The organism is Stenotrophomonas sp. Steno-C17 (genome assembly GCF_056393165.1).
On the sequence record NZ_JBWJPD010000028.1, the window covers coordinates 1 to 49,848 of the forward strand.

Sequence of the window (49,848 nt, forward strand, 5' to 3'; positions counted from 1 at the left end):
CCCCGCAATCCGACACCGCCCCGCCTTCGACAGGTTCACGCGGCTGTGGGTAGGTGTCGACCTTGGTCGACACATCTGTCAGATATCGACAAACGAAAATGGGGTCAGATCCGTTTTCCTGCGGAAAACGGATCTGACCCCAAGCTTTGCCGGCAGATGGCGGAGGTCTGTCGAAGGCGGGGTGGGTCCGGTTGAGGGGGTATCCGCGCCATGGATGGCGCGGCTAAGCCCCCATAAATGGGTTTACGGCGTCCCCCTCAACCGGACCCATCCCGCCAACCCTCAGCAAACCCGCTTTTGACGTTGCTTCAGTCGAGCATGGCTCGACTCTACAGAAACCCCAAAACCCTTACTGGAGCAGGGAGCGCAGCATCCAGGCGTACTTCTCGTGGGTCTGCAGGCGCTGGGTCATCAGATCCTCGGTCGGGGCGTCGTCGGCATCGTCGGCCACGTCCAGCACTTCACGTGCCGTACGGCACACCGCTTCGTTGGCGACCACCAACTGGCGTACCATTTCCCGCCAGTCCGCACTGTCGGTCAGCCCCGGCTCCTCGGCAATCGAGGTCAGCGCAGCGAATTCCCGGTAGGAGCCCGGGGCATTGAACCCCAGCGCGCGGATGCGCTCGGCCACATCGTCCAGAGCCGCCCACTGCTCGGTGTACTGGGTCTCGAACATGGTGTGCAGGGAATTGAACATCGACCCGGTCACGTTCCAGTGGAAGTTGTGGGTCTTCAGGTAGAGCGTGAACGCATCGGCCTGGAACCGCGACAGACCATCGGCGATCTTCTTGCGGTTGCCCTGGGTGATCCCGATATCGATGTTGGGGGCCGACGGCGCCGCAGCCTCAAGCTTCTGCTTGCCGGTCTTGGCCTTGGTCGGGCTCTTGGTCTTCGCCATGGGGTTCCTCCTTGTGGAATCGTTGGCCTTCACAGTAAATCAGTCGTGATGACTGGTCGCTTTCAAAGTTTTGAACGAATCGATTGATGAACGCTATCAATAAAAATCAGCCGCCCCGCCTGCGCCAACAGCGTGCCGCCATCGACGGCGCCATGAGCCGCGACCGGGGCCGTCTGCTGGGCATGCTGTCGCGTTGCCAGGCCAAGCCTGAGGATGCGGCGCTGGCCGCCACCTTCGAGCAGGCCCTGCAGGCATCGGTGCAGCGCCGTCAGCAACGGGCGCAGCAGCTGCCATCCATTACTCTGGACCCCCAGCTGCCGATTGCGCGTGAAGCCGAGGCGATCATCGGGCTGATCCGCGACCATCAAGTGGTGGTGATTGCCGGCGAAACCGGCTCGGGCAAGACCACCCAGCTGCCAAAGCTGTGTCTGGCGGCGGGCCGTGGCCAAGCCGGCATGATCGGCTGCACCCAGCCGCGACGGATTGCCGCACGCGCGGTGGCCAGCCGCGTGGCGCAGGAACTGCAGAGTGAACTGGGCCAGCTGGTGGGCTACCAGGTGCGCTTCAACGACAAGGTGAGCGACGACAGCCGCATCAAGTTCATGACCGACGGCATCCTGCTGGCGGAGATCGCCAGCGACCGCTGGCTGTCGAACTACGACACGATCATCGTCGACGAAGCGCACGAACGCAGCCTCAACATCGACTTCCTGCTGGGCTACCTGAAGCAGCTGCTGCGCAAACGCCCGGACCTGAAGCTGATCGTCACCTCGGCCACCATCGACACCGGCCGGTTTGCCGAGCATTTCGACAGCGCGCCGGTGATCAGCGTGGAAGGACGCACTTTCCCGGTGGAAGTGCGCTACCGCGCGCTGGAAGGCGAGGGCGAGCAGGAAGGCGAGCGCACGGTGAACGACGCCATCGTGTCGGCCATCGACGAGATCACCCGACTGGATGCGCGCGGCGATGTCCTGATCTTCCTGCCCGGCGAGCGCGAGATCCGCGATGCGCACCAGGCGCTGGAAAGGCGCAAGTACCGGCAGACCGATGTGCTGCCGTTGTACGCGCGCCTGTCCAACCAGGACCAGGACAAGGTCTTCAACCCCGGACCGAACCGGCGCATCGTGCTGGCCACCAACGTGGCGGAAACCTCGCTGACGGTGCCGCGCATCCGCTACGTGGTCGATCCCGGGTTTGCCCGCGTCAAGCGCTACAGCCCGCGCAACAAACTGGACCGGCTGCACATCGAGCCGATCTCGCAGGCCAGCGCCAACCAGCGCAAGGGCCGCTGCGGCCGTATCGCCGAGGGCATCTGCTACCGCCTGTACGCCGAGGCTGATTTCCAGGCGCGGCCGGAGTTCACCGATCCGGAAATCCGCCGCTCCAGCCTGGCCGGGGTGATCCTGCGCATGCTGCAGCTGGGCCTGGGCCGCATCGAGGATTTCCCGTTCCTGGAGGCTCCTGACGAACGCGCGGTGGCCGATGGTTGGCAGCAGTTGACCGAACTGGGCGCGATCGATGCCGAGCGCCGCCTGACCGCGATCGGCAAGCAGATGGCGCGCCTGCCGGTGGACGTGAAGCTGGCCCGCATGCTGGTGGCCGCACAGGCCGCTGGCTGCCTGCGGCCGATGCTGGTGATCGCCGCGTTCCTGGGCATCCAGGACCCGCGCGAGCGCCCGGCCGAAGCACGCGGCGCGGCTGACAGCGCACACGCGCAGTTCGCCGACGGTCGCTCTGAATTCGTCGGCGTGCTGCGCCTGTGGGATGCCTACCGCACCGCGCACGAAGACCTGACCCAGTCCAAGCTGCGCGACTGGTGCGGGCGGCATTTCCTGGGCTTCCTGCGCATGCGCGAGTGGCGCGAGCTGCACCGCCAGTTGCGCTTGCAGTGTGAGGAGCTGGGCTGGAAGGAAGAAGGTACCGACGCATCGATGGCGCCGCTGTTGGCCGGCAGCAGCGCGCCGGCCCCGGCCCGCGACGATGCCGCGGCAGTGAAGGCGACCCGCGGCCAACTGCATCGCGCCGCGCGCCTGGCCCGCGAAGGCAAGGCCGAGACCGCACCGGCGCCGGTGGCCGTGCGCGCACAGAAGGAACAGGCGCCGACCGGTGGCGGTTTCAGCGAGCGCGTGCGTGCCGCCGCCTACCAGACCCTGCACCGGGCGCTGGTCGCCGGCCTGCCCACGCAGATCGGCCACCGCACCGAGAAAGGTGATTTCCAGGCACCCCGCCAACGCCGCTTCCTGCCGTTCCCGGGTTCGGCGCTGTCTAAGCGGCCGCCGCCATGGCTGCTGGTGGCCAACCTGCTGGACACGCAGAAAGTCTGGGGCATGACCCTGGCGGCGATCGAGCCGGACTGGGTGATTGCCGAACTGCCGCACCTGCTGCTGCGCAAGCACTTCGACCCGCATTGGTCGCGTGCGCAGGGGCAGGTGCTGGCCTCTGAACAGATCAGTCTGTTCGGCCTGGTGCTGGCACCGAAGAAGCCGGTGCACTACGGCCGCATCGCGCCGGGCGAAGCGCACGACATCTTCGTACGCCAGGCGCTGGTGACGGGCGAGATCAACACCCGCGCCAGCTTCGTGGCCGACAACCAGAAGGTGCTGGAACAGGCGCGCGAGGAAGAAGCCAAGCTGCGCCGTGCCGGTATCGTGGCCGACGAGGACTGGCAGGCCCGCTGGTACCTGGACCGCGTGCCGCCGCAGATCCATTCGGCCGCCGGCCTGGAGACCTGGTGGAAGGCGTTGCCGCCGGAGCAGCGCAAGGGCCTGCACTGGTCGCTGGCCGACCTGCTGCCTGGCGAGGGCAGCGAGCAGGAGCGCTACCCGAAGTACCTGGCCCTGGGCCAGGCACGGCTGCCGCTGCATTACCGGTTCGAACCGGGCAGCGAAGACGACGGGGTGACCCTGGAGGTGCCGCTGCACCTGCTGAACGCGCTGGACCCGGTGCAGCTGGGCTGGCTGGCGCCAGGCTTCGTGGCCGACAAGGCGTCGGCCCTGATCCGCAGCCTGCCCAAGGCGATGCGCCGCAACTATGTGCCGGCACCGGACTTCGGCCGCGCCTTCTTCGAGGCGTTCCCGCAGCCCAGCGCCGATGCCATCACCGGCGAGCTCGCGCGCTTCCTGTCACGCGCCACCGGCGCCACGGTCAGCGCGCTCGATTTCGAGCCGGGCACGATCGAGCCGCACCTGCACATGAACCTGCGCCTGCGCGACGAACAGGGCAAGGTGCTGGCCACCTCGCGTGACCTGGACACACTGCGCGCGAAGTTCGGTGCACGCGCCGGCGACGCCTTCGCGGCGCGTGCCGGCCGCGAGATGGCCGCCGATGGCCTGCGCACGTTCCCGTCCACGCCGATTCCGCTGCAGGTGCCCGGCGAAGCCGGCGTGCCGGCCTATCCGGCGCTGCTGGACGAAGGTGACAGCGTGGCGCTGCGGATCTTTGCCGACCGTCAGCAGGCGCAGGAGGCCCACCCGCTGGGCGTGCGTCGCCTGCTGGAGATCGCGCTGGCGGAAAAGGTCAAGCAGGCACGCAAGCAGCTGCCCGTCGCGCCCAAGACAGGCCTGCTCTATGCGGCCATCGAATCGCAGGAACGCCTGCGCGGCGACCTGGTGGATGCAGCGATGAACGCGGTGCTGGCCGAGGGACTGGAAGACATCCGCGATGCGGCCGCCTTCGAGCAGCGCCGCGACCACGCCGCCAAGGCGCTGTTCGGCGAGGCGATGTCACGGCTGAAGCTGGCCGAGACCATCCTGGCGCTGGTGGCCGAGCTGAAACCCCTGCTGGAAGCGCCGCTGATGGGCTGGGCACGCGGCAACCTGGACGACATGGAGGCGCAGCTGGTCGGGTTGATCCACCCCGGCTTCCTGCGCGATACGCCGGCCGATGCCTTGGCCCAGTACCCGCGCTACCTGAAGGCGATGATCCTGCGTACCGAGCGCGCCAAGCGTGATCCGCCGCGTGACCAGGCCCGCATGCTGGAGCTGCACCCGTTCCTGGACGCACTGCGCGACGGTGATGAGCAGGGGCTGCGCGAGCGGCCGCAATGGCAGGCGCTGCGCTGGGACCTGGAAGAACTGCGCGTTTCGCTGTTCGCACAGGAACTGGGCGCGCGCACTGGCGTGTCGGCCAAGAAACTGGCGCAGCGGGTGACCGCGCTGCGCCAGCTGTAATCCGGTAGCGCCGGGCCCGGCCCGGCGCCGCCGTTACTTGGTACGGCGCACCTTGGGCTGGGTGTTGCTGCCTTCGACCTTCATGTACCACACGCCCATCACGCCCGGGCGGATGCTGACCTTCGGCGACTGCTTGCGCACGCCGGAAACGCGGGTGGCGTCGGTCTGTTCCCACACCTGACCGTTGTCCAGCGTGTAGGTGCGGCCCTGGCTGAAACCACTGAACTCACCCTGCAGGGTGGCGGTGATCGGGTCGCTGCTGCCGAAGTCGGCGAACCCGCGGTTCTTCACGATCACTTCCTGGCGGCCTTCTTCGCGGGCTTCTTCGCGCACGGCGGCGACGGCCTGGGTTGTGGCCGCTTCCACCTTGCCCTGCAGCCAGCGGTTCAGCGAGGCCAGCTCGGCGGCCGAAAGCTTGTCCAGCCCGGCGGCCTGGAACTCGGCGGGGCTCATCTGCTGCTGCAGGTCGCCTTCCACCACGCGCTGCGCCAGCGCAGGCGAGGCAACGGTGCACAGGGCAAGGGAAATACACAGCGGGCGCAACAGGCGCAGGGACATGGCGTTCCTCCAGGATGTCGCCCGAGTGTAGAGCAGCGCACGCGGCCCGGCACCTGCCTCACCGCCTGCGTTGCGTCCGCCAGGCGCTTACCGGTCGGGCCTGTTCGTCCATGCGCACGGTCACCACCCGGTGCCGGCGCAGGGCGTGCACGACCTGTTCCGGCGCCTGCAGGCGCACCCGCACGGCCGCGTCGGCCACATCGGAGCGGCGCAGGCGCCGGTCGGCATCGGCGAAGCGGGCGCGGTTGTACTCGGCCCAGCCGATGAGCAGCAGTCCACACAGCAGGGCGATGATCGGCAGCGCGGCCAGGATGAAGGGATCGAAGGCATTGCGCTGCAGGTACAGGCGCTCCCAGCCGGCCTGCAGGCCCAGTATCCAGGCAACCAGGGTCACCAGCGGCACCCACAGCCAGGCATAGGCTGACCATGCCAGCAGTGTGGCGGCACGCTGCAGCACGCGCTGCGGCCGTGCCAGCCGATCGGGGCGGACGATGACCGGCGGCGGCGTCATGACAGCCCCCGGTCCGGACTGATCCAGCGCGCCCGGCGTTGTTGCCGCCAGGACAGCAGGGTACGCGGCAGGGCCACCACCGCAGCGGCCATGCCGATGGTCCAGAAGGCGAGCGGGTACCAGATGACCCAGTAGAACTGGCGTGCCAGACCGCGCTCGTAGCGGCGCTCGATCAGCAGGCTGGTGGCGAACTGCAGCAGGCATACCAGGGCAAGGACCACCCCATGCCAGCGTGGCAGCAGGGTATCCACGGACAGGGCGCGTGGCAGCGGCATCATCTTGCCCAGCAGCCACAGCACCACGATCACCAGCATCGCGTAGGCCCAGGCCAGGCTCAGCGCGTACTCCACCACCACGCCCCACATCCGCCGTCGCCGCCACGACACCACTCTGCGGCCATGCTGCAGCAGCACCTCCACGCCGCCGCGGGCCCAGCGCAGGCGCTGCCGCCACAACCCGCGCAGGGTTTCGGGCATCAGCACCCAGCACAGCGCGTTGGGTTCGTAGCGGATATCCCAGCCATCCAGCTGCAGGCGCCAGGAGATGTCGATGTCTTCGGTCACCATGCGATCGTTCCAGAAGCCGGCCCGATGCAGGGCGGTGCGGCGGAACGCGCAGACCGCCCCGGACAGGGTGAACAGCCGGCCGTACACGCGCTGGGCGCGCTTGATCAGACCGATGATGGCCGAGAATTCGCCCACCTGCATGCGTGCCAGCAGGGTGGTGCGGTTGCGGACGCGGGGGTTGCCGGTGACCGCGCCGACCCGCGGACCGTCGATCAGGTGGCCGACCATCCAGCGGGTGGCGTAGGGGTCCAGCAGCACGTCGGCATCCACGCACACCAGATACTCCGAGCGAGCGGCCAGGGCACCGATGCGCAGTGCATTGGCCTTGCCCTGGTTTTCTTCCAGGTGCACCACGCGCAGGTTCCGGTATTGCCCAAGCAGGCCCTCGAGAACCGTGCCGCTGCCGTCGCTGCTGCCGTCGTTGATGGCGATGATCTCCAGGCGCGGATACACCTGGGCGGCAATGGCATGGATGGTGTCGGCGATGTGGGTGGCTTCGTTGAAGCACGGTGCCAGCACGCTGACGGACGGGTGGCTGCGCAGGGGCGGTGGTGCGTCAGGCAGCGGACCGCCACGTTCGCGGCGCAGGTAGTAGTAGATGCCGCCGACCATCCAGAAAAAGGCCATGACGACCGGATAGAAGAAGGCGAAATTGAACAGCAGCGTGACCGGTGAAACGCTTTCCATCCACGACATCGATACTCCCTGCAGGCATGCTGCGGACCATCGCCGCAGCCGCTTCGACCATGCAGGCCGTTCTGTAAAACCGGCGTGGTTGTCTGAACCGTCCAGTCAGGAAAGACGACGAGCGGCAGTGAGTGGTGCCTACTCGTCGTCCGTCGCTGACCGGATGAACTCAAGAAGCTTGTAGGCCACGATGTAACTGTTCAATGCGGCCACTGCACAGGCCGCAGCGGTGAACCATGCCGGAAGCCGTGCAGCGGTTGCCGGCGGAAGCAGCATGGGCAGGCAGCCGATGGCCGACATGAACATCGTGGCCGACAGCACGGCAGCAGACAGGTGGGCCAGGATTCGTACGCTCACGCCATGTGATCCAGAGTGAATCGCATATGATTAATTCACCGCTGCTTATCCACTCAAGAGTCAATTGCGCCAGCGGGCCCAGCGTGCATGCCGTATCCACGGGCCCGCACCCCTGGGGAATCCGCCATGGATTCGCCTCACGGGCGGCGCTGGCGATTGTTCCTGAACGGGCGGAGCGGTACCGTAGAGCCTTCTGTCTTTGATGTCCGATGCTGTGAACCGCGCTTCTGTCCCCGGCCTGGATGCCTTGTTGAACCGCCCCTCGGCGGCGGTGCTGCCCGCGCCGCTGCGCCAGGCCCTGCGCGAGCACTGGCCGCAACACGATGGCGAGGCCACGATGCGGGCCAGCTGGTCGGTGCTGGGCGACACGCTGGACGCACTGGCGCTGCTGACCTCTGACGAAAGCGTGGTGCTGGCGGCGCTGTTGTTCGATCTGCCCGCACTGCGCGCGCATCTGGACGCTCTGCCACTGGGCACCCACGGCAGTGCCGTGGCGGGCCTGCTCGATGGCCAGGATGCAGCCGACCCGGTCTGGGCCCTGCATGCCGGCCGGGAAGCGGGGCGCAACAGCGAAGGCCTGCGCCGCCTGCTGCTGGCCATCATCCGCGACCTGCGCGTGGTGCCGATCCTGCTGGCCCGGCAGTTGGCGCGCATGCGCGCGGCCGACAAGCTGGACGATGAGCAGCGCCGTGCACTGGCCCAGCTGACACGCGACATCCATGCGCCGCTGGCCAACCGGCTGGGTATCTGGCAGTTGAAGTGGGAGCTGGAAGACCTTGCGTTCCGCCACCTGGAGCCGGACACCTACCGTCGTATCGCGCGCGAGGTGGACGAGACCCGCGTGGCCCGCGAACGCTACGTGGAAAACGTGAAGAAGGTGCTGTCACGCGAGTTGCTGGCGCAGGGGCTGCACGCCGAAGTCAGTGGCCGCCCCAAGCACATCTACAGCATCTGGCGGAAGATGCAGAAGAAGCGGCTGGCCTTCGACCAGCTGTACGACATCCGCGCGGTGCGGGTGATGGTGGACGACGTGGCGGCCTGCTACGCCGCGCTGGGCGTGGTGCATGCGCTGTGGGCGCCGGTGCCCAGCGAGTTCGACGATTACATCGCCCGGCCCAAGGCCAACGACTACCGTTCGCTGCATACCGCGGTGGTAGGCCCGGAGGGGCGCACGATCGAAGTGCAGATCCGTACCCACGACATGCACGCGCAGGCTGAGCTGGGCGTGGCCGCGCACTGGAAGTACAAGGAAGGCGGCAAGGGCGCGGAAAAGGCCTTCGACCGCAAGATCACCTGGATGCGCCAGCTGCTGGAACAGGCGCAGGACGGGCAGGGCAATGAACTGGCCGGCGCGCTGGATGCCGAGCTGACCGAAGACCGTGTCTACGCACTCAGCCCCAAGGATGAAGTGCTGGACCTGCCGCAGGGGGCCACCCCGCTGGATTTCGCCTACCAGGTGCACACCATGGTCGGGCACCGCTGCCGGGGCGCCAAGGTCAATGGCCGCATCGTGCCGCTGACCTACCGGCTGCGCAGTGGCGATCGTGTCGAGATCCTGACCGGCAAGGAGGCCGACCCGCGCCGCGACTGGCTGATGCCGGCGCTGGGCTTCCTGGCCAGCAACCGTTCGCGCGAGAAGGTGCGCAGCTGGTTCCACAAGCTCGATCGCGCACGCAACGTGCACGCCGGGCGCGAGCTGCTGGAACGCGAACTGAAGCGGCTGGGCCTGCAGCATGCCGATCTGGCAGGCGCGGCGAAGAAGTTCCATGCCGACAGCGTGGATGATCTGTACATCCAGGTCGCGCTGGGCGATACCGGGCCGAACCAGGTCAGTCGCGCGCTGCTGGAAGCCGAGCGCGCGGCCAGCCAGCCGGCACCGGCGCCGGCATTGCCGCGCCCGACCGCACGCCGGGAAAACCTGGGCAAGTCCAAGTTCACCGTGCAGGGCGTGGGCAACCTGCTGGTACAGCTGGCGCGTTGCTGCCAGCCCGTGGCCGGCGAGCCGATCGTGGGTTACCTGACCCGCAGCCGCGGCGTGACCGTGCACCGTGCCGACTGCGCCGCCCTGGCGCGCTTGGCCGCGACCAGCCCGCAGCGCATCCTGCCGGTGGAGTGGGGCCAGGCTGGCGGCGGCTACGAGGTGGACGTGGTGGTCAACGCCGTGGACCGTCGCTGGCTGCTGAAGGACATCACCAACCTGATCGCGCAGGAAGACGCCTACGTGCTGGACATCCACAGCGACAACGTGCGCAACAGCGGCCGAGCGCATCTGCGCCTGCGCCTGAAGGTAACCGACTACGACCAGCTGTCCACGCTGCTGGGCAAGCTGGATGCGCTGCCCGGCGTGAGCGAGGCGCGCCGTCTGGGCTGAGCTTCACGCAGCCACGGCTACCCTGCACGCATGGAACGCGAGCCCCTGCACCCCACACACGGCACGCCGCACCCGGCGCTCGACCGCGTGCGCCGCGAAGGCCGCTGGTGGTGGCTGCAGGCCCGGCACACGCGCCGGGTGTGGCGCTGGGCGGTGCTGGCGGCAGTGGCGGTGTTCCTGCTGCTGGTGCTGGTACGGCGGCCGCTTGCCGAATGGTTCTGGGACGATTCGCAGATCGAACAGTTGCTGGCCGAAGGTGATCGTGCGCTGGCAGACGGGCGCCTGACGGCCGCCGACGGCAGCGGCGCGCGCGAGCGCTACCAGGCGGTGCTGGCGCTGGACGGCGATCGTCCACTGGCGCGGCAGGGACTGGCGCGCACCGGCGCGGCGGCCTTGCAGCAGGCACGCGACCATCTGCAGGCCGGCGATCTGGAGGGCGGCGCGCGGCTGCTGGCGCTGGCCCGCGAACTGCAGGTGCCACAGGCGCAGACCGACGCCGTGGCGCAGCAGTTGCTGGCGCGGCGGCGTGCCGGGGCCGGCGTGGGCGCACTGCTGGCGCAGGCCCGCAATGCGTTCGCCGCCGGGCGCCTGGACGACGGCGAAAGCAGTGCCTTGCCGTTGTTCCAGCGCGTCCTGGCGCTGCAGCCTGACAACCTTTCTGCGCTGGAAGGACGCGAAGATGCGTTGAGCGACCTGTTGCAGCACGCGCGTACGCAGGCGGCGCAGGGCGCGTTGGCCGACGCGTCCGCGACGGTGCAGCGGGCGCGCCAGTTCGATCCGGGCCACCCCGACCTGCCCGCGACCCAGGAAGCCCTTGCGCAGGCCACCGACCGGCGCCTGCGGCAGGCGCAACGTGCGTTGCAAAGACGGCAGCTGGATGCGGCCGCCGATGGCTTCCTGGCCGTGCTGGCGGTGGCCGCCGACGATCCGGCCGCGCAGCGGGGGCGCGAACAGACGTTGCAGGCACTGCTGCAGCGTAGCCAGCGCCATGCCGAGGATTTCCAGTTCCCGGCGGCCGAACAGGATCGTGACCGGGCCATCGCCCTGGGTGCGTCGCCGCTGGCCCTGCAGCAGGACGCCCAGCGCGTGCAGCGCGCACGCCTGGCCCAACAGGCGCTGCAGCGGCCGGGGCAGGGCAGTGCGCAGCGTGAGCGCTTGTTGCGCGGGCATCTGGCGCAGATGGAACGTGCCGAACGTGCGGGGCAATGGATCAGCCCGCCCGGCCACAGTGCGTTCGACGCGCTGCGCGAAGCGCAGTCGGTGGCCCCTCGCGACCCGCGGGTAAGAGCTGCGGCGGCACGCCTGTTGCCGGCCAGCCAGCGCTGCTTCGATGACAATCTGCGGCAGAACCGCGTGCAGGCCGCGGGTGCCTGCCTGCAGGCCTGGCAGACCCTGGCGCCGACCGCCGCCGCGCTGCCCGCCGCGCGCACGCGCCTGGCCCAGCGCTGGCTGGCGATCGGCAGCGAGCGCCTGGGCCGCGGCGACGTGCGTTTTGCGGCCGCAGCGGTGGACCAGGTGCGCCAGCTGCAACCGGACCTGGCCGAACTGGCCGCGTTCGAACAGCGGCTGCGCCAGGCAGGTGGGCAGGGCGAGTAGACCGCGGATCTGCGCGGTGCAGGGCACTCCGGTATAGTCCTGCAGTTCTCCCTGCGCATCCTGCAACACGTCCGATCATGTCTTCCATAGCCCCTTTGGCCGGCGGTTTCGACGCCCATCGCGTCTGCGCCGTGATCGTGACGTACGGCCCCGACACGGACCTGCTGGCCCGGGTGGTGGACAGCGTGCTGCAGCAGGTCGGGCACCTGGTGGTGTTCGACAATGGCAGTGCGCCGTTTGATGTGGTCGCGCAGCTGGGTCACCGGCCCGGCGTGACGGCGATCGCCTCGCCGCACAACGTCGGTCTGGGGGCCGCGCTGAACCGCGCCTGCGAGCAGGCACAGGCGCTGGGCTTTGAGTACGTGCTGTTGATGGATCAGGACAGCGTCCTTGCCGATGGCATGGTGCAGGTGCTCGGCACCGCTCTGGTCGAGCTGGCACAGCATGAGCCGGTGGCGGCGGTTGGCCCGCAGTTCCGCGATGCCCGCAGCGGTGCCCTGGCGCCGTTCGTGCACTTCGGCTTTCCGCTCAACCACAAGCTGCGCGGTGGGCCGGGGCAGCGCATTTCCTGCGACTTCCTCATCACCTCGGGATCGCTGGTGCCGGTGCAGGCGCTGCGCCAGGTCGGGGCGATGGATGAAAGCCTGTTCATCGACAACCTGGACATGGACTGGTGCTTCCGCGCCAAGCGCAACGGCCTGGCGCTGTATGGCATCTGCGATGCGCAGATGAGCCACAGCATCGGTGAAGCGCTGCTGGCCTCGCGGGCCAAGGCCGACGGCGTGATCGTGCACAAGCCGTTCCGCCTGTACTTCATCATGCGCAACCGCGTGCTGCTGTACCGTCGGGCGTACACCCCGCGGGTGTGGATCGCCCAGGATGTGCCGCGGTTGCTGCTGAAGTTCATCGGCAACGGCCTGTTCCTGCCCGAACGTGCGGCCCGCCTGAAGTTCATGCTGAAGGGGCTGTGGGACGGGGTGCGCGGAAAATCGGGTCCGCTGTCACCGGGCAGACGCTGAACAGGGCGCCGGGCAGGCCTGCCTTGGGCGGGGCGCTGGGGTAGACTCGCCAGACCCTACATTGTCGCATTCCCGTGCCCCGACGCTACGATTCCGACGACATCGACGATCTCGACGACGACAACCCGACCGGTGACGGTCCGTCCTGGCGCAGCCGCCTGATCACCTGGAGCATGGCCGCCTTCGCGCTGGGCCTGGGCTTCCTGATTCCGTACACGCTGTACCTGAACCAACAGGTGACCCAGCGCTTCGGTGAGCTGCGCTGGCAGATCCCGACGCGGGTGTACGCACGCCCGCTGGTGGTGGTGCCCGGCAAGGCGATGGATGCGGCCACCCTGAAGACCGAACTGGCAGCCTCGGCTTACCGGGATGACGGCCAGGGCAAGGAACCGGCCACCTACACGGTGCAGGGCGGTCGCTTCACCATTTCCAGCCGCGGCTACAACGACGTGGATGGCCGCGTGGCCCCGCGCCGGGTTGAACTGACCCTGTCCGGCGGCAACATTGCCTCGCTGCGCGATGCCGACAGCCGCAAGGCGCTGAAGGCGGCGCGCCTGGACCCGGCGCGTATTGCCACGCTGTACGGACAGAAGCAGGAAGAACGGCGCCTGGTGCGCATGGATGAAGCGCCCGACCTGCTGGTGACCGGTCTGCAGGCGGTGGAGGACAAGGACTTCAACCGCCACCACGGCATCGATCTGTCCGGCATCGCCCGTGCGGTATGGGTGACCATCCGCTCCGGTGGGCAGAGCCGGCAGGGTGCGTCCACGCTCACCCAGCAGCTGGCGCGCAGCGGCCTGCTGGGCATCGGCAAGGAACAGACCGTCACCCGCAAGTTCAATGAAGTGCTGTACGCGCTCATCATGGAAGCGCGCTACGACAAGCGCACCATCTTCGAGGCCTATCTGAACCAGGTGTACCTGGGGCAGCGCGGCAGCCAGGCGATCCACGGCATGTCCTCGGGTGCTGAATTCTGGTTCGGCCGCGACCTGTCGTCGCTGGAAACCGAGCAGGTCGCGCTGCTGATCGGTCTGGTCAAGGGACCGTCGTACTACGACCCGCGTCGCAACCCGGAACGCGCGCTGGACCGCCGCAACTTCGTGCTGGGCAAGCTGCATGAGTCCGCCTTGATCGACGATGCCGAGTACCAGCGTGCGCTGAAGGCGCCGCTGGGCGTGCCGAAGACCCCTGGCCTGGTCGCCGCCAATCGCTTCCCGGCCTATGTGGATCTGGTGCGCCGTCAGCTCGGCCACGATTACCCGGAAGCGGCGCTGCAGGGCGCCGGCCTGAGCGTGATGACCGGCATGTCGCCGTCGGCCCAGGCGTATGCCGAGGGCGCAGTGACGCGCACCATCAAGTCGCTGGAAAGCAAGCGCCGCCCCGAGCTGCAGGCCGGCATGGTGCTGACCGACGTGCACAACGGCGATGTGCTGGCCGTGATCGGCAGCCGCGAGGTGTCCGAAGTCGGCTTCAACCGCGCCATCGAGGCACAGCGGCCGGTGGGCTCGTTGCTGAAGCCGTTCGTGTACCTGCTGGCGCTGGCCCAGCCTGACCGTTACTCGCTGGCCACCTGGGTGGACGATTCACCGGTGACCGTGCAGCTGGGTCGGGGCCGCAACTGGAGCCCCGGCAATGCTGACAACCGCAGCCACGGCACCGTGCGCCTGATCGATGCGCTGGCCCATTCCTACAACCAGGCCACGGTGCGCGTGGGCATGCAGGTGGGGCCGGAGCGCATCACCCAGCTGATCCACGTGTTGGCCGGGCTGAAGGCCGAGGCCAACCCGGCGGTGATCCTGGGCTCGACCGACCAGAGCCCGTATGCCATGGCCCAGCTGTACCAGTTCCTGGCTTCGGGCGGCGAAATCCAGCCCCTGCATGCAGTGCGTGGCGTGCTGGACCCGCAGGGCAAACTGCTCAAGCGCTACGACAAGACCCCGGCACCGGCGCAGGAAGGCGATTCGATTGCCGCCAACCTGATCAGCATTGGCCTGCAGCAGGTCGTGGCCAGTGGTACGGCGCAGCGTCTGAATGCTGACGGCCTGGGCCGGCTGCAGCCGGCGGGCAAGACCGGCACCACCAACGATGGCCGTGACAGCTGGTATGCCGGTTACACCGGTGACCACCTGGCGGTGATCTGGATGGGCAACGACCAGAACGAGCAGGCCGGGCTGTATGGCGCCACCGGTGCCATGCGGGTCTGGTCGGGCATCTTCCAGCGCCTGCCCAGCGCACCGCTGAAGGTCAGCAACAAGGGCCTGGATTGGCAACCGGTGGCGGCCACGGGCACCAACAGCACCGACGAAGGGTGCCCGGGCGCGCGCCGGTTCCCGTTCGTGGTGGGCTATGCCCCGGCCTATGCGCCGTGCGCGCCGGCCAGCGTGCCCGAAGAACAGGGCGGTGAAAGCGAAGGTGGCGGCTGGCGCAGCTGGTTCGGCCTGGACCGCAAGCCCGAACCGCCTGCCGAACCGGCCGCTGTCCCGGCCACGACGACTCCTTCCCCCAGCCGGTAATGCCCATGAATCTCCGATCCCTGTATGCGCCGGTGGCCGCTGCCACCCTCAGCCTTGCCCTGGCGGCCTGCATGAGCAGTGCGCCGCAGGTGGTCAAGCCGATGGACACCACGACGGCGGCGCAACGGCTGGCGGCCGTGGATGCCGCGGCCGGTCCGGACGACAAGGAACTGTCGGTGCAGCCGCTGCGTGATTCGCAGGTGGAAGACCTGCGCCAGGCGGCGCTGGCGCAGCGCCAGGGCAATGATCTTGCAGCGGCCGCAGGCAGCCTGGACCAGGCGCTGCAGATCGTGGCCGGCGATCCGTCGGTGTTGCAAGAACGGGCGGAGATCGCCCTGCTGCAGGGCCAGTGGGCCGAGGCCGAGACCTTTGCGCGCAAGGCGGTGGAGCTGGGCTCGAAGACCGGGCCGCTGTGTCGCCGGCACTGGGCGACCATCGAACAGGCACGGCTGGCGCGTGGTGAGAAGGAAAACGCGGTGTCGGCGCATGCGCAGCTGGAAGGCTGCACGGTGCCGGGGATAAAGCGGTACTGAGTTTCCAGCCAACGGCAGAGCCCCTCGTGGCTGGCCGCGGGCTCCGGATCATGTGGTTGGGCCGGGCGGGTGGGTTGCGCAGGGGACGCTGCAAGTACGTCCCTGTAAGCTCGTAGGCGCCATCCATGGCGCCTGCGCCCCTGCGCAACCCACCCGCCCGGCCTCTGACAGTTTCCGTGTGCGTCCAGCCACGGAAAAGAAAAAGAAAATCCAAAGCGGGTCGTGCGCTGCGCGCACTCGCCAGGGGGTCGGATCCGTTTTCCGCAGGAAAACGGATCCGACCCCTTCTTCTTCCGTTACTCACACCGCTTCTGGATCCAGTCGAGCAAGCTCGACGCTACGAAGCATGTCCGTCCGTCACCAGGAACCTGTCGAGGGCGGGGGGCTGAGGGTTTGCGGGGTGTGAGCCGCATGGATGCGGCGACCAAGTCCCCATGGACGGGTTTACGGCGTCCCCGCAAATCCACAGCCCCCCGCCATCCCTCGGTGAAACCCTGAGCAATGAACGCACGCCGTTGCTGTTGCCGTTGCCCTGGCTTGAAACGGGTGCCGGGCAACGCCCGGCCCGGTATCCTTTGCTTCTGATGTCCGATCTTGTCCATGCCAGCCGCGAAGCCCTCAGCGAAGGCGGCGCGCTCGCCTCGCACCTGGATGCGTTTGTGCCGCGTCCTGCGCAGCTGCGCCTGACCGAGGCCATTGCCGATGCGCTGCAGCAGCGCGATCTGCTGCTGGCCGAGGCCGGCACCGGCACCGGCAAGACCTTTGCCTATCTGGTGCCGGTGCTGCTGTCCGGACTGCGCACCATCATCTCCACCGGCACCCGCGCGCTGCAGGACCAGCTCTACCACCGCGATCTTCCGCGCGTGCGCCAGGCGCTGGGTGTCGGCCTGCGCAGCGCACTGCTGAAAGGGCGTGCCAACTATCTGTGCCGCTACCGCCTGCAGCAGGCGCGCGGTGAGCCGCGCTTTTCCAGCCCGGAACAGGCCGCGCAGTTCCAGCGCATCCTGGCCTGGTCGGGGCGCTCGGAATTCGGCGATATCGCCGAACTGGACGGTCTGTCCGATGATTCGCCGCTGTTGCCGATGGTGACCTCCACCGTCGACAACTGCCTGGGCACCGACTGCCCGTTCTGGGATGACTGCTTCGTGGTGCGCGCGCGGCAACGCGCGCAGGCGGCCGATGTGGTGGTGGTCAACCATCATCTGCTGCTGGCCGATCTGGCGCTGAAGCAGGACGGGTTCGGTGAACTGCTGCCGGGGGCGCAGGCCTTCGTCATCGACGAGGCGCACCAGTTGCCCGAGCTGGCCGCGCAGTTCTTCGGCGAAGGCTTCGGCATGCGGCCCTGGCAGGAGCTGGGGCGCGACTGCCTGGCCGAAGCGCGTGGCGTGGGCGGGGCGCAGTCGGCGCTGCAGGCACCGGTCGATCAACTGCAGCAGGCCCTGTTGGCGCTGCGCCTGGCCATGGAAGGGCTGCCGCAACGGGGCACGCAGTGGCGCGCGCTGGCGATGCCGCAGGTGCGTGAGGGTTTCGACACGGCCATGGCGGCGCTGGTCGCGCTGGAGCAGGCGTTGCAGCCATTGCGTGAGGCCGCCGCTGGCCTGGATGCCTGCCATGCCCGCGCCCGTGAAGCGGTTTCGCGTCTTGCGCGCTGGCTGGGCGAGGACGAGCCGGTACTCGATTTCGACGCCGACCCGGGCGCGGCCAGCGCAGCAGCCGATGTGCTCTGGTACGAGCTGACGCCACGCGGTTTCCGCTGCCAGCGCACGCCGATGGATGTGTCCGGCCCGCTGCGCGAGCATCGCGAGCACAGCCGTGCGGCCTGGATCTTCACCTCGGCCACGCTGACGGTGGGCGGGGGCTTCGACCACATTGCCACGCGGCTGGGGCTGGATGATCCGCACACTCTGGTCCAGCCCAGTCCCTTCAACTGGCCCGAGCAGGCGCTGTGCTACCTGCCCGAAGGCCTGCCCGATCCGGCCGCGCGCGGCTTTGGCACGGCGCTGATCCAGACCCTGCAGCCGGTCCTGCGTGCCTCGCAGGGCCGGGCCTTCCTGTTGTTCGCCTCGCATCGGGCCCTGCGCGAAGCGGCCGAGGCGCTGCGCGACGGGCCGTGGCCGTTGTTCGTGCAGGGCGAGGCGCCGCGCGCAACCCTGCTGCAGCGCTTCCGCGAATCGGGCAACGGCGTCCTGCTGGGTTCGGCCAGCTTCCGCGAGGGCGTGGACGTGGTAGGTGAGGCGCTGAGCGTGGTGGTGATCGACAAACTGCCCTTTGCCGCCCCCGATGACCCGGTGTACGAGGCCCGCCTGGAGGCGATCCGCAGCCAGGGCGGCAATCCCTTCCGCGACGAACAGTTGCCACAGGCGGTCATTGCGCTGAAGCAGGGCGTGGGCCGGTTGATCCGCAGCGAAACCGATCGCGGCGTGCTGGTGCTGTGCGACTCCCGTCTGCTGAACCGGGGCTACGGCCGGGTGTTCCTGTCGTCGCTGCCGCCGTTCCGGCAGACTCGCGCCCTGGCCGATGTGCAGGCCTTCTTTGCGCCGCAATGGTCCCCCGTGGCCGACGCTGCCGCCCCGCCGGCGCCGGCGCCAGCCCCTGCGGCGCCCGAGCCCCCGGCGGGTCCACTGCCGGCCCCCGGCGCCACGTTCCCCTTGTTCTGACCTGATCCGATGAAATTGCTCGCCTTTGAAACCGCCACCGAAGCCTGTTCCGTTGCCCTGCACGTGGACGGTCAGGTCCTGGAACGCTTCGAGATCGCCCCGCGCCGGCACGCCGAACTGAGCCTGCCCTGGGCCGAGGCCCTGCTGGCCGAGGCCGGCATCAGCCGCCGCCAGCTGGATGGCATCGCGCTCAGCCGTGGTCCCGGCGCCTTCACCGGGGTGCGCTTGGCGATCGCGATCGCACAGGGCATTGCCCTGGCGCTGGACCGCCCGCTGCTGCCGGTGTCGACGCTGCAGGTGCTGGCGTTGCGCGCACCGGCCGAGGAAACGCAGATCCTGTCGGTAATCGATGCGCGGATGGGCGAGCTGTACGCCGCGCGCTTTGAGCGCGTGGATGGGCTGCCGGTGGCCTGCGACGCCGAGCGCGTGTGCGCGCCGGCTGCCGTGGTGCTGCCGGACGGGCTGCAGACCTACGGTGTCGGCAGTGGTTTCGCTGCCGCCGACGGTGTACTGGTGGCGCAGCTGGGTACGGGGCTGCAAGGATTCGATGCGACGGCATTGCCGCGTGCGTCCGATGTGCTGGCGCTGGCGCTACCGGCGTTCGCACGCGGCGAAGGCATCGCCGCCGAGCGGGTCGAACCGGCATACCTGCGCGACAACGTCGCGCTGACCCTGGTCGAGCAGCAGGCCGCCCGCGAGGCGAAAGCGAAAGCCAACGGCTGAGCCCCTCGTGGCTGCGACTGCGTAGAGTCGAGCTTGCTCGACTGAAGGGCTGCGCGCTTGGCCGGGCGGGGTGGGTTCGCGGGGGACGCCGTGAATCCGTCCTTGGAGGCTTGGCCGCGGCATCCATGCCGCGGACACCCCCGCGAACCCACCCCGCCCGACCTCTGACAGTTTCCGTGCGCGGCCGCCACGGAAAATCAAAAAAGAAAAATCAAAGTCAAAGTCAAATGCCGATCGCTTCGCTCGCATCCACGCATGGCGTGGATGTGTCGACCAAGGTCGACACCTACCCATAGCAATGAGGCGCCGCGATCTGTCGGAGGTGGGGCGGTGTCGGGTGGCGGGGTATCCGCGGCATGGATGCCGCGGCTAAGCCTACAGGGATGTACTTGCGGCGTCCCCGCCACCCGACACCGCCCCGCCAAGCCCAGAATTCCCACCGCCGCTGTGGCTGTTGCCGTTGCCGTTGCCCTGGCTCTGCAGCGGGTCCCGGGCCGCAGGCCCGGGCAACAAACCCCTACCGGTCGTCGCGCAGTTCACCGCCGGGCAGGAACACCCACGTGCGGGTCACCTGCAGGATATCCACGCCATCATCGGTCTTCGGCAACGCCGGGAACGGCTGCGCCAGCGACACCACGCGCAACGCCGCCTGGTCCAGCAACGGCGTGCCGCTGGATTTGAGGATGCGGCTGCTTTCCACGCTGCCATCGCGGCGTACGCCCACGCTGATCACCACCTGGCCACCCAGCCTGCGCTGCCGCGCCTCGTCCGGATAATTCAGGTTGCCCACCTGCTCGGCACGGTCCACCCAGGCGCGCAGGTAATTGGCGTAGGCGTACTCGCGGGTGCTGGCCGACACGAACTTGCGGTTCGGTCGCTTCGCATACTGCGCCGAGCGCAGGTGAACCTCGGCCGCCAGCCGCGCCATCTCCGCATCGCGCTGCTCGCGCGCGGTCATCGGGGCGTCCGGGGCCGGTTCCAGCGGGGTGGGGCGCGGCTGCGCCTGGGCCACTAGGTCTTCGCCATTGCGGCTGCTGACCACCCGCGCTTCGGGGGGCGGCACCGGCGCGGCCGATTGCTGCTGCTGCGGTACCGGGCTCAACCCGGTCTGTGCCTGCGGCACCACGCCGGTCTGGTTGTCGCGCGGGCGCTGGGCGCGGTCATGCTCGCCGCCGCCCTCCTGGTTGGCGGCAGCCAGGAAATCGGCCTGCTTCGGCGTCAGCGGCGTGCGGGTCTGGCTGAAGATCACTTCCAGCGTGGGCACCAGCGGTGCGTCGCCTTTCACGGCGAAGCCCACCCCCAGCACCAGCAGCACGTGCAGCAGGACCGAAAAGGTCAGGGTAGCGGCCAGCCGCTGTGCTTCGCGCGGTGGCGGGGGCAGCACGGCAGGAACAGCATCCATCAGCGCAGGCCGGCCTCGATCGCGTCGAACAGGGTGCCGGCGATGTTCAGCCCGTACTGCGCATCCAGCTCGCGCACGCAGGTCGGACTGGTCACGTTCACTTCGGTCAGGTAGTCGCCAATCACGTCCAGGCCGACGAAGCGCATGCCGCGCCGCTTCATCTCCGGACCGACCTGGGCGGCAATCCAGCGGTCGCGCTCGCTCAGCGGGCGACCCTCGCCACGACCGCCGGCGGCCAGGTTGCCGCGGAACTCATCGCCCTGGGGAATGCGCGCCAGGCAGTAATCCACCGGCTCGCCATCCACCAGCAGGATGCGCTTGTCACCGGCGCTGATATCCGGAATGAACTTCTGCGCCAGTGCCAGCTTGCGGCCCCCGTCGGTCAGCGTTTCCAGGATCACGTTCAGGTTGGGGTCGCCTTGGCCGCTGCGGAAGATCGAGCGGCCGCCCATGCCGTCCAGCGGCTTCAGCACCGCCTGGCCGTGTTCCAGCGCGAACGCCTTCAGCGCCTTGGCATCGCGGCTGACCAGGGTGGGCGGGCAGCACTGCGGGAACAGCAGGGCGGCCAGTTTTTCGTTGTAGTCGCGCAGGCCCTGCGGGTTGTTCACCACGCAGGCGCCGGCGGCGGCGGCCAGGTCCAGGACCTGGGTGTCGTAGATGAATTCGGCATCGACCGGCGGGTCCTTGCGCATCAGCACCACCTGGCCGGGGCCGAACACGGTGCGGCTGAATGCGCCCAACTCGTACCAGCCGGCGGGATCATCGCGCACCTGCAGCGGGGCAGTCCGGGCCACGGCCACGCCGCCTTCCAGGGCCAGGCCGCCCGGCTGCACGTAGTGCAGGGCGTGGCCACGGCGCTGGGCTTCCAGCAGCATGGCAAACGTCGTGTCCTTGGCGATCTTGATGTGGGCGATGGGATCCATCACCACGATGACATTCAACGGCATGGGCGCACCTTCAAGGCAAGGCGCTGATGGTAGCGGCAACGCCCGCCCCGTGCCTGCCCCGTGGCCTGCAACGCTGCGTCTCCGAACCGGCGGCCGGGCCCGGTTCTGCGCAGTGTCTGCCAAACCGGTCACGTTCAGCCGGGCGCCACGCCCCGCCCCGTGGAGCGGCCTTGAAGCGGGCGCGGAAAGTGCGATATAGATACGCTTTCGCAGCGGCACCCAACCTAGAAGGGCCGCGCGCTTGGGGAATGGCAATGACTGAAAACATGACTGCGGGCGGGGAACTCGCAGGACTCCGGGTGATGGTCATCGATGACTCGAAGACCATCCGCCGGACCGCGGAAACACTGCTCAAGCGCGAAGGCTGCGAGGTGGTGACGGCGACCGATGGCTTCGAAGCACTGGCCAAGATCGCTGACCAGCAGCCGCAGATCATCTTCGTCGACATCATGATGCCGCGCCTGGACGGTTACCAGACCTGTGCCCTGATCAAGGGCAACCAGCTGTTCAAGTCCACCCCGGTCATCATGCTGTCCTCCAAGGACGGCCTGTTCGACAAGGCGCGCGGGCGCATCGTCGGCTCGGAGCAGTACCTGACCAAGCCTTTCACGCGTGAAGAACTGCTGGGTGCCATCCGCACATACGTCAACGCCTGACCAGGGGGGAAAGGCACAATGGCTCGTATCGTTCTGATCGAGGATTCACCGACTGACCGCGCGGTGTTCACCCAGTGGCTGCGCCGTGCCGGCCACGAGGTGCTGGAAGCGGACAACGCCGAAGATGGCCTGCAGCTGGTGCGCGACCAGGTGCCTCAGCTGGTGCTGATGGACGTGGTGCTGCCGGGCATGAGTGGTTTCCAGGCGACCCGGGCGATGGCCCGCGACGCGGCGACCAAGCACATCCCGGTGATCATCGTCAGCACCAAGGCGATGGAAACCGACAAGGCCTGGGGCCTGCGCCAGGGCGCAGCCGATTACATCGTCAAGCCGCCGCGCGAGGAAGAACTGATCGCGCGCATCAACGAACTGGTGGCCTGATGCGTTCGCCTTTCGACATTCTTGAAGCCTACGAACGGCGCAGCCTGGCCCATGCGGTGCAGCTGCCCGAGCGCCAGTTCGCCCAGGATCTGTGGCGTGGCGTGGGCTACCGGGTCGGCCAGCGCCGGCTGGTGTCCGATTTCCGCGAAGTGGTGGAAATCGTGCCGATGCCGCCCATCACCCCGGTGCCGTGCGCACAGCCGTGGCTGCTGGGCGTGGGCAACCTGCGTGGCAACCTGTTCCCGGTGGTCGATCTGAAGTACTTCCTGGAAGGCGCGCGTACCGTGCAGCAGGAAGGCCAGCGCGTGCTGATCATGCGCCAGGCCGGCGGCGACGTGGCCCTGACCATCGATGAACTGTTCGGCCAGCGCAGCTTCGAGCTGGGCCAGCAGATCGATGCCGGTCGCCTGGCCGAGGGCCGCTACGGCCACTTCGTCGATCGCGCCTTCCATGCCGATGGCCACGACTGGGGCGTGTTCTCCCTCTCGTTGCTGTCGCGTACCCCTGAATTCCGGCAAGCCGCGGCCTGAGGCCGGGCAACGCCCCCTGCATTGAACCTCGAGGTTGAACGATGAGTACTGCTTCGGACGCCACCAAGACCGGCAAGCTGCGGCTGGGCGGCAGCAACCTGTGGCTGGCCCTGCTGTTGCTGTCCATGGTCCTGTTCGGCCTGAACACGGGTGTCGCCACCTGGCAGGGCAGCCGCCTGGCCGACGCCGGCTCCAAGGCCGCCGATCTGCAGGTGCTGTCACAGCAGCTGGCCAACCAGGGCCGTGATGCTGTGGGCGGCAACGCGCAGGCGTTCACCGCCTTCAAGGCCACCCGCAACGCCATCGAACAGAACGTATCGACCCTGCAGGGGCGCTACGGCAGCGAGCCGGGCGTGTCCAAGGCCATCGGCACGCTGGCCGAGACGTGGGCGCCGCTGGGCAAGCAGGCCGGCCAGCTGGTGGCCAGTGAACCGGCGGTGCTGGCCCTGGCCGGCAACGCCAACAACTTCACCGGCGCCGTGCCGGGCCTGCAGGCGCAGTTGAATGAACTGGTGCGGGCGATGTCCGCCTCGGGCGCACCGGCTTCGCAGGTATACAGCGCCCTGCAGCAGGTGGTGGTGGCCGGCACCATGGCCCGCCGCGTGACTGAAATGCGCGCCGGTGGCACCGGTGCAGCCACGGCCGGCGATGCGCTGGCCCGCGATATCACCGTGTTCTCGCAGGTGCTTGATGGCCTGCGCAACGGCAACGAAGAACTGGGCATCACCGCCGTGCGCGGCGCCGGCGCCGTTGCCGCGCTGGAACAGTCGCAGCAGAAGTGGGAGGCGATGAAGCAGGACGCCGACGCCATCCTGGCCAGCTCGCGCCAGCTGTTTGCCGCGCAGTCGGCAGCCACGGCCCTGGGCCAGGGCTCGGCGCACATGCTCGATGACAGCCGCAAGCTGTTCGAAGCGTTCTCCTCGTTTGGTTCGGTGTCCGACACCCGCCTGTTCCCGAATTTCTGGATCGGCGTGGTGTCCGGTGCGCTGTCGCTGATCGCGATCATCGGCTTCGTGTCCACCAACGTGCGCAGCCGTTCGCGCGAACAGGAACTGCGCTACCAGACCCAGGTGGAGTTCAACAGCCGCAACCAGCAGGCGATCATGCGGCTGCTGGACGAAATCAGCTCGCTCGGTGAAGGCGACCTGACGGTGAAGGCATCGGTGACCGAAGACATGACCGGCGCGATCGCAGACGCGATCAACTACGCCGTGGATGAGCTGCGCCACCTGGTGACCACCATCAACGACACCTCGGCCAAGGTGGCCGTGTCCACCCAGGAAACCCAGGCGACGGCCATGCAGCTGGCCGAAGCGGCCGGCCACCAGGCCAACCAGATCACCTCGGCCTCGGACCGCATCGGCGAAATCGCCGCCAGCATCGAACAGGTGTCGCGCAACTCGGCCGAGTCAGCCGACGTGGCACAGCGCTCGGTGGTGATCGCCGCCGAAGGTGCCGGCGTGGTGCGCGAGACCATCCAGGGCATGGACCAGATCCGTGATCAGATCCAGGAAACCTCCAAGCGCATCAAGCGCCTGGGTGAGTCGTCGCAGGAAATCGGCTCGATCGTGGAACTGATCAACGACATTTCCGAACAGACCAACATCCTGGCGTTGAACGCGGCCGTGCAGGCGGCGTCGGCCGGTGAAGCAGGCCGCGGTTTCGCGGTCGTGGCCGACGAAGTGCAGCGCCTGGCAGAACGCACCTCGGGCGCCACCCGACGCATCGAAAACCTGGTGCAGGCCATTCAGGCCGATACCAACGAAGCGGTCACCTCGATGGAGCAGACCACCGCCGAAGTGGTGTCCGGCGCCCGCCTGGCCGAGGACGCGGGTACCGCGCTGACCGAAATCGAGCGCGTGTCCAACGCGCTGAATACCCTCATCAAGAACATTTCGATCGCCGCCCAGCAGCAGTCCGCTGCGGCGTCGGACATCACCCGCACCATGGGTGTGATCCGGCAGATCACGGGCCAGACCTCGCAGGGCGCCGGCCAGACCGCCGAGTCGATCGGCCACCTGGCACAGCTGGCCGCCGATCTGCGTCGTTCGGTGGCCGACTTCAAGCTGCCGGCGTGACACGGGCAGGGCGGCGAGCAAGGAACCAGTCGATGAAGCATTTCCATTCCCCAGGCCACGGACCGCGCGGTAGTCGCGCGGCGGCGACCGGAGCGCACCGATGAGCAGCAGTCTGCGCGACGCCATGAGCCATGCAGCCCTGGGCTGGGTCAAGCCCGAGCTGGACGAGACCCTGCGCCTGGTGCGCAACGAGGTCGAGTACTTCGTGGAAGACCCGGCCGATGGCAGCCGCATGCGCATCTGCGCCGGTTACCTGCACCAGGTGCAGGGCACCCTGCGCATGGTGGAACTGTATGCGCCGGCGATGGTGGCCGAGGAACTGGAACAGCTGGCCGTCGCCGTGGGCGAAGGCCGCGTTGCCGACCGCGATGAAGCCTGCGCCACGTTGATGCGCGGCAGCGTGCTGCTGCCCGATTACCTGGAACGCCTGCAGAACGGCCATCGCGATATTCCGATCGTGCTGATGCCGCTGTTGAACGAGATCCGCGCCGCGCGTGGCGAAGAGGGCGTCAATGACAGCGTGCTGTTCGCCTTCGCGCCCGACAGCGTGACCGCGACCGAAGCCGAGCTGGACCACGCCCGTGGCAGCCTGAGCGGGCGCAACCGCGAACTGCTGGATACGGTCGGCAGCGCGGTGAAGGAAGAACTGCTGCAGGTGAAGGACGCACTGGATCTGCACCTGCGCACCGGCGGTGCGCCGCAGCAGCTGCAGGACCAGGTGACCAAGCTCGGTGCCGTGGCGGACACGCTGGGCATGATGGGCCTGGGCGCCGCGCGTGGCGTGGTGGTGCAGCAGCGCGATGCATTGCTGGGCGTGGTGGAAGGCCGCCAGCAGATCGATGAAGACCTGCTGCTGGATATTGCCGGTGCACTGCTGTACGTCGATGCGTCGCTGGACGACCAGGTCGCCCATCTGGGCGCCGGCGGCAGTGGCGAGGACGACCCCAGCGCGGTGGAGAACCGCCGCACGGTGGAGATCCTGGCGCATGAGGCGATCGCCAATTTCGCCGCCGCACGCGAACATTTCGTCGCCTTCATCGAGACCAGCTGGAACCACAGCGAACTGCAGGACGTGCCGCGCCTGCTGGGCGACGTGTCCGGTGCGCTGCGCATGCTCGACCTCGGCACCGCTGCCGACTATCTGCGCGGTGTGCAGCAGTACATCGAAGCCGAACTGATCGGCCGCCAGCGCGTGCCCAGCGGTCGCCAGCTGGACACCCTGGCCGATGCCATGGCCAGCCTGGAGTACTACCTGGAAGCGCTGCGCGACCGCCGTCCGGGCCGCGAAGACATTCTCGACATCACCCGCAGCAGCCTGGAGGCGCTGCGTTACTGGCCGCTGCCCGAGCGCAGCGCGCCTGCCGTTGCCGAGACGACGGCCGAAGCCCTGCCTGAGCCGGTGCAACGCGAGGCGCTGGCGGTGCCCGCTGCTGCGCTGCAGGTCGAGCCGGTGCAGATCGAGGTACATCCGGCGGCGCCCGCCCCGGGCGACGTGCCGCTGCCGCTGCCTGATTTCACCTTCGATGCGCCGCCGGCGGAACCGGCGGAACCGGCGGCCGACGCCGCCGGGCATTCACTGGTGTTTGGTTCGCTGGAACTGGCCGATGTCCATGCGTCGGCAGCGCAGGACAGCGTGCCGGCCGACACGGGCAACCTGCTGTTTGCAGCGTCCAGCGCGCCGCCGCCGGCGGTGCCGCAGTGGGAGCTGGGCAGCCTGGATCATGGCACGGACGCTGCGGCTGCCGATGACAACGCACGTGAGCCGACCTTCGCCAGTTTCGACCCGGTCAGCTATGAAACAGACGCCGACGCGGGCGACGCGTCCGTCGCATCGCATTGGTCGCTGACGGCGGCATCGCTGCAGGTAGGCGAGGGGCATGCGCATACGCCGGGTGATGCTGAAGACAGCGTGGCCGTGGCCGACTGGGAAGAAGCCCCGGTGGTGACGGGCGCGGTGGCCGCGTCGTTCGATCCGGTTGCCGCCGAGCAGGACGGTCTGCCCGTGGCCGACGAGGACGTGGTGTTCCACTTCGACGCCAGCGAACTGGACAACGCCGATCATGTGCTGTCCCTGCACGCCATGGAGACGCTGTCGCTGGACGACGCGCCGGCGCTGGACGCGGCACTGGAGATCGTCGACGCTTCGCCGTCGGCGGATCCGCTGGACGATGCGGCACCCCTGGACGTGGCCGGCAGTGACGCCGAAGCGGAAGTAGAAGCCGAGGCGGAAGCCGATGCACCGGCAGCGGTCGATGCCGAGCCGGTCGTCCTGGCCGGGATTCCGGACGAGATTCCGGCCATCGCCACCATCGATGTGGATACGATCACGCCGATCGACTTCAGCGATGCCGATGCGCAGTTCCTGGCTGAACTGAGCGCCGCCGCAGCGGAGTTCAACCCGCACGCCGAGGCAACGCCGGCTGTTGAGCCCGTGGCCGATGCAGCCAGCGCTGCCGACGTTGGCATTGAGGGCGGTTTCGAAGACGACGCCGAGAACATCGACCAGGACATCCGCGAGGTGTTCCTGGAAGAGTTCGACGATGAGCTGCAGAACCTGGGCACGCTGTTGCCGCCCTGGCGCATGCAGCCGGACAACATGGACCGGCTGCGGCCGATCCGCCGCATCTTCCACACGCTCAAGGGCAGTGGCCGCCTGGTCGGTGCCCGCACCCTGGGCGAGTTCGCGTGGAAGATCGAAAGCCTGCTCAACCGCGTGCTCGACGGCACCCGCCCGGCCACCCCGGCCGTGCTGGCGATGGTGGACCATGCCCACGCCGCGCTGCCGCAGCTGAACGCCGCGCTGCGCCATGGCCAGCGCATCACCGTGGATCTGCAGGCCATGCAGGCCATTGCCGATCGCGTCGGTGCCGGTGAGGAAACCTTCTACGTCCCGCTTCCTGGCGCAGCGGCGCCGGTGGTGGACGTGCCCGCTGTGGCAGCGGCCAGCGAAGACGCTGCGGCACCGGTCGATGCGCCCGCCGTGGACGTGGCCGAGTCCGCGCCCGCGCCGGAACCGGTGGCTGAGCCGGTGGGTACGCCCGCGCAGATCGACAGCGTGCTGCAGGAGATCCTGGAAGCCGAAGTCGAGCTGCACATGGCCACCTTCCAGGCGTGGCTGCAGGACGCCCAGCAGGCCCCGCACGCGGTGACCGATGCCGTGCTGCGTGCGGTGCACACCATGAACGGTGCCTTCGCCATGACCGAGGTGCCGGAAATCACCGCGGTCACCGGGGCGGCAGAGTCGTACATCAAGCGCGCCCTGGCCGCGCAGGCCGTGCCCGCCGAAGAAGGCGTGTCGGCGCTGCTGGACACCGCGCAGGCCATTGCCGGCACGATGACCGCGCTGCAGGCCGAGCAGCCGCGCATCCAGGCCCACGATGCACTGGCGCAGCGTCTGCAGGCCTTGGCCGCGGCACTGCCGGAGGCGCGTTGGCCGGTGCTGGAGATGGACGAAGACGAGGACGGAGATGCGCTGGCCGTCGATGCCGAGGCCGGGCTGGCCGATCCGGTCATCGACGAGGCAACCGAGCTTGCCGCCAGCAACGAGCCGCCGGTAGTGGTGGAATCCGGTCTGGAGCGCGTCGAGCTGACCGGCGGTGAAGATCTGTCCCCGTTCTTCGACGCCGGCTGGCCCTCGCTGCCGGAGGCAGACGCAGAGGCCGAGGCCGCGCTGCTGGCCGTCGTAGAGGCGCCGTCTGCGGATGCGGAGGCGGACGCCGCGGTGGTCGATGAAGCCAGCAACACGCAGCCGGCAATCACGGCTGACGCCGCCGCCGACGATGCCGACCTGACCGGTGCCGATGACCTGTCGCCGTACCTGGACGCCAGCGCGCTGCCGGTGGACGACAGTGATCTGGACGATGCGACGCAGCCGCGTGCGGATGACGTGATCGACCCGCCTGCAACGCTGCAGAGCGCCGACGAAACCGCGCTGTACGACGACGAGGATGAACAGGCGCTCGACAGCACGTTGGCGAGCCTGCACGATGATATGGCTGCGCCGGGCTTTGCCGAGCCGGTCACCCTGGAGGCTGCGCTGGACGCAGGCCTGCACGTGATCGAGCCGGAGCCGGTGCAGGACGAGCAGGCCGATTGGCCGGTGCTCGGCCTGCAGGCCAGCGAACTCGCGCCCGGCGAGGCAGATGCCTTCGCTGAGGCTGCGGACGTCGACGGGGAAACGGCGGTCGGTGAAGGAGAGAGCGCCGACCTGCCGTCCCCGGCGACGGTGGACCTGGACGTGGAAGTGGCCGAGCCCGAGGCCGTGGCCGCACCCGAACCGGTTGCGACCACGCCGGTTCCGTTGTTCGAACTGGAAGACGCTCCGGGCCAGGCATTGCACGAGACCTCGGTGGTCGTCGACACCCTCGACGCCGACGTGGCCGACGTGGCCGACGTGGCCGTCGCAGCCAGCGACGACAGCGACGACAGCGAGGCACCGAGCGACCTGCTCGACTTCAACGTCTACGACCGCGAGCTGGTCGACATCTTCGTGGAAGAAGGCAACGACCTGCTCGACCATTGCGATGGCCTGATCAGCGAACTGCGCGATGCGCCGGATGATCGCGAAGCCCTGGCGGGCCTGCAGCGCGATCTGCACACGCTCAAGGGCGGTGCGCGCATGGCCGGCATCAACGCCATCGGCGATCTGGGGCACAGCATCGAATCGCTGCTGGAAGCCGTGGCCGCCGGTCGCACCGAGATCGAACGCCGCGACGTCCACCTGCTGGAACGTGGCTTCGACCGTCTGCACCAGCTGCTCACCCGCACCGGCGAGCACCGTGCCGTGGAACCGGCGCAGGACCTGCTGGACGCCTTCGAAGCACGTACCCACGTGGGCGCGGCTGGCACCACCGTGGCTGCCAGCAACGAGGCCGAAGCGACCGCCGTACCGGCAGCTCCGCTGGCGCTGGCCGATGCGCCGCTGTCGGCACCGCTGCCGCTGGAAGGCACCCCGGATGAAGATCCGTTGGCCCGTCCGCAGCAGGAACAGGTGCGCGTGCGCGCCGATCTGCTGGACCGCCTGGTCAACCATGCCGGTGAAGTGGCGATCTACCGTTCGCGCCTGGAGCAGCAGCTCGGGGCCTTCCGCGGGGCGATGGGCGAGCTGGAGCGCACCAATGCGCGACTGCGCGACCAGTTGCGCCGACTGGACCTGGAAACCGAAGCGCAGATCGTCGCCCGTTACCAGCGCGAGCAGGACCAGGCCGACCAGAAGTTCGATCCGCTGGAACTGGACCGCTTCTCCACTCTGCAGCAGCTCAGCCGCGCGCTGAACGAATCGGCGGCCGACCTTGGCGGCCTGCAGGGCGTGCTGGACGATCTGTCGCGCCAGTACGATTCGCTGCTGCAGCAGCAGTCGCGCGTCAGCTCGGAACTGCAGGACGGCCTGATGCGCGCGCGCATGGTGCCGTTCGACGGCCTGGTGCCGCGCCTGCGCCGTGTCGTCCGCCAGGCCGGTATCGATACCGGCAAGCAGGTGCACCTGACCCTGGAAGGCACCCACGGCGAACTGGACCGCAACGTGCTCGACCGCATGGTCGCGCCGCTGGAACACATGCTGCGCAATTCGGTGGCCCATGGCCTGGAAGCGCCCGAGCAGCGCCGCAGCGCCGGCAAGCCGGAGGAAGGCGAGGTCGCCATCCGCCTGCACCGCGAAGGCTCGGAGATCGTGCTGGAAGTGGCCGACGATGGTGCCGGCCTGGACCGCGAGGCCATCCGCCGCCGCGCCATCGATCGTGGCCTGCTGGGCGCCGACGCGCAGCCGAACGAACAGGAACTGGACAACCTGATCTTCGCCTCGGGCTTCTCCACCGCCGACCAGGTCAGCCAGCTGGCCGGCCGTGGCGTGGGCATGGACGTGGTGCGCAATGAAGTGCGCCAGCTCGGCGGCTCGGTCGACATCCAGTCGGTGCGTGGCCAGGGCGTGCGCTTCACCCTGCGCCTGCCGCAGACGCTGGCCGTCACCCAGGCCGTGTTCGTGCAGATCGGCGAAACCACCTTTGCCGTGCCGGTGGCCTCGGTCAGTGGTATCGGCCGCCTGTCGCGCGATCGTTTCGAAGCCGCCGACAGCAGCTACCGCTACAGCGGCGAAGATTTCCCGCTGTACGACCTGGGCAGCCTGGTCGGCCAGGCCCCGGCACGCGCCGACGGCCAGGACCAGGTGCCGCTGCTGCTGGTGCGCGCCGGTGACCTGCGTGCGGCCGTGGCCATCGACCAGGTGCTGGGCAACCGCGAAATCGTGGTCAAGCCGGTGGGCCTGCAGATTGCATCGGTGCCGGGCATCTACGGTGCCACCATCACCGGCGATGGCCGCGTGGTGGTCATCCTGGACGTGGCCCCGCTGGTGCGCCGCTACCTGGCCAACCCGATCGTGCCGGTGCAGGACAACGCACCGCGCCAGGAACGGCAGGTGCCGCTGGTGATGGTGGTCGACGACTCGCTGACCATGCGCAAGGTGACCGGACGCATCCTGGAACGCCACAACTTCGAAGTAAGCGTGGCCCGCGACGGCGTGGAAGCGCTGGAGCAGCTGGAAGAGCGCGTGCCCGACCTGATGTTGCTGGACATCGAAATGCCGCGCATGGATGGCTACGAGCTGGCCACGGCAATGCGTGCCGACCCGCGCTACAAGGACGTGCCGATCGTGATGATCACCTCGCGCAGCGGCGACAAGCATCGCCAGCGCGCCTTCGAGATCGGCGTGCAGCGCTACCTGGGCAAGCCGTACCAGGAGCTGGACCTGATGCGCAACGTGTATGACCTGCTGGGGATCGCCCGTGTCCGTGAGTGATGTGAATCCGGTTCCGGCCGTTGCCCTGCTGGCCCGCCCGGGCGCGGCGCGCGAGCGCCTGCGTGAAGCGCTGGCCCATGCCGATGTGCAGATCGTGCTGGAAGACGACCCGACCACGCTGGAGGGGCAGGCGCTGGCCGATGCCCATCCGCAGTTCGTGGTCATTGCGCTGGAAGCGGCCATCGAGGACGCCCTGGAGCGCCTGGAGCCGGCCCTGTCGGCGCCGGGGCTGACCCTGGTGTTCGATGAGGCCGAACTGGCCGCACGCCGCGACGGCTGGGATGCCCAGCGCTGGGGCCGCCATCTGGCCGCCAAGCTGCATGGGCACCAGCAGGTGCTGCCGCCGGGTGCCGAAGACGAGCCCAGCCTGCAGCTGGAGCCGGGACTGCCGGTGACCCCGCCGCAGCCGCAGGAAACCGCGCTGCAGTCGCACCTGGACCAGGCGCTGTCGTGGGCCGACGACGTGCCCGCCGACAGCCTGTACGCGCCGCCGGTGGACCTGCACGAGCCCATCGCGCTGGAACAGGCGCTGGCCGCGCTGCAACCGGTGCTGCCCGAGGCGCCTGCTGCCGTCGATGCACCGCTGGACACGCCGGCCCCGGCCGTGGAGCCGCCGCCGGTGCCGCCGTTGGCATTGGGCGACCACACCGCGTGGTCACTGGTGGACGAACCTGCCGTGGAAACGGCACATGTCGCCCGGACCAGCACTCCTGCGCCTTCGGCCACCTTCGACACCGACCACCTGAGCCTGGTGGACCTGGATGCGGCAGCGCCGGTCGGCGCCCGCGCCGGTGCGCTGCTGGTCCTGGCCGGAATCGGTGGCCCCGATGCGCTGCGGCGCCTGCTGGCCGCGCTGCCGGCAGGCCTGAGCGTGCCGGTGCTGGTGCACATGCGCCTGGACGGCGGTCGCTACGGCAACCTGGTCAAGCAGATGGCGCGTGTATCGCCGCTGCCGGTGCAGCTGGCCGAACCGAACCAGCGCGCCGTGCCCGGTGAAGTCCACGTGCTGGCCGATGACCTGGGCGTGCGCGCTGCGGCCGACGGCCTGTATTTCCAGACCCGCGAACAGGGCATCGCGATCGACGCGCTGCCGCCGCAGCACAGCGCTGTGGTGCTGCTGAGCGGCGCCGATCTGGCGCACGTCGGGCCGTCCCTGGACCTGGCTGCGGCCGGTGCGTGGGTGGCCGGGCAGGTGGGCGAGGGCTGCTATGACCCCGCCGCCGCCACGGCCGTCGTGGCCGCTGGCATGGTCGCCGGCGAACCCCAGGAGCTGGCGCAGGTGATCGCCGCGCGCTGGGGCCAGAACGAAGACAACGGAGATGCAGCATGAGCTACGCCAGCAATGACGAGATCCGCGGGGTCCTGATCCAGGCCGGTGGCGAGCGCGTGCTGCTGCCCAACGCCACCGTGGCCGAAATGATGTCGCGGGTGACGATTGAACCGGTGGCGGACGCGCCGCGCTGGCTGCTGGGCCAGATTGCCTGGCACGGTTGGCAGGTGCCGTTGTTGTCGTTCGCGCGCCTGACCGGCCTGGGCGACGAGACGGTGGGGGGGCACAACAAGGTGGTGGTGCTGAAGGCACTCAGCGGCAACGCCCAGCGCCCGTACTACGCACTGCTGACCCAGAACTTCCCGCAGCTGATTTCGGTGCCGCGCGATGGCCTGCTGGCCGACGCGTCGGAGGAAACCCTGCCGGACATCGTGCACATGCGCGTGCTGCTGGGCGAAAAGAGCGCCCTGTTGCCGAACCTGGACGCGCTGGAAAGCGCGCTGGATTCGCTGGCCGCCTGACCCGGCGCCCACGCGCGCGCTCGGTAGGTGCCGACCTGGGTCGGCACTTCGCTTGCGGGACCTTCCTCTTACCCCAGATCCCCCAGCCGCGCCTGTACGGCCGCAATCGCGGCCAGGCCGGCGGTTTCCGTGCGCAGAATGCGCGGGCCCAGCTGCAGGCCCTGGAAACCGGCCTCGGCCAGCTGATCGCGGTCGCGCGGCGACCAGCCGCCCTCTGGACCGATCGCGATCACTACGCCCCCGGCCGGCGCCGCCTGCAACGTTGACAGCCGATGGCTGCCCAGCGGGTCCAGCGTCAATCGCAGCGTGTCGGCCGGCAGCGCTGCCGTGGCCTGTGCCAGCGACAGCGGCGCGCCGACCGCCGGAATGCGCGCACGCCCGGACTGGCCGCAGGCCGACGTCACCACATTGTTCCAGTGCGCCACGCGCTTCTCCGCACGGGCGGCATCCAGCTTCACCTCGGTGCGTTCGGCATTCACCGGCACGATCGCGGCCACGCCCAGCTCGGTGGCCTTCTGCAGGATCAGGTCCATCTTCTCGCCGCGCGCAACGCCCTGCAGCAGGGTGATGGCCAGCGGCGATTCGTTGCTGATCGGCTGCGCCGCGTCGATGCGCACCTGCACCTCGCGCTTGCCGGCCAGGGTCAGCACCGCGCTGTAGTCGTGGCCATCGCCATTGAACAGCACGCAGCGATCGCCTTCGCGCAGGCGCATCACCCGCACCAGATGGTTGGCCGTCTCTTCCGGAAGCGTCAGGGTCTGGCCGCTGTGCAGCGGCAGGTCGATGGGACAGCGGGTCACGCGCATGCAATTGCCTCGTTGATGGCTGCCAGCGTGGTATGGGCCAGCAGCTCCAGTTGTTCGTCGTCCACACAATACGGTGGCATCCAGTACAGCACATCGCCCAGCGGGCGCAGCACCACGCCGCGCTTCAACGCCGCCCTGTAGGCATGCAGGCCGAGCCGCAGCGCCGGGTCGAACGGCGTGCGCCGGTTGCCGTTGCGCGACAGTTCGAACGCCACCACCATGCCGGCCTGGCGCACATCGGCCACGTGCGCATGGTCGGCCAAGGGTGCGGCCAGGGTCGCCATCACCGAGGCGATGCCGCGGTTGCGCGCGATCACGTCGTCGTCGCGGAAGATGTCCAGCGTGGCCAGCGCGGCCGCGCAGGCCAGCGGATTGCCGGTGTAGCTGTGCGAATGCAGGAAGGCGCGCTCGCGCGAATCGTCGAGGAAGGCGTCATACAGCGCCTGCGTGGTCAGCACCGCGGCCAGCGGCAGGAAGCCGCCGGTCAGGCCTTTGGACAGGCACATCAGGTCGGGCATCACCGTGGCCTGCTCGCAGGCGAACAGCGTGCCGGTACGGCCGAAGCCGGTGGCGATCTCATCGGCGATCATGAACGCACCGTGCGCGTCGCACAGTTCGCGCACCCGCTTCAGATAGATCGGGTCGTGCATGCGCATGCCGCCGGCACACTGCAGGCGCGGCTCGACGATCACCGCGCAGATTTCGCCGGGGTGCTGGTCGAACAGGGTGGCCAGGCCATCGGCCGCCTGCAGGGCGCGATCGGCCGCGCTCTGGCCCGGTTCGGCCAGATAGGCATCGGGCGAGGGCGCGAACAGGCCTTCGGCCAGCAGCGGCGCATACACGCGGCGGTACAGCGGAATATCGCCCAGCGCCAGCGCGCCCAGGGTTTCGCCGTGGTAGCCGTTCTCCAGCGCGATGAAGCGCGTACGCCGGGTTTCGCCGCGGTTCTGGAAGTACTGGAAGGCCATCTTCAGCGCGACTTCCACCCCGGCCGAGCCGTTGTCGGCGAAAAACACCTTGGCCAGCGGATCGCGGCCCGGCTGGCACGGCGCCAGCGCCAGCAGGCGTTCGGCCAGCGTGATCGCCGGTTCATGGCTGAACCCGGCCAGCATCACCTGCTCCAGCTGTCCGGCCTGGGCGGCAATGGCGCCGCCGATGCGCGGTTCGGCGTGACCGAACAGGTTTGTCCACCAGCTGCTGACCGCATCCAGATAGCGGTTGCCATCGTGATCGATCAGCCAGGCGCCCTGTCCACGCGCAATCGGCACCAGCGGCAGGGTATCCGGGTGCTCGCGCATCTGCGTGCAGGGGTGCCAGAGCACCTGCAGGTCGCGTTGCCGCCAGTGCTGGGCCAGCGGGGAAGGGGTTGGGTCTGCTAGCATTTCGGGCTCATGAACATGTTGCTGCCTGCCCATTCTATCGGCCCCGGTGCGCGCGCCGCCCGCCGTGGAGATTCCGTATGAACGATGACCGCGCCAGCCGTCGCCTGCCGATCATCCATCGGATCACCGACGAGGAAAACGGCCCGTTCCAGCGCCAGCACCTGGATCTGGAGTTCTCCAACGGCGAACACCGGCGTTTCGAGCGCCTGGTCAGCGGTGGCCATGGCGCGGTGGTGGTGGTGCCGATGCTGGACGAGGACACCGTGCTGCTGGTGCGTGAATACGCCGCCGGCGTGCACCGCTACGAGCTGGGCCTGGTGAAGGGCCGGATCGATGCCGGCGAAACCCCGGAACAGGCCGCCGACCGCGAGCTGAAGGAAGAAGCCGGTTACGGGGCGCGGCGGGTGGACGTGCTGCGCGCCATGACCCTGGCGCCGACCTACATGAGCCACCAGTCGTGGCTGGTGGTGGCACGCGACCTGTACCCGGAAAAGCTGGCCGGCGATGAGCCCGAAGAGCTGGAAGTGGTGCCGTGGAAGCTGGCCGAGCTGGACCAGTTGATGCTGCGCGAAGACTTTTCCGAAGGTCGTTCGCTGGCCGCCCTGTTCATCGCGCGGCAGTGGCTGCAGGCGGCACGATGATCAAGCTGACCACCGAACTGCGCGAGACCGCCATCGCCATTGCCCAGGAAGCCGGGCAGGCGATCATGCAGGTCTACAGCAGCGGTTTCGACGTCACCCTGAAGGCCGACGACAGCCCGGTCACCGCGGCCGACCTGGCTGCCGACCGCGTCATCCAGCAGGGCCTGCGCCAGCTCACCCCGGACCTGCCGATTCTTTCCGAAGAATCGGCGCTGGTGCCGTGGGAGCAGCGGCAGCACTGGGGCGCTTACTGGCTGGTGGACCCGCTGGACGGCACCCGCGATTTCGTCAAGCGCAACGGCGAGTTCAGCGTCAACATCGCGCTGATCTACCAGGGCGCACCGGCGTTCGGCGTGGTGCAGTCGCCGGTGACCGGTATCGTCTGGCACGCCATGCGCGGCGAACTGGCCTACCGCCGCCAGGGCCTGCACGACACCGTGCTGCGCACCCGCACCCCGGCCACCACGCCGTTGCGGGTGGCGGCCAGCCGCTCGCACCGCTCGCCGGAAACCATCGCGCTGCTGCAGCGCATGGGCGATATCGAAACGGTGGTGCAGGGGTCGTCGCTGAAATTCTGCCGGATCGCCGAAGGCGGTCTGGATGTCTATCCGCGGTTGGGTCCCACCTCGGAATGGGACACCGCCGCCGGCCAGTGCGTGCTGCATGCCGCGGGCGGTGCCGTGCTGTCGGCGCATACCGGCAAGCCGTTCCGCTACAACCGCCGCAGCACGCTGCTCAATGGCGATTTCATCGCCCTGGGTGACACCAGCCTGCCGTGGCGCGACTGGTTGACCGATTGAACCTGGAGGCTGCATGAGCGATACCCCCACCGTCGGCACTGCCGCCAGCGCAGAACTGGAGCGCCTGCTGGCGATCATGGCGCGCCTGCGCGATCCGCAGGGCGGCTGCCCGTGGGATCTGCAGCAGGATTTCAGCACGATCGCCCCGTACACCATCGAAGAAGCCTATGAGGTGGCTGATGCCATCGATCGCGGCGACTTCGATGACCTGTGCGATGAACTGGGCGACCTGCTGCTGCAGGTGGTGTTCCATGCGCGCATGGCCGAAGAGCAGGGCAGCTTCGCCTTCGCCGACGTCGCCCGCGCGATCAGTGACAAGATGCAGCGCCGCCATCCGCATGTGTTCGCTGATGTGAACGTGGACGATGCCGATGGGGTGATGCGCAACTGGGACGCGATCAAGCGTGCCGAGCGTGCGGCCAAGGGCGACCAGGATCGTTCGGCGCTGGCCGGCATCTCGCGTGGCCTGCCCGAATGGCAGCGGGCGGTGAAACTGCAGGCCCGCGCCGCGCGCGTTGGCTTCGACTGGCCCGGTCCGTTGCCGGTGCTGGACAAGGCCGCCGAGGAACTGCAGGAACTGCGCGAAGAATTCGAGCGCGGTGATGTTGCCGGCAACAAGGTACGGCTGCAGGAGGAACTGGGCGACCTGTTGTTCGTCTGCGCCAACCTGGCCCGCCATGCCGATATCGACCTGGGCGCGGCACTGCGCGGGGCCAATCACAAGTTCGAGCGCCGCTTCCGCGCCATGGAAGCGCAGGCTGAGGCGCAGGGTGAAGCGCTGGCGGGCCTGGACCTGGATGCGCAGGAAGCCCTCTGGCAGCACGCCAAGGCCGCGGAAAAGGCGTGAAAACGCTGGGTCTGTTCCTGCTGACCGCGCTGGCCGAAATTGTCGGTTGTTATCTGCCGTGGTTGTGGCTGCGCAAGGGCGGCAGCGCGTGGCTGCTGCTGCCGGCGGCGGCCAGTCTGGCCCTGTTCGCGTGGCTGCTGACCCTGCACCCGACGGCCAGCGGGCGCGTGTATGCCGCCTACGGCGGCGTGTACATCGGCACCGCGCTGTTCTGGCTGTGGCTGGTCGACGGTATCCGCCCCAGCCGCTGGGATCTGCTCGGTGCCGCCCTGTGCCTGGCCGGCATGGCCGTGATCATGTTCGGCCCGCGCGCCACCGCCCCGTGAACTGTAGAGCCGAGCCATGCTCGACTGCCTCTGCTCTTCCGTAGAGTCGAGCTTGCTCGACTGCCTGGGAATTGTAGAGTCGAGCCATGCTCGACTGATTCCAGCAGGAGCAGAAGCAGTCGAGCAAGCTCGACTCTACCGAAGCGTCGAAGCAGTCGAGCAGGCAATAGTGGTCAGCGCGGGGCCTTGCAGCCCAGCATGCCCAGGTCGATCGCTTCGGCCATCCGCCGGTAGCCCTCATCATTGGGGTGCAGATGGTCGCGGGTGATGTTGGCCGGCAATGCTTCCGGCGCCGCCGGATCACGCAGCGCCGCATCGAAATCCACCACGCCATCGAAACCGGTGTCCTTGCCGCGCGCCCACTGGTTGATGGCGGTGCGCGTCGCCGCCGATACCGGCTCGTAGCGTTCGGAACCACCAAACGGGGTCAGCGTGCCCAGCCACGCGCGGATGCCATGCGCCTGCAGCCGCGCCGCCACCTGCCGGTAACCCAGCAGCATGTCCGCCGCGTTGCGCCCCGGCAGTGGCTTGGCGCCCCCGCCGTTGCGGATGTCATTGATGCCTTCGAACAGGATCACCTGATCGGCATCGGCCACGGCAATCACATCGCGATCCAGGCGTGACAGCGCACTGTGGCTGCGGCCGTGGTCCAGCAGCTTGTTGCCGCTGATGCCCTGGTTGAGCACCACGAAACGATCCGGGCACGCCTGCTGCAGGCGTTCGCCCAGCCGTTCGGGCCACTGGTTGAACGAGCCGCGCCGGGCGGTGGCGCCTTCGGTGATCGAATCGCCCAGCGCGACGATCACCTGCGGGCGGTCGGCGCGTTGCACCAGCACCGCCGAAAACACGTTCTGCTGGTAGGCCACCTTCACGCTGTCGGCCACGCTGGGTTGCGGGCCGTCCATCACCCGTACCACGGTGCGGCGTACCGCCGGTCGTGTCGGCTGCGGGAACCAGGCGGTCACGCTGATCTCCTGCAGCGCGCCCACCTGCAACGGCAGGGGGTCGCTCAGCACGGCCGCACCCACCGGCACATCGATCGCGTGGCGTCCATCCACGGTCAACGGCAGCGCAGCCCCTTTGCCCCCTTTCACCTGCACGCGTACATCTTCCACGTGCAACGGCGTGGTGCCCAGTTCATTGCTGATGCGCAGCCGCAGCGCATCGCCACGGCTGCCCACGCGCATGTCCTGGCGCACCGTCTGCGCGGCAAACTGCACCGGAGCGTCGGCGGTGCCGTCCTTGCGGTCCGGGGCAGGCGATGCGGTCCAGGCGGTCACCCAGACCGGAGCGGCCTGGGTGGTGGGGGCGGCCACGGCAGCGCCGATAGCCAGCGAAAGCAGGGTGATCCAGCGCTGCATGGGTGTGGGTCCGCTCAGGTCAGGAGAAGTAGGTGCCGCCGTTTACATCCAGGTTCGCACCGGTGATGAAGGCCGCTGCGTCCGAGGCCAGGAACACCGCCGCGTCCGCCGCTTCTTCCGGCACGCCCTGGCGGCGCAGCGGTGTTGCGCCGGCCACCGCCGTGCGCACTTCCGGCTTGGTGAATTCATCGTGGAAGCGGGTGGCGATCATGCCGCAGCACAGGGCATTCACGCGGATGCCCTTCGGCCCCAGTTCCTTGGCCATGGCGCGGGTGAAGGTCATCACCGCCGCCTTGGCCGTGGCATAGATCGACGCGCCGGGGCCACCGCCATCACGGCCCGCCTGCGATGCGAAGTTCACGATCGCCGCGCCTTCGCCCATGTGCGGCACCACGGCGTGGGTGGTCAGATAGGTGGAGGTGAGGTTCAGGTCCATCACGGTGTGGAAGAACGCCGGGTCGATGTCGGCCAGCGGGCGGCGCTGCACCATGCCGCCGGCCACGTTCACCAGCAGGTCGATGCGCTCGCCGAACGCGGCCTGGGTGGCGGCCACCAGACCCGCCACGGCGGCCGCGTCGGTCACGTCGGCGCGGTGCACGATGGCCTGGCCACCGGCGGCCTGGATGGCGGCCAGCGTGTCCTGCGCACTGGCTTCGTCGTTGGCGTAGTTGATGCACACGCGTGCACCGGCGGCGGCCAGCTTGATCGAGACGGCGCGACCAATATCACGGCCACCACCGGTGACGATGGCCACCTTGTCCTTGAACGACATGCGGGAAACTCCTTGGTTTGCGGGGGAATGAGAAACGTGGGCTCAACGGCCGGGGCGGTCGAGCTTGTGGATCGGTCCGGTCCACCACCACAGCGCGGCCAGCGACAGCGGCACCAGGGCGGCGACAAGAATGAAAATGGGTGCGTAGGAATGGCGGGTCAGCACCGGCACCAGCCACGTGGTGATCAGGGTGCCGGCCACGGCGGCCAGTCCACCCAGGCCGGCCAGGGTGCCTACCGACCGGCCATCGAACAGATCACCGGGCAGGGTCTGGATGTTGCCGATCGCCACCTGGAAGCCGAACAGCACCGCGGCAATGGCCAGCACCGCCAGCAGCGGCTGGTTGGCCAGCACCGCGCCCAGCAGGGCGGGCGCCATGATCACGCAGCCCAGCGAGATGGACAGCTTGCGCGCGCGGTCCACGCTGTGGCCGGCGCGGATCAGCCGGCCCGACAGCCAACCACCGCTCAGGCTGCCCAGCATGGCGCCCACAAAGGGCACCCAGGCGAACAGGCCGATCTGCTTGATGTCGAAGCCGAATGTTTCGGCCAGGTAGATCGGCAGCCAGGACACGAACAGCCACCAGATCGGGTCCAGCAGGAAACGGCAGGCGAGCATGCCCCAGCTCTGCCGGTGCGCCAGCAGTGCACGCACGCTCACCTTCGGCGCCGCCACCGCCTGCTGGCCGGCCTGGTCTTCCTGGATCAGGCGTCGCTCGGCATCGCTCACCCACGGGTGCTTGTCCGGCCCGGCGCGGTAGACGAACAGCCACGGCAGCAGCCACAGGAAGCCGATGGCACCGACCAGCACGAAGGTGCCGCGCCAGCCCAACCACAGGTACAGGCCGGCGATGGCCGGTGCCGAGACAATCGCGCCGACCGACGCACCGGCGTTGAACACGCCCTGCGCCAACGCCCGTTCGCGCGCCGGGAACCATTCCGCATTGGCCTTCACCGCGCCCGGCCATGCACCGGCCTCGCTGATGCCCAGCATCGCGCGCACCAGGCTGAAGGACAGGATCGAATGGGTGACCGCATGCAGGGCGATGGAGATCGACCACACGCTGATCGACAGGGCAAAGCCCAGCCGCGTACCGATCATGTCGAACAAGCGTCCGAACAGGAACTGTCCGGCCGCGTAGAAAAGCATGAACACGGTCACCAGCAGGGCGTAGTCATCCTTGGTCGCGCCCACTTCCCTGGCGATCTCCGGCCACATCACCGCCAGTGCATTGCGGTCGATGTAGTTGATCACCGTGGCCACGGCAATCAGGCCGACGATCAGCCAACGCACCGCCGAACGCACCGGCACCTTGCGCAGGGTGGATACCACCGCCGGGCCGTTCATCGTGCGTCACCCTTGCTGCGGTCCATGCGCGCATGGCTGCCGCTCCAGCGGTAAACGTGGCCATCAACGGTCACGCTGTGCTCGCCCTTGGCGGTGCTGTCGTCGGCCACGCCCAGCGCGATGCGCGCACCGCTGGCCAGGCGCAGCTCGATCACCTCGGCATCGCCGCCGCGGCTGCGCACGATGTCCTTGATGCGGCTGTCGGCGCCGTGCACGTACTCGGCGGTGCCGTTGTACTCGCCATGCGGCTCCAGCACGCTGTAGAAGGTCACATCCTTCTGGCCTTCCACGCGTTGCAGCAGGGCCGGCTCGCGGCGCAGGTTGAACTCCGGGTCGTTGGCGCCGCTTTCCACCAGCAGGGCCTGTGCCGCCGCACTGCTGCCGAAGCGATAGGTGTAGAAGCGTCCATCCAGCAGCCAGGCCAGCGTGCGCGGCTCGCTGCCGGGCTTGCTGCGTGCGTCCAGCCACAGGTGCTGGTAGCCGTTGTCGCTGCCCAGCACCGGGCGCTGCGCGGGGAAGTGCTCGGCCTCGAAACCGGTGGTGACGATATGGCCGTTGAAGTGCAGCGGCAGGTCGTAGCGCGCAGCCTTGTCGCCGCGCACCTGCAGCAGGTCCAGCACCACCGGCAGGCCCAGTTCGGGATGGCGCAGCAGCGCCTGGGTGCGGGTGAACACCACGCCGGGGTAGGCATCACGCATGGTGGCCGAGGCCACCTGGGTATCGGCGTCGGCCTGGAAGAAGCGCACCTGCGGCGCATGTTCCTCACCGCGCTTCCAGTCGCCCTTGAAGTGGCTGGTCTCGTTCACCACCAGGGTGTTGTGGGCCACGGTCTGCTTGGCCCAGCTGCGGTTTTCGGCCAGGTAGATGCCGCCGCGCTTGGCTTCCACGTTCAGGAAGCGGGCCGCGCCGTAGTCGGTCACCACCGGGTTGCCGTTGTCATAGAACAGCCAGTTGAGCTTGTCGAAATGCCCATGGCCCATGCCCTGCATGGTGTCCTTCTGCACCAGCGCCTGGCCGCGTTCGCCATTCATGCGCAGGATCGCCAGGCCGCCGCGGTCACCGGCCGGGCCATCGCGCAGCAGCATGGGGCGGAAGTCGAACGGCTTGGCCTTGTTGGCGGCCAATGCCTGCGCCACCTGCAGGCCTTCGGGCGACAGCAGCAGCCGTTTCTGTTTCTGTGCCACCGACAGCAGACGATCATCGCCGCTGCGGGCATAGGCAATGCCGATGCCGGCCACCAGTTCCTCGGTGTCGATGCCCTTGTCCAGGATCGCATCGTTGATCGGGAAGAACAGGCCGTCATAGCTGGTCTGCACCAGCACATCCACCGCCCTCAGCAGCACGCCATCACGGCGCTGGAAGATTTTCCGCTGCGGCTCATTGCGTTCCACCGCGTTGGCGAACAGCAGGAACGGTGCCAGTGCGTAGCGCTGGTAGTACGGGCCTTCCTCGTAATAGCCGTCGGGCGAGAACAGCAGGTCGATCTGCCGCAGGAAGCCGAACTGGTCATCCTTCTGGCTGCCGCGCAGCGATTTTTCCACCAGTTCCTGGTCGCGCAGCACGTAACCGGTCATGCCGGTGGCCGCGACTGCCCAGGTGGCGTGGTTGTGGATCTGGTCGTAGTTCTTCGGTTCGCTCACCAGGAACTCGGCCATCGGCCGGAACACCTGGGATTCGATGGTCTGCCGGTCGGCAGCGGGCAGTGCATCGCGGATCGCGTCGTAGCCCTGGATCGCGTTGACCAGCCACACCGAATCATTCAGCACCTGCCAGAACACGCGGCCGGGAATCTGCCCGCGGCCTTCCGGGTGCGGGCCCAGGGTGGGGTAGAGCTTGGCGTACTGCAGCAGCATGTCGCGCGCGTAATCGACATAGGCCTTGTCACCGGTCAGCCGGTACAGCGTGCCGGCGGCCAGCAGCGCCTGATAATTGCGCTTGTGCTGTTCATGGGTACGGCCGCCACCCTTGTCCTTCGGCACCGGCACGTCGATGCCGGCCTTCATCATCTTCTTCAGCGATTTTTCCGCACGCGCCTGCTCCTTGGCGAACCAGGGGTAGCGGCTGCCCTCGCTGGCCATCTGCTGCCATTGCGCGGCGGTCACCAGCACCGGTGCGGTGTCGGATTGCCGCGCGGCGGCTGCCGGTGCCGCCTGCAGCGGCAGGGCCGGCAACACGCTGGCGGGCAGGGCCAGGGCCAGGGAAACGAACAGCGGCTGCAACCTCATCGATCAACTCCGGTGTTGGTGCGTGACAGGGCAACCTCGCCCACCTTGGGGTACCAGTCCACCCCCGTGGCTTCACGTGCGGTCATCGCCAGTGCCGGATCGGCGCCCACGGACGACAGGGCAGGGCTGGGCACCCAAAGTTGGCTGGCAGCCTGCTGCAGGGTGACGGTGCTGCTGGCCACGCCGCCAGGAAACACCGTGCTGGCCTGCGGGGACTGCACGTTGCCGGCGAAGGTGATGCCGGCGAGCGAACTGGCGGCGGTGGGCGGATTTTTGCTGCTGCGGTTGACGATCAGGTTGGCGCTGAAGCGGCTGTTGCTGGCGGCCACCTCGATGCCCTTGGCCGGATCGTGGCCGACGCCGAAGCTGATCCTGGCCACGTCCACGAAGGTGTTGCGGCTGATCGTGGCGTTCACCACCGGCGCATAGCCGGACAGCGGCGGGTTGGCCTGCGCGTCCATCACTGCCAGCGCGGCGCGGTTGCTGGAACCGGCCAGGCGCTCGAAGTAATTGTTGCTGACGGTCTGGTCGGCGTTGATCACGCGCACGCCGCCGGTACCGGCCTTGTCATCGCCCAGGAACACGTTGTCCAGCACGCGGTTGCCGTTGCCATGGCGCAGGGTGAGCGCACCGGCCGAGCGATAGAACACATTGCCGCGGTATGTGTTGCCGCCGGACTTGTTGCTGATGATCTCGGTTTCGCCGTCGCAGCCCTCGAACCAGTTGTTCTCGATGGTGCTGTTGGAATCGCTCAGCGAGGTATCGCTGGTGCCCACGCGTATCGTCTCGCCGCCGTTCACGCCCAGCGCCGGGCGCGGACCGAACCAGGTGTGGTCGATGCGGTGCTGGTTGTCCAGGCCCTGGGTGGCATCGCGCACCACCACCACCGTCGGCCCGGCATTGGTCTTGCCGCGCAGCTGGCTGTGGTCCAGGCGGTTGTAGCTGCCGTACAGCGACACCCAGTAGTCCTGGTCGCTGGCATCGGGGTTGCTGTAATCGTCGATCACCAGCCCGGTCACCCGGCTGTGGGTGGCCACGGCCTTGCTCGATTCGCGGAAGGCCACCACCGCATCGCCGGGCGCGTAGCCGTCGCGGAATACCAGGTTGGACACCTGCAGGTAGCTGCCCGCCAGGCGCAGATCGGAGCGGCCGCTCAGGATCACCTTGCCCGGGGTCTGCGCGCGCAGCACGATCGGCGCCGCTGCCGTCCCCTGTCCCTTCAGCAGCAAGCGGGTATCGGTCCAGGTGCCATCGGCCAGCACGATTTCATCACCCGGCTGCAGCGCGGCGGCCGCGGTGCTGAACTCGGCGGCGTCGTGCACCAGCCAGCTCGCCGCCTGCGCCGAAGAAGTGGACAGGCACATTGCCAGTCCAGTGGCCAGGCACGAAACCGGAAATCGTGTAGAGCGTCGGTGCGAAAGCGTTGCGATGCGCATGCGAACCTTCCTGGGACGGTGGGAACATCGTTTCGGGATGGGTTCGTATACCACTTCGAGGCCTTTTGTAAGCCAGCTTTCGCGCAAAGTCATGCTGCATGAGCACATAAGTTGCCTGCTAATTGGTCTGAAACAAAGGTATTAAGAAAAACCCAGTCCAATTGGTTGACAACGTGCCATCGGCGTGCCGAAGCTGCGTCCCACGCCTGCCATCCAGGCGATCCTTTGGGAGGAGGAGACCATGCGGCGAACCGCCGGAGCTGTACGCAACACCTCGTTGTGCCCCACGCCACTGATCGTGGCACTGCTGGCAGCGCTGGCGGCCGTGCCCACCGTACAGGCGCAGTCGGCCGCGCAGGGCCAGGACGCGACCACCCTGGACCAGGTGCAGGTCACCGGCATCCGCGAATCGATGCAGAGTTCGATCAACAAGAAGCGCGACGACACCGTCATTGCCGATGTGCTGTCGGCCGATGACATCGGCGACCTGCCGGCGCCGTCGTTGGCCGATGCGATCGAAACCCTCACCGGCGCGGCATCCACCCGTGACAAGACCGGCGCCTCGGAAATCTCGATCCGCGGGCTGGGCGCCTTCCTCAGCAGCACCAACTTCAATGGCCGCGAGATCACCAACGGCAGCGGCGATCGTTCGGTGAACTTCAACATGTTCCCGGCCGAGCTGGTCAACACCGTGGCCATCTACAAGACCCAGCGTGCGGACATCATCGAGGGCGGCGTGGCCGGCACCATCGGCCTGGAAACCGTGCGTCCGCTGGAATACGGCAAGCGCGCCGCGCAGATCGACCTGCGTGGAAGCTGGGCCGAGTATGACAAGAAGTACCGCGACGACGATGGCATCGGCTACCGCGGCACCGCCAGCTACATCGACCAGTTTGAATTCGGCGATGGCCAGAAGCTGGGCATCTCGCTGGGCTTCCAGCGGCTGGACGGCACAGACCCGGAAGAAAGCATCACCAGCGGCTCCACCTGGTATGCCTGCAACGGCGCGCAGAACGTGGGCAACGCCAACTGCAACGAAGTGAGCGCACAGGCCATCGCCAACGGCGCGCCGTACTACCTGGTGCCCAGCAGCCGCATCTATCGCTTGAAACAGGAACGCAACGACCGCCAGAGCGAGTTCGCCGCGATCCAGTGGCGGCCCAACGATGTGGTCGAACTGAACGTCGATTTCGAGCACACCGACCGCAACTGGTATGAGGACCGCAGCGACCTCAGCCTGTCCAACGCCCGCCGCGGCATCACCCAGCGCGAGGTGGACGAGAACGGGATCGTGCGCCACCTGCACGGCAGCACGTCCATCGATTCCACGTCCAACCGCTACTGGCGCGGGGAGGAATACACCGGTGGCGGCCTGAACCTGATCCTGCGCCCCAGTGCGGCCTGGGAATTGTCCACCGATCTTTCCTATTCGCACACCAACCGGCTGGACAGCGAACGCATGACCCGCCTGCGCGCCAACCAGCGCGACGTGAACAATGCCGTGGTGCCGGGCATCAGCAGCGGCGCCACCGGCTACGTGGATTACGACTGGGATTGGCACGGCGAGGTCCCCAGCATCGCGCTGGCGCCGAACTTCGATGTCAACAACTGGGACGCGTATTCCGGTGCGGCGCGGGTCACCTCCAGCGCCACCGAGAACGATCACAAGATCAAGGCCGGGCGCTTCGATGCCAGCTTCATGCCCGAATCGGGCTTCTTCACCCGCATCAAGGGCGGGCTGCGCGCCAGCCAGGCCGACTACCGCCTGCGCGACAACACCCTGCTGACCGACTACGACCCGCGCGTAGCCGCCGACAAGGCGAAGATCATCGCCGCCAACAAGGCCTGCCGGGCGCCGTTCCTGCAGGATGATTTCATGGACGCGGCCAGCGGCAACACGATCTCGTCCTGGGCGTACTTCGATCCGGACTGCCTGTACCAGTCGTTCCGCGGCAGCCTGGCCAGCGGCCTGGATCCGGACTTCCAGGATCCCAACAACGTCGATGCCACTGAAAGGACCCGCGCGCTGTACCTGATGGGCGAATTCAGCAGCACGCTGCTGGGCCTGCCGGTGACCGGCAACGTCGGCCTGCGCTGGGTGAAGACCGATGTGCGTTCCGAAGGCGTGCGCACCGACCTGCAGGTGCTGGACAACGGCGACGGCACGATCCGCCTGCAGCCCACCGGCAACTACACCACCCAGGTCTTCAAGGCCGGCAATGACAAGCTGCTGCCCAGCCTGAACGCCGCCTTCGAACTGAAGCCGGACCTGCTGCTGCGCGTGGGTGCGTACCGGGCCATGTCGCGCCCGGATATCGCCGCACTGGGCGCCGGGCGCACCATCAATGTCAGCAGCGATGCCACCTACGGCAACCTGGCCGACGCGCTGGACGACATCAGTGCCAGCGGCAACCCCGCCGCGCAGCCGCTGATGTCCTGGAACGGCGACCTGTCACTGGAGTGGTACCCCAACCCGGACACGATGCTGGCCGGCGCGGTGTACTGGAAGCAGTTCAACGGCGGCACCGCCACCGCGCTGGTACCGGAAACCTACACCCTCAACGGGCAGACGGTGACCGTGCCGGTGCGGCAGCAGGTCACCACCGATGAGGACAGCACGCTGACCGGCTTCGAACTGACCGCTACCCACCGTCTGTCCTACCTGCCCAAGCCGTTCGACGGGCTGGGCTTCAAGCTCAGCTACAACTATGCCGATGCCGATTACCAGACCCAGCGATTACCAGACCCAGGATTCGCGCCTGGGCGAGCAGCTGGCCGCCGATGGCAGCATCATTCCCGCCATCGTGCCGCCGGCCGGCCTGAGCGGATTCTCGCGGCACGTGCTGTCCGGCTCGATCTACTGGGATGTCGGCCGCTTCAACATCCAGGCCATCGGCAAGTTCCGCTCGCATTACTACCAGGATTTCACTGGCAACACTGCGCAGCAGAACCGCTACTACGATGACAACACCAGCGTGGACCTGCGCATGCGTTACCGCGTCAGCAAACAGCTGTCGTTGTCGTTGGAACTGATGAACCTGACCAACGAACCGCGCGTGGCCTACCAGCCGCTTTACGGCAACTTCCGTGAAGTGGTGACCTACGGGCGGCGTGCGTATTTCGGTGTACGATACAAGTTCTGAACAGGGCGGCGCGGCTACAGGTCGCGCCGTCGCTCCAACCGGACCCGCACCGCGCACGGTGGCCCGGGACGGGCCCGGAGGGAACCGCCAAGGGTCAGCCGCATGTCCGCCAACCGCCTCTACCAGACCATCGCTGCCAAGCTCCGCTCGTTGATCGAGGGGGGAGAATTCCCGCCGGGTTCGCGCCTGCCGGGCGAGCGTGAGCTGGCCGAGCGTTTCGGCGTCAGCCGGGTGACCATCCGCGAAGCGGAGATCGCGCTGGAAGCGCAGGGCTGGATCGCCATCCGCATCGGTTCGGGCGTCTACGTGAAGCCGCGCCCGGCTCAGGCCGCGGGCGGCCTGCCCGATGTCAGTGCCTTCGACCTTACCGCGGCGCGCGCCGTGTTCGAGGCCGAGGCGGCCGCGCTGGCGGCCAGCAACATCGATGATGCCGGCATCGCCGAGTTGCAGGTGCTGGCCGAAGCGCTGTGCCGGCGCGACCTGACCGATGCCGAGGCGGGCGACTTCGACCGCCGTTTCCACCTGACCATTGCGCGCCTGTCGGGCAATCCGGTGGTGGAGTATTTCGTGCAGCAGATCTGGCGCATGCGCAGCGAGCTGCCGCGGGTCACCGAGGTCTACGCGCGGGTCTGCCATGACGACGGCGCCAGCCGCGCCGACGAGCACATGGCCATTTTCGAAGCACTGCGCAGCCGCGATCCGGTGGCCGCGCGCAATGCCATGCGCCATCACTTCCAGCGCCTGTTCGAAGCCATGCTGGCAGCAACCGAAAGCCAGGCCCTGGAAGAAATCCGCCGCCGCACCCAGCAGGACCGCGAACGCTTCCTGGCCACCACGCGCATCTGAGGGGTTTCCAGCCAACGGCGTAGCCCCTCGTGGGTTGGCCGGCGGTGGATTCGACTGGCATTGCGAGCTGGGTCGGGCGGGTTGGGTTCGCGGGACACGCCGTAAACCCATCCTTGGGGGCTCGTAGGCGCCATCCATGGCGCCTGCGGTCCTGCATCGGCCCGCCCCCGCCTCTCGACAGTT

Annotated in this window: 34 protein-coding genes and 1 pseudogene; 21 read left to right on the top strand and 14 right to left on the bottom strand. The window is 68.2% G+C overall.

Annotation, left to right across the window (positions count from 1 at the left end):
- Positions 1–349: 349 nt before the first annotated feature.
- Positions 350–898 carry a Dps family protein gene (locus AC06FA_RS18735; protein WP_478069596.1) on the bottom strand — a complete coding sequence of 183 codons (549 nt, stop codon included), beginning with the start codon at positions 896–898 and terminating at the stop codon, positions 350–352.
- Between the two features lie 86 nt (positions 899–984).
- Here AC06FA_RS18735 and hrpA point away from each other — a divergent pair, with 86 nt between their 5' ends.
- Positions 985–5,067 carry an ATP-dependent RNA helicase HrpA gene (gene hrpA / locus AC06FA_RS18740; RefSeq protein WP_478069597.1) on the top strand — a complete coding sequence of 1,361 codons (4,083 nt, stop codon included), beginning with the start codon at positions 985–987 and terminating at the stop codon, positions 5,065–5,067.
- Positions 5,068–5,100: 33 nt separating this feature from the next.
- Here the strand turns inward: hrpA and AC06FA_RS18745 are convergent, their stop codons facing one another.
- From AC06FA_RS18745 to AC06FA_RS18760, 4 genes are all read right to left on the bottom strand, one after another.
- Complete coding sequence (locus tag AC06FA_RS18745) at positions 5,101–5,625, bottom strand: hypothetical protein (RefSeq protein WP_478069598.1); 525 nt, start codon at positions 5,623–5,625, stop codon at positions 5,101–5,103.
- A 58-nt stretch (positions 5,626–5,683) separates the two neighbouring features.
- Complete coding sequence (gene pgaD / locus AC06FA_RS18750) at positions 5,684–6,136, bottom strand: poly-beta-1,6-N-acetyl-D-glucosamine biosynthesis protein PgaD (protein ID WP_478069599.1); 453 nt, start codon at positions 6,134–6,136, stop codon at positions 5,684–5,686.
- On the bottom strand, positions 6,133–7,389 hold the full coding sequence (pgaC, locus tag AC06FA_RS18755) for a poly-beta-1,6-N-acetyl-D-glucosamine synthase (RefSeq protein ID WP_478069623.1): 1,257 nt from the start codon (positions 7,387–7,389) through the stop codon (positions 6,133–6,135). The genes pgaD and pgaC overlap by 4 nt, the downstream gene beginning before the upstream one ends.
- Before the next feature lie 138 nt (positions 7,390–7,527).
- Complete coding sequence (locus AC06FA_RS18760; RefSeq protein WP_478069600.1) at positions 7,528–7,746, bottom strand: hypothetical protein; 219 nt, start codon at positions 7,744–7,746, stop codon at positions 7,528–7,530.
- 214 nt (positions 7,747–7,960) lie between these two features.
- Between AC06FA_RS18760 and AC06FA_RS18765 the strand changes: the two genes are divergently transcribed.
- From AC06FA_RS18765 to tsaB, 7 genes are all read left to right on the top strand, one after another.
- The gene (locus AC06FA_RS18765) at positions 7,961–10,117 is read left to right on the top strand and encodes a RelA/SpoT family protein (RefSeq protein ID WP_478069624.1); all 2,157 of its coding nucleotides are present in this window, start codon (positions 7,961–7,963) and stop codon (positions 10,115–10,117) included.
- A 30-nt stretch (positions 10,118–10,147) separates the two neighbouring features.
- Positions 10,148–11,713, top strand: coding sequence for a hypothetical protein (locus tag AC06FA_RS18770; protein ID WP_478069601.1), 1,566 nt, complete (start codon positions 10,148–10,150; stop codon positions 11,711–11,713).
- Between the two features lie 77 nt (positions 11,714–11,790).
- Entirely contained in the window at positions 11,791–12,732 is a 942-nt protein-coding gene (locus AC06FA_RS18775) for a glycosyltransferase family 2 protein (RefSeq protein WP_478069602.1), read from the top strand.
- A 74-nt stretch (positions 12,733–12,806) separates the two neighbouring features.
- Positions 12,807–15,245: a penicillin-binding protein 1B gene (gene mrcB, locus AC06FA_RS18780; protein ID WP_478069603.1), complete on the top strand. Its 2,439-nt coding sequence runs from the start codon at positions 12,807–12,809 to the stop codon at positions 15,243–15,245.
- Positions 15,245–15,778 carry a hypothetical protein gene (locus AC06FA_RS18785; protein WP_478069604.1) on the top strand — a complete coding sequence of 178 codons (534 nt, stop codon included), beginning with the start codon at positions 15,245–15,247 and terminating at the stop codon, positions 15,776–15,778. The genes mrcB and AC06FA_RS18785 overlap by 1 nt, the downstream gene beginning before the upstream one ends.
- 584 nt (positions 15,779–16,362) lie before the next feature.
- Positions 16,363–18,435 (top strand): ATP-dependent DNA helicase, encoded by a 2,073-nt coding sequence (locus tag AC06FA_RS18790; RefSeq protein WP_478069605.1) that lies wholly within the window; start codon positions 16,363–16,365, stop codon positions 18,433–18,435.
- Between the two features lie 9 nt (positions 18,436–18,444).
- Positions 18,445–19,158: a tRNA (adenosine(37)-N6)-threonylcarbamoyltransferase complex dimerization subunit type 1 TsaB gene (tsaB, locus tag AC06FA_RS18795; protein ID WP_478069606.1), complete on the top strand. Its 714-nt coding sequence runs from the start codon at positions 18,445–18,447 to the stop codon at positions 19,156–19,158.
- A gap of 517 nt (positions 19,159–19,675) precedes the next feature.
- Here tsaB and AC06FA_RS18800 read toward each other — a convergent pair.
- Together AC06FA_RS18800 and gshB are read right to left on the bottom strand one after the other, a co-directional pair.
- Positions 19,676–20,560, bottom strand: a complete 885-nt coding sequence (locus AC06FA_RS18800) for an energy transducer TonB family protein (RefSeq protein ID WP_478069607.1) — start codon at positions 20,558–20,560, stop codon at positions 19,676–19,678.
- Positions 20,560–21,507: a glutathione synthase gene (gshB, locus tag AC06FA_RS18805; RefSeq protein ID WP_478069608.1), complete on the bottom strand. Its 948-nt coding sequence runs from the start codon at positions 21,505–21,507 to the stop codon at positions 20,560–20,562. The genes AC06FA_RS18800 and gshB overlap by 1 nt, the downstream gene beginning before the upstream one ends.
- Before the next feature lie 254 nt (positions 21,508–21,761).
- Here gshB and pilG point away from each other — a divergent pair, with 254 nt between their 5' ends.
- From pilG to AC06FA_RS18840, 7 genes are all read left to right on the top strand, one after another.
- Positions 21,762–22,163, top strand: a complete 402-nt coding sequence (pilG, locus tag AC06FA_RS18810) for a twitching motility response regulator PilG (protein WP_042614342.1) — start codon at positions 21,762–21,764, stop codon at positions 22,161–22,163.
- Between the two features lie 18 nt (positions 22,164–22,181).
- A complete protein-coding gene (locus AC06FA_RS18815) occupies positions 22,182–22,544 on the top strand; it encodes a response regulator (protein ID WP_108756949.1) in 363 nt (120 codons plus the stop codon).
- Positions 22,544–23,074 carry a chemotaxis protein CheW gene (locus AC06FA_RS18820; protein WP_478069609.1) on the top strand — a complete coding sequence of 177 codons (531 nt, stop codon included), beginning with the start codon at positions 22,544–22,546 and terminating at the stop codon, positions 23,072–23,074. Before AC06FA_RS18815 ends, AC06FA_RS18820 begins: the two co-directional genes overlap by 1 nt.
- 41 nt (positions 23,075–23,115) lie before the next feature.
- Positions 23,116–25,152 (top strand): methyl-accepting chemotaxis protein, encoded by a 2,037-nt coding sequence (locus AC06FA_RS18825; protein ID WP_478069610.1) that lies wholly within the window; start codon positions 23,116–23,118, stop codon positions 25,150–25,152.
- A 100-nt stretch (positions 25,153–25,252) separates the two neighbouring features.
- Positions 25,253–31,942 carry an Hpt domain-containing protein gene (locus AC06FA_RS18830; protein ID WP_478069611.1) on the top strand — a complete coding sequence of 2,230 codons (6,690 nt, stop codon included), beginning with the start codon at positions 25,253–25,255 and terminating at the stop codon, positions 31,940–31,942.
- Positions 31,929–33,272 (top strand): chemotaxis protein CheB, encoded by a 1,344-nt coding sequence (locus tag AC06FA_RS18835; protein ID WP_478069612.1) that lies wholly within the window; start codon positions 31,929–31,931, stop codon positions 33,270–33,272. Before AC06FA_RS18830 ends, AC06FA_RS18835 begins: the two co-directional genes overlap by 14 nt.
- On the top strand, positions 33,269–33,733 hold the full coding sequence (locus AC06FA_RS18840; protein ID WP_478069613.1) for a chemotaxis protein CheW: 465 nt from the start codon (positions 33,269–33,271) through the stop codon (positions 33,731–33,733). The genes AC06FA_RS18835 and AC06FA_RS18840 overlap by 4 nt, the downstream gene beginning before the upstream one ends.
- 68 nt (positions 33,734–33,801) lie before the next feature.
- Here the strand turns inward: AC06FA_RS18840 and AC06FA_RS18845 are convergent, their stop codons facing one another.
- Together AC06FA_RS18845 and bioA are read right to left on the bottom strand one after the other, a co-directional pair.
- Positions 33,802–34,539, bottom strand: coding sequence for a 16S rRNA (uracil(1498)-N(3))-methyltransferase (locus AC06FA_RS18845; RefSeq protein WP_478069614.1), 738 nt, complete (start codon positions 34,537–34,539; stop codon positions 33,802–33,804).
- Entirely contained in the window at positions 34,530–35,921 is a 1,392-nt protein-coding gene (gene bioA, locus AC06FA_RS18850) for an adenosylmethionine--8-amino-7-oxononanoate transaminase (RefSeq protein ID WP_478069615.1), read from the bottom strand. Before bioA ends, AC06FA_RS18845 begins: the two co-directional genes overlap by 10 nt.
- 77 nt (positions 35,922–35,998) lie before the next feature.
- Here bioA and nudE point away from each other — a divergent pair, with 77 nt between their 5' ends.
- Genes nudE through AC06FA_RS18870 form a run of 4 tightly spaced genes read left to right on the top strand, consistent with a single transcriptional unit; the run spans position 35,999 to position 38,535 of the window.
- A complete protein-coding gene (gene nudE, locus AC06FA_RS18855; RefSeq protein WP_478069616.1) occupies positions 35,999–36,562 on the top strand; it encodes an ADP compounds hydrolase NudE in 564 nt (187 codons plus the stop codon).
- Positions 36,559–37,362, top strand: a complete 804-nt coding sequence (gene cysQ, locus AC06FA_RS18860; protein WP_478069617.1) for a 3'(2'),5'-bisphosphate nucleotidase CysQ — start codon at positions 36,559–36,561, stop codon at positions 37,360–37,362. Before nudE ends, cysQ begins: the two co-directional genes overlap by 4 nt.
- A gap of 13 nt (positions 37,363–37,375) precedes the next feature.
- Complete coding sequence (gene mazG, locus AC06FA_RS18865) at positions 37,376–38,209, top strand: nucleoside triphosphate pyrophosphohydrolase (protein WP_478069618.1); 834 nt, start codon at positions 37,376–37,378, stop codon at positions 38,207–38,209.
- On the top strand, positions 38,206–38,535 hold the full coding sequence (locus tag AC06FA_RS18870; protein WP_108750806.1) for a YnfA family protein: 330 nt from the start codon (positions 38,206–38,208) through the stop codon (positions 38,533–38,535). The genes mazG and AC06FA_RS18870 overlap by 4 nt, the downstream gene beginning before the upstream one ends.
- A gap of 173 nt (positions 38,536–38,708) precedes the next feature.
- Here AC06FA_RS18870 and AC06FA_RS18875 read toward each other — a convergent pair whose 3' ends face one another.
- Genes AC06FA_RS18875 through AC06FA_RS18895 form a run of 5 tightly spaced genes read right to left on the bottom strand, consistent with a single transcriptional unit; the run spans position 38,709 to position 45,604 of the window.
- A complete protein-coding gene (locus AC06FA_RS18875) occupies positions 38,709–39,896 on the bottom strand; it encodes a GDSL-type esterase/lipase family protein (protein WP_478069619.1) in 1,188 nt (395 codons plus the stop codon).
- Positions 39,897–39,915: 19 nt separating this feature from the next.
- Positions 39,916–40,668, bottom strand: coding sequence for an SDR family NAD(P)-dependent oxidoreductase (locus AC06FA_RS18880; protein ID WP_108753884.1), 753 nt, complete (start codon positions 40,666–40,668; stop codon positions 39,916–39,918).
- A 42-nt stretch (positions 40,669–40,710) separates the two neighbouring features.
- Positions 40,711–42,015 carry an MFS transporter gene (locus AC06FA_RS18885; RefSeq protein WP_478069620.1) on the bottom strand — a complete coding sequence of 435 codons (1,305 nt, stop codon included), beginning with the start codon at positions 42,013–42,015 and terminating at the stop codon, positions 40,711–40,713.
- Entirely contained in the window at positions 42,012–44,240 is a 2,229-nt protein-coding gene (locus AC06FA_RS18890) for an oligoalginate lyase (RefSeq protein ID WP_478069621.1), read from the bottom strand. Before AC06FA_RS18890 ends, AC06FA_RS18885 begins: the two co-directional genes overlap by 4 nt.
- Positions 44,237–45,604, bottom strand: coding sequence for a polysaccharide lyase 6 family protein (locus AC06FA_RS18895; protein ID WP_478069622.1), 1,368 nt, complete (start codon positions 45,602–45,604; stop codon positions 44,237–44,239). The genes AC06FA_RS18890 and AC06FA_RS18895 overlap by 4 nt, the downstream gene beginning before the upstream one ends.
- Positions 45,605–45,917: 313 nt before the next feature.
- Between AC06FA_RS18895 and AC06FA_RS18900 the strand changes: the two are divergent.
- Both AC06FA_RS18900 and AC06FA_RS18905 read left to right on the top strand, forming a co-directional pair.
- A pseudogene (locus AC06FA_RS18900) lies at positions 45,918–48,819 on the top strand (TonB-dependent receptor).
- 102 nt (positions 48,820–48,921) lie between these two features.
- Positions 48,922–49,665 carry a FadR/GntR family transcriptional regulator gene (locus AC06FA_RS18905; protein ID WP_312707637.1) on the top strand — a complete coding sequence of 248 codons (744 nt, stop codon included), beginning with the start codon at positions 48,922–48,924 and terminating at the stop codon, positions 49,663–49,665.
- Positions 49,666–49,848: the final 183 nt, after the last annotated feature.

Bases quoted from the DNA above. Each gene is read 5' to 3' on its own strand.
- AC06FA_RS18735 (WP_478069596.1), bottom strand. From the start codon at position 898: ATGGCGAAGACCAAGAGCCCGACCAAGGCCAAGACCGGCAAGCAGAAG.
- hrpA (WP_478069597.1), top strand. From the start codon at position 985: ATGAACGCTATCAATAAAAATCAGCCGCCCCGCCTGCGCCAACAGCGT.
- AC06FA_RS18745 (WP_478069598.1), bottom strand. From the start codon at position 5,625: ATGTCCCTGCGCCTGTTGCGCCCGCTGTGTATTTCCCTTGCCCTGTGC.
- pgaD (WP_478069599.1), bottom strand. From the start codon at position 6,136: ATGACGCCGCCGCCGGTCATCGTCCGCCCCGATCGGCTGGCACGGCCG.
- pgaC (WP_478069623.1), bottom strand. From the start codon at position 7,389: ATGGAAAGCGTTTCACCGGTCACGCTGCTGTTCAATTTCGCCTTCTTC.
- AC06FA_RS18770 (WP_478069601.1), top strand. From the start codon at position 10,148: ATGGAACGCGAGCCCCTGCACCCCACACACGGCACGCCGCACCCGGCG.
- AC06FA_RS18775 (WP_478069602.1), top strand. From the start codon at position 11,791: ATGTCTTCCATAGCCCCTTTGGCCGGCGGTTTCGACGCCCATCGCGTC.
- AC06FA_RS18785 (WP_478069604.1), top strand. From the start codon at position 15,245: ATGCCCATGAATCTCCGATCCCTGTATGCGCCGGTGGCCGCTGCCACC.
- AC06FA_RS18790 (WP_478069605.1), top strand. From the start codon at position 16,363: ATGTCCGATCTTGTCCATGCCAGCCGCGAAGCCCTCAGCGAAGGCGGC.
- tsaB (WP_478069606.1), top strand. From the start codon at position 18,445: ATGAAATTGCTCGCCTTTGAAACCGCCACCGAAGCCTGTTCCGTTGCC.
- AC06FA_RS18800 (WP_478069607.1), bottom strand. From the start codon at position 20,560: ATGGATGCTGTTCCTGCCGTGCTGCCCCCGCCACCGCGCGAAGCACAG.
- gshB (WP_478069608.1), bottom strand. From the start codon at position 21,507: ATGCCGTTGAATGTCATCGTGGTGATGGATCCCATCGCCCACATCAAG.
- pilG (WP_042614342.1), top strand. From the start codon at position 21,762: ATGACTGAAAACATGACTGCGGGCGGGGAACTCGCAGGACTCCGGGTG.
- AC06FA_RS18815 (WP_108756949.1), top strand. From the start codon at position 22,182: ATGGCTCGTATCGTTCTGATCGAGGATTCACCGACTGACCGCGCGGTG.
- AC06FA_RS18820 (WP_478069609.1), top strand. From the start codon at position 22,544: ATGCGTTCGCCTTTCGACATTCTTGAAGCCTACGAACGGCGCAGCCTG.
- AC06FA_RS18825 (WP_478069610.1), top strand. From the start codon at position 23,116: ATGAGTACTGCTTCGGACGCCACCAAGACCGGCAAGCTGCGGCTGGGC.
- AC06FA_RS18830 (WP_478069611.1), top strand. From the start codon at position 25,253: ATGAGCAGCAGTCTGCGCGACGCCATGAGCCATGCAGCCCTGGGCTGG.
- AC06FA_RS18840 (WP_478069613.1), top strand. From the start codon at position 33,269: ATGAGCTACGCCAGCAATGACGAGATCCGCGGGGTCCTGATCCAGGCC.
- AC06FA_RS18845 (WP_478069614.1), bottom strand. From the start codon at position 34,539: ATGCGCGTGACCCGCTGTCCCATCGACCTGCCGCTGCACAGCGGCCAG.
- bioA (WP_478069615.1), bottom strand. From the start codon at position 35,921: ATGCTAGCAGACCCAACCCCTTCCCCGCTGGCCCAGCACTGGCGGCAA.
- nudE (WP_478069616.1), top strand. From the start codon at position 35,999: ATGAACGATGACCGCGCCAGCCGTCGCCTGCCGATCATCCATCGGATC.
- cysQ (WP_478069617.1), top strand. From the start codon at position 36,559: ATGATCAAGCTGACCACCGAACTGCGCGAGACCGCCATCGCCATTGCC.
- mazG (WP_478069618.1), top strand. From the start codon at position 37,376: ATGAGCGATACCCCCACCGTCGGCACTGCCGCCAGCGCAGAACTGGAG.
- AC06FA_RS18875 (WP_478069619.1), bottom strand. From the start codon at position 39,896: ATGCAGCGCTGGATCACCCTGCTTTCGCTGGCTATCGGCGCTGCCGTG.
- AC06FA_RS18880 (WP_108753884.1), bottom strand. From the start codon at position 40,668: ATGTCGTTCAAGGACAAGGTGGCCATCGTCACCGGTGGTGGCCGTGAT.
- AC06FA_RS18885 (WP_478069620.1), bottom strand. From the start codon at position 42,015: ATGAACGGCCCGGCGGTGGTATCCACCCTGCGCAAGGTGCCGGTGCGT.
- AC06FA_RS18890 (WP_478069621.1), bottom strand. From the start codon at position 44,240: ATGAGGTTGCAGCCGCTGTTCGTTTCCCTGGCCCTGGCCCTGCCCGCC.
- AC06FA_RS18895 (WP_478069622.1), bottom strand. From the start codon at position 45,604: ATGTGCCTGTCCACTTCTTCGGCGCAGGCGGCGAGCTGGCTGGTGCAC.
- AC06FA_RS18905 (WP_312707637.1), top strand. From the start codon at position 48,922: ATGTCCGCCAACCGCCTCTACCAGACCATCGCTGCCAAGCTCCGCTCG.